Origin of the sequence: Paraclostridium benzoelyticum, assembly GCF_001006285.1 — a bacterium.
Classification (GTDB): Bacteria; Bacillota; Clostridia; order Peptostreptococcales; family Peptostreptococcaceae; genus Paraclostridium; species Paraclostridium benzoelyticum.
Map to the genome: position 1 here is coordinate 1 of NZ_LBBT01000360.1, position 57,671 is coordinate 57,671.

Here is a 57,671-nt window from a genome sequence, read left to right on the forward strand (position 1 = left end):
ACATTTGAATATAAATATATAAATGATTTAAATTATTTAACTAATAAAATATATTCTGTTATTAAATTAAAAATTTAGCATAAACATATAGTATAGGAAGAAAAACTTCCATGTCAAAAAATATAAATTTAATATTGAGATACACAGTAAAATACCAGATATTAATTGCTGGTATTTTTTTCTTTTTTTATTCAAAAATTTATATGAATATTCATAGTATAAAATGAATTATATTGATTGAAAAAGAGAAAAAATGTGTATATAATTAAATGATTATATCAGATAAAATAGTTATTTATATAAAGGGGAGAGTTAATTTTGAGTGGAAATGTTTTTTTGAAATTTAAAGATTTAATAATGGATAAAGTATTTAATATATATAAGCAGTATATACCAGAACACATATTGGTAAAAGGTTTAGAAAAAGAAGATATAGTTGTTTTAGCAGAACAACTATTAAATATAAATTATACACTACCAAAGCTTTTTAGAGAAAGAATAGAGTACGTTGATAAAATACATGATAGACATAAGCCTAATGAAATAATTTATGAGTTATTTGATAAAAACGAACAAGTTATTTTATTATTATCTAAAAATTTAAAGAATAATGATACTAGTATAAAATGGGTAGATAAGTTATGGTTATACTCAGTATAAATTTGGAGGTTGGATAAAAAGTTGAAAAGAAAAATAATAGTTTTAAGTTTAACAGCACTACTGTCAATGGCAGTAGTTGGTTGTTCTGCAACAAAAAATGAAAATATTAAAAAGAGTATAGATGGTGTTGGTTCTCAATTAAATAAAATAAACAATAAAGATGCTGATGGTTTAACATATGAACAAGCTCAAGATTTAATGAAAAAAATAAACTCAGAATTATCAGAGTTTAAACCTCAGTTAACTCCAGATAATCAAACTATAATTTTAAATTTAGCAACACGAGAAGTATCGGATAAAATAGAACAAGAGTATATAATGATAAATACTATAGCTAATAAAAAAAATTATACCATTCAAATTGAAGGTAATATATTTAAAAATGAAGCCGGAAATGTAGCTAAAAATGATGCATCAGTACATGCGCTATATGATTTGTTAACAGCTACGAAAAATATAAATAATATAAGTTTATCAAAATGTATGGATGTATTAAATAACAGTGAAATAAATAATGAAAATCTAAATAAAACACTAAAATCATTTGATAATGTAGATTTTGATTTTACAAAAAAAGAAATACACTTTAAACTTGAAAAAGTATATAAAAGAATAGAATCAGCTTCAAAGAATAGAAAAATAACATATGAAAATTATAAAAACGAAAGAACAACTTTAAAGGAAAGCCTTAAAAAATACACTGAAGATTTTGCAAAGTCTAATAATTTAAAGACAATTATAAGTCAAAAAACTTCAGAAAAAAATAATATAAATAGTTTTGGAATAAAAGATGATAATAATTTAGCTCAATCCATAACTTTGGGTACAGATATATCTAGTTTAAATTCAAAAACAATTACTAATATGTACGAGTTTAAAGTTCCTACCAATAATGGAGATCCTAAAAGCTTACAATTAAGTAAAGATTTTTTGGTTGGAGCTATAAGAATTATAAATTCAACGACGAATTCAGATATAAATTATGGAGAAATAGAAGATGTTATAAAATCAAATAATATAAGATCTAAGTATTTAGACATAAACTCAAATTTCGAAACTTTTTTTGAATACTCAGGAAGCTTAGAAAAATCATTAAATAATAACAATTACACATTTACTGAAAAAATAGAAATATAAAAACAACCACTTTCAATATAGGGTGGTTGTTTTTATATTTAGAATTACTAGGAAAATATTTGAAAAATTCAGAAATAAAATTAGGTTATTTAAAAATTATCAAAGTAGTGATATTATCTTATTAATAAGAAAAAAAGGAGGTAATTTTATGAAGAACAAGAAAAAGTTTTCATTTCCTACAGCGTATACTGTAATTCTAATTGTAATGCTTGTAGTTATGGGGTTAACTTACATAATACCATCAGGAAAATATGCAAAACTTAGCTATGACACTAATAGCTCAAAATTTATTGTAGAGCTTCCAAATGGAGAGTCTAATCAATATGCAGGAACTCAGGAAACACTAAATAAATTAGGAGTAAATGTAAACTTAAAACAGTTTACTAGTGGAGCTATTTCAAAGCCGGTTGCAATACCAAATACATATGAAGAATTAGGAAAAGAAAAAACAACAATATTTGGGGCTATAACAACATTTTTAAAAGCTCCGATACAAGGGTTATATGATTCTATTGATATAATAGCTTTCGTATTAGTTATAGGGGGATTAGTTGGAGTTATAAATAGTACAGGAGCATTTACAGCAGGGATAAATGCACTATCTAAAGCATTAAAAGGAAAAGAAAAATGGATGATTGTAATTATAGCATCTCTTGTTGCTCTAGGAGGAACTACATTTGGATTGGCAGAAGAAACAATAGCCTTTTATCCTATAGTAGTACCTATATTCATAGCTGCTGGATATGATGCTATAGTTGCCATCGCTACAATTTTCTTAGGGTCATGTATAGGGACAATGGCAGCTACAGTAAATCCATTCTCAACTATAATAGCTTCTAATATAGCAGGTGTAAGTTTTACACAAGGTATGCCACTTAGAATTTTAGCATTAGTTATAGCTCTTGCAGTTACTTTAATATACATAATAAGATATGGAGAAAAAGTGAAGAAAGATCCTACACAATCTTTAATCTATGCTCAAAAAGAGGAAATAGAGAAAAGGTTTTTAGCTAGCGAAAGTGGAGATGCTGAAGTAGAATTTACATTTAGAAAAAAATTAATGTTATTAATATTTGGTTTATCTTTCATAGTAATGATTTATGGAGTTAAAGAATTAGGATGGTGGTTCATGGAAATGACAGCACTATTCTTTGCAGTAACATTTATAATGGTTCCATTATCAAAACAAAAAGAAAGTGAATTTGTATCAAACTTCGTACAAGGAGCAGCTGATTTATTAGGAGTAGCACTTATTGTAGCACTTGCTAGAGGAGTTACAATTATAATGGACGGAGGACTTATAAGTGATACTATATTATATTCATTAAGTACTGTCGTATCAAGTATGAGTGGAATAGCATTCTCTGGAGTAATGTATTTAGTTTATATAGTTTTAGGATTCTTTATAAATTCATCTTCAGGACTTGCGGTTTTATCAATGCCTATAATGGCACCTTTAGCTGATGTAGTAGGTGTCAACAGAGATATAATAGTAACAGCTTATATGTTTGGTCAAGGTTTAATTGGTATAATAACACCAACTGGTTTAATATTAGCATCGCTTGCTATGGTAAATGTGACTTATGACAAATGGTTGAAGTTTGTTATGCCACTTGTTGGAATGATAATGGTACTATCAATAGCATTGCTTTGTATAGGATCATTTATATAAAGTCATTAGCCTGTCACCATTTAGTCACCATAATTTTATGGTGGCTATTTTTTTATTTAATTATACTGTATATCTTTCAAATAAATCAACAGTTTCTTTTTCTAGCTTTAACGTATTATGAGTATAGGTATCTAGTGTTATTTGGGTGCTAGAATGTCCTAATCTCTCTGAAATTGATTTTATATTTGCCCCACTTTCTAAAAGTAAGGTGGCGTGTAGGTGTCTAAGCATATGAAAGTTAAATTTAATATTTAAATTGTTTTTGATATATTTATTCAAATATCCCATATTCTTTCTAGTCATAACATTACCTTTTATACTACAACAAACAAACTCTTTATAACCATATTCTGATAATTGTCTATCTTTATAGTTTTTTAATATATTACATAAAGTTTCACCTATATAGATACTTCTAATTGAGTTTTTAGTTTTTGGATCAGTTAAAAAATACTCTCCTGATGGCTTAGTTGTTAATGTGTACTTTACGTGTATTATTCTATTTTCTAAATCAACATTATCCCATTTTAAAGCTAGTATTTCACCGCACCTCATACCAGTATAAAATCCTATTGATAGAGGAATATAATAATAGTCTTTATGCCTAATGTCATTAATTATACATTTAAAATCATCAATAGATATTATTTCCATATGTTTATTATTGAACTTAAAATTAACTGAAACATCTGAAACTGGATTATAGGGTATATACTTATTAACTTTGCATGCGTGTCTTAAAGACATATTTAAAAGATTCTTAATAGAAATAAGATAGTTTTTACTGTAGCCTTCATTATACTTTCCGTTCAAATAATTTTGTAATATAGAAGAGTTTAATTTATTTAACTTGTAAAAACCTAAGTCTTTTTTTATGTGTACCTCTATAATTTTTTTATATAAGTATTGAGTGCTATATTTAGTATTAAGCATTATGTAATTATCATAGAAATAATCTAAATAGTCACTATAATAAGGCACTTTATTGTCAGCAACTAACCCTTGCTCGTATAAAGATATAGCCTCTCTCAATGCTTTTGTTGCTTCGGATTTAGTTTTAAAACCGCCTTTAGTTTTCTTCTTACGCTTACTATCAATAATGCCCATGTCAAAATAGTATTCCCATTTTCCTGAGTTTCTTTTCCTAACACTTCCTTTCATTTCATCACCTCCAGGTTAATATAACATATCAATATAATTTTATACAACAAGAAAAATATAGAGGATTCTAGGCGTTTATGTAGAATTAAGTATTAAAATAAATTTTGGGGGATTGGTATATGGAGTATAAAGTAAATATAAACTTTGTAGATGGTAGCGAGACGAATGGTTTATGCAATGTAAATCATCTTTTTAAGGATTGTGTTCAAGCTGGAAGTATGATGGTTGAAAAACAGTGGATAGAAAACTCTAATGCAAGTCAGATGGTCAGAAATATTGATGAAGATGAAAAAATTAAAGAGGTTACCCCTATATATAATGTATATAACGGTCAATATGAAAATCAAGAGTGTTTATTTTTAACGGAAGATGGGTTGTATGAAGTATTGATGCAAGTAAAAACGATACGATATAGCACAGTTACAACCTATATAAAGTGAAAGGGATAGTTAAATTGACTATCTTTTTTTATGTGTAAAAATATGTCGATATTTATGTTATGAAAGTTAGGGGAAATATATTGACGTAACGTCACAATGATAGTATTATATAATTAAGAGGTGAACATAAATGAAAGAAAGCAGAGACTTGAAGGTAACTTTTAATAAAGGTGGTTCAGGAAGTATGTCATCTAGAATAACATTGCCTATTTCTTGGATTAGAGATCAATTAGGAATTACACCAGAAGAAAGAGATGTTGAAGTTACACTAGAGGATGATAAGATAATCATCAAGAAAAAGTAAAACAGTCCCTACTCGAAAGGGTGGGGAAATCACACCTCAATAAAAATACCAAAAAAGAAAAAAGGCACTACAGTTATATAACTTATAGCACCTACCTCGCAAGTAGATTATAAGCTATAGACTCTGTAGATGTCAACAAAAACAGGGGGAAGAAAAATATGAGTAACACTATAAAAAAGTTTATGAAGGATAAATTAAAAGAAGTTGGAGATGAAGCATTAGATTTTATTAACTTGATAGACAAATTAGAAGAATTAGAAGAGGTTTATAGTATTAAATATGAAACAGTAAATATTTACTATACAATAGGTAGATTTATTTTGAAAACTGGAGAACAAGAGTTTCAAGTTTTACTACAATACGAACCTAGATTTTATGATTATGATGACAAAGATTTAGAGTGGCTACCAAATTTAGTAGTAAATGAATATAAAATAAAAATAGCATAAAGCTTTTAAAATGCTAGTATTTCAACGGTTGTACATGGCGGACAACGATATATAACAGAATCTCAATGTAAAGATTGTATAAGTAAAATCCGATAAAAATAACCACGATATAGAACGATTATAAGGTATATATAGTGAAGGGGCAAAATAAGTTGTGAAATTCTTTGGTTATAACCTATATATAGTGAAGGAGGTAAGTTAGTGGTGTCCAAAAATAACCATGAATACACTAGGTTATAGGGTATATATATTGATGCAAGTAAAATAGTTGCCATATATCGTCACCTATAAGGTATATAGTGAAGGTGGGGAAAAAACGATACGATATAGAACCGTTACAGGGTATATAAAGTGAAAGGGTGTCGTAGAATACAACGGCTATTAAATATAAAAATAATTTGGAGGTAAGAATATTGGAACAAATAAAAATTAGGGAAGTATATCAAAAAGATAGGAAGTTTGAATTGAAAACGGATGTAAATGCTGAGGGAACTATTACATTAGGGCGTAACTTCATGTTAGATATATTTGAAATCTATATGAGCAATGAATTAAACAAACAAGAGTACAGATTAGGGGAAAACATAGAAGAAATTATAAAAGTACACATACCTCAAAGCGACGATGATGCTTTAGATGTATTGGAAAACGGTATAGATTTTGATAACAATCATTATGTTTATCTATGTACAAGTGCGGGATTAATGAAAAAAGCAGATATGGAATTTAAAACTGAATCAGAAGCATTTTTTATAGAAGATACATACAAAGAATTTAAAGATGTATTTGAAGATGTAATTTCGTTAGGAAATATAGAAAAGAAAAAGGGTACTGAACTATGTATAAATAAAGATATAATAGCTAGAATATCTTTGGCGCTATCATCTGGTGAAAAAGTACATTTACCAGGGATAAAAAGGATAATATTACCTGAAATGACTTATAAGTTTGCAAATAATTACTTACAGTTTCCCTCAAAGACAGTTAAGAATGAAAATGGCAAAGAAATAGATGTATTAGACTTAGATAAAGTTAAATTAGCGTATGAGGCAGGAGATAAAAATGCAGCATTAGAAAGATTTACAATAGAAGATCAAAAAGAAGATCCCATAACTCATATAGCTATGGATGGAAGTGGGTTTATAAGTCCTGAATTAATAAATAAAATAAAGAAACAATTAAATGATAAACATAAAGCAAATATAGACTACTCTTTAAGTTGGATAGGTATAAGAGAATCAGGATTGCAAAGTAAAGGCTTATTAATTAAGTTTGACTTCAAAAAATATTTAAGAGAAGAACATGGATTAAAGGAATTATATATAGCTGATAGATGGGGTAAAAAACACGATATTTTTAAAGTAGATATAATTATGAATGAATCTCAGTGCAAATGGGCTAAATGGTTCGATAGTTATGAGGAATATGAAAAATCAATAAATGAATTTGCTAATAAAGATGAAAGATATAAAGAATTATTTGAGAGCTTATACATAATTAAATATTCAAAAGAAAAAGCTGACAATGTATGTGAAAGTAACTATCAAGTAATAGGTAACTTAGCTTTAACTGCTGATGAATTAAATAAAATAGCTGAAGAAAGTGAAGATATATACAAGAAAGCTATTGAAGGAGATTTAGCTACAAGAAGAATATTAATGGGTGATATAGCAAGAGAAAATCAAACTGAATTATCTGCTAGTACAAAAGCTCATAGACTTTTGCAACATGATGAAAAATTCAATGAAACTAAAATGATTAAAAATGTAGTAGATAACTTAATTAATAAAAAAATCCACATGTTAGCAGGCGCAAGCATTTACCTAAATAATAGCAATTATAAAACAGCTATGAAAGATCCGATTAGTTATATAGATTCACTTATAGAACCCAAATATGATGATAAAGGTAATTTACTAGGAAAAATATCTAAAAATGGACTAAAAGAAAATACTAACTATGTACCAGGTGAAATAGGTAAGCTCGTATTAGCCAGATGTCCTTTAAACAGTCCTGGAGAAAATATAAAAACCGAGTTGGCACAGAATAAATTACTAGATAAATACTTTGGGCATCTAAGTAATGATATAATTTTCTATGCTTTCGATGACAATATGATGAGGCAAAGTGGGATGGATGAAGACCTAGATATAACTTTATGTATAGATAATGATATAATATACAACTCAGTAATAGAAGATGTAATAGATGGTACTATATGGCACTTTAGAAATCAATTCGACGGTGGTTCTAATAAGGAAATATACACTGATGAAAACTTATATCAAGCAATAGTAGAAGGTAGAGGAAATAAAATAGGGGAATTGAGCAACGTAGGATCAATATGTAGTAACCGTATGCATAAACAACTTCCAGAATGGAGATGTGAGAATGTACTAATGTCCGAATTTGGAATAAGAGAAACTTTATATAATAAATATAAAGATATGGAAGGAATAAATGAAAAGGATATACATAAATTTACCGAAAGAGACTACCAGTTAGGAATATCTAAATGTGAGAAAGAACCTTATGATATAGAAGATCATAGACAGAATGTATTAAATAACTTCAAAAATGAAAAGGTAAATTTATATTTCCTTCTTTATGCTCAAATGAAAGCTATTGATAGTCCAAAAACAGGATTAAAAATAGATGAAGAATTAAAGTTTATAGATGAATACATTAAAAATAAAGGTGAATTAAAGCCTAGATTTGTATACCACGCAAAATATAAGAAGTTAGATAAAACTGTTGAATATAGAAATACTCAAGACTCTAATACACTATTAAATAACTTTGCAAGAAGAATAAATGAAAAATATGGATATAAAGCCAGAGAACTTTATGATAAAAAGTATAGAGATAGATATTTAATAGAGCTATTACAAGAAATAAATGCAGAGGTACCGGATGAATTAAAAGAGAAATTAACTAAATTAAATAATGATTGGCATGAAGAGAGAGCAAAACTAGAGGAGTCTATAACACTAGCAGAATTAAGTGAAACTAAAAAAACAGATATAAGATATAAAGTCGATAAAGAGTTTAAAGAAAATACAGATGATGAATTTAATAGATGTGTTTTTGAAAGAAAACCTAAAGTGGCTAAGATAGAGTTAGATATACAAAAAAGATATGAAAATGAAATAAAAGGGCATTACACAAAAAAAGAAATATTAAGAGCTGCTGGAGATGTTAAAGGAAATAAGAAGGATGAATTTGGAAATAAAGTTAATATAACATCAACTTTTATAATGAAGTTTTTATTTGATGAACTAGATGCTTACTTATTAGAAAAGAATAATAAAAAAGGTAGTATATATGTTGAATGTACTAATGGAGATAATAGATTCTTATTTAAGAACTATAAGAAGACAGACATTGAACTAAAAGAGTTAACATTGGGGAAAGATCAATTAATCAATTCAGCAGTGTCTAAAAAGGTTAGTGTTATAGTAAAAACTGATATAAGGGGTATGGAGTTAAATGAAGATGTTATAGATGGATTAACACATATAGTTGTTGAAAACGGAGAAGCATTCAGGTATGAAAATGAAGATAAAACTAGAATTTCATTGGGTAAAATTTATGAAAATACAGTCGTTCCTTATGATGGAATTTATGAATTAGATTCAGTTAAATTTAAAAAGACTTATATTGAAATGTATGTAAGAGTATAGAGGGTTAGGATTAATTTCTTAGCCCTTTATTATTCTTATTGTATGCCCAGTTGCCTACGTCAACTCTGGCATATGAAAAGGGTGAACGAACAAATTTTAGGAGGTAAGGGATATATGGACAAGAAAGCGTTAATTTATATATATAACTGGGAACAAAGCAAGTTTTACATAGAGAATGGATTAGTACCAATAAAACCAGGTGTAAATGAAAGAACTGGAAATATATATATGATTTTTAATAGAGAGGAATCTCAAGAAGTATTTTCAAAGTGGTGTACAAGAAATAAGTAATTTATAAAAATTTATTATGAAGGGGTATATGTTATGAATGAAGAAAAATTATGGTTATCCGAAGCGATGAAAGATAAAAAATTAGAATATGGAGTTTTAAACTTAATAAATGCTCCTGCGGGATCTGGAAAGACTAGCTTTATATTTGATGAGTTATTAGATAATTCAACTAAATATATAGAAGAATCAGGATACAACTTTAGCTATAATTTAGATAAATGTATGATGGTATGTGATACGTCAACACTGGTAGATTCTAATTTGTTAGATGAGAAAAATAAAGGAAGAGTTAAAAAATTATCCGAAGGCGAACTAAAGAAAGCTATGAAAAATTATTCATTTGATAAACTGATAGAAAACGAATGTAAATGTGGGAAAATGCTAGTTATCACATATTCACTATTAGGAGATTTATTAAAACAGGATAATTGTAAAAAAATAATAACTGAAGATTTTAACTTAATTGTATTTGATGAGATTCACAATTTGCCAATATACGCCGATAAATTTGATAATGATAAAAATGAATATAAATATGGAACTGTAATTAAAAATATTAAGAAAATAATAGACAATAATACATTAATGGTAGGGTTAACTGCTACTTTAGTAAATACAGAATATAAGTTAGATAAGAACGGTGTTAAGAGTAAAGTTTTATTCAGAAAAGAAGAGTTGCAGAAGATTAGGAGCTATATAGAAGATAAGAAAAAATACATAAATTATGCGCCTAATATAATAAAGGAATATATATCAAGAAAAGATGAAGTGTTTGGAAAAGGAGAAAAGCTACTAATTTATACTAATTTCAACAAAACATCTAAGAAATATAAAGAATTATTTGCTAAATATGGAATTAAAGCTGAGTGGTTATGTTCTAAGAGAGCTAAGAATAAGAATGATTTAGTTATGAATAATCATCAAATCAAACTTAGAACTCAATTATTAGAAGGAAGTAGTGAAATAAATAGAGGTATTCTACCAGATGACTTAGATGTTTTAATAGTTAATGCAGCATATGAAACTGGATGGAACTTATACGATGATAGAATACAACATGTAGTAGTAGATGATGTAAAAGATTATACTTGGATACAAGCTCGTAATAGAGTGAGACATAATATAAAGGAGCTATATGTTAAATGTATATACTCTGAAGATGGATGGGGTGATGGAGTTTATAATAGGATAGGTAAAGGTAAATATGCTGAAAATATAATATTAGATAGTGAAATTTATATACCTAACTTGATAAAAGGTAAAAACGATAAATTTTTAGATAGAAAATACTTAAATAAAGAGCTATCTAAAGAAGATCGAAAAGAAATAGTAGAGTTATATGGAATCAAGTATCCTAATATGACTAGAGAACCTTCGATTAAAAAAGTATTGGATTATATAGATAAATTAGGATATGTAGTGCATAAAACAAAACATTATGGAACTTGGATATTTGATATTAGAGATATAGGAGCATATATGAAAAATAATAATATTGAAAAGTATTATAAAGAATTAGATGAAGAGTATAGAAAATATATTAGTAAAGAAGATGATAAAATGAGAGGAAACGAAGAATTATATAGTTATTTAGATGAAATAGTAGGTATCTTATTATTTGAAGAACAACAAGATGAACTAAAGAATAAATTTATGGAGTGTGGGTTGAAATCTAAGACTTTAGGATTTAATACTTTAACTGGATACTGTAAAGATGAAAATTTACCATTTGAAATAACAAATAATGATGCTAAAAGAGTTAAGAGACAAGGGAAAAAGCATACCGTTTGGAAAGTGATTAAAAGAATAGGGTAGTAAAATAAATAGAGGGGACACTTTTAGGGCTAAATATTGGGAAAAAGTGTATTACTATATATATTAATATAGAAATGCAAGATATCCCAAAAAATAGGATTAAAAGTGTCCCCCTTTAAATTAAAATAAAAAATTTTCGCTAAGAACCTTGATTTTTAGGTTCGTGCGAGGGTGGAAACAGGTTTATCGTTTACGCCCAAAAGAAGATAAGGAACTCATAATAGGGTTCTTTTTTTATGTAAAAATTTAATTGAAAGAAGGTAGAAATTATGAAAATAGATTTAATATTAGCACAAGAATATATAAGTAAATTTAGAGATGAAGTAACTGAAATAGAAAATGCTGTAGATGAGTTAATAGAAGACTATTATTTGGCCGAGGAAGAAAAAGATATTAGAGTAGAGGCTTTTATAATATCTAAAATGAAAGAAGATGGACTTGAATTTGAATTGGAGGATGATGAAGATGAATTTATTGACTTCTAATTTAGATTGGTTTGAGACTGAAATTAAAGGAAAACAAGTATATATATTAAGTTTCGATATAGATCATGATTTATATTTAATAAAGTTTAATAATCATAAAGTATTTAAGGTTAATAAAAAAAGTAATGAACTAACTTTAGAGTTTAGTGATGAAGACATAGATAATCTATTAAATGGTATAGAAGATTATTGTAAGAAAAATGGAGTTAAGAGTTTTTATAAAGATGCTGATTGGAAAAGGTATAGATTGAGTTATAGACAACAAGAGGTGGCTAATAAGCTAGGAGTTAAATTTAAGACAAGTGGTGAATTTAATAAATATTTAAGTATATTAAAATGCAATAATTTAATGAATGAATTAATATAGTGTGCTTGCTTTTGCTACCGCAGCTACGCACATGAAAAAGGTGAACGAGAAGACTATATTTCCTTTGTATAGTTTTTCAGCAAATTTTTGACATTGACTAGGATTGATATATGTATTGATTCTAGTCCTCCAATTTTTCTATATGATTTAAAAACAGCATAACATCTTATTTTTATTTTTCATATTTCTAACCTCCTTTTTATTTATATAGTGAGTTGATGACTCTCAGACGGGCTAAAAGTCTAGAAATAAGGTGGTAGCGGTATCAACTTTTTTCGATTTGTTATGTTGTTTTTAAATGATGTAGAAAACATACTTTTTACTCATTTTTAATCTCCCTTTATATAGTTTTGCTAGGTTTCTATCCAAAAAATCTAGTACCAATTCAAAATAATAGTCCAAGAGACTTTAAAATGTGAGGTATAGATAATATGAAAAGAGATTTAAAAGTTACAGGAACAACAGAAATTTTAGGAATTGAAGTACCAGTAATAGAAGGTGGATTTGGAAGTAATCAAAAGGTTATGCTATCAAAGACAATAGCAGAAATACATGATACAGAAGTTAAGCATATCAATGAATTAATAAATAGCAATATTGATGAGTTTGAAGAAGGTGTAGACATAGTAGATTTAAAAGTGGTCGATACTATCGACTACAATTTAGAAAATCTAGGAATGAACAAAATGCAAATATCAAAGTCACAAAATATATACTTATTAAGCGAGCAAGGTTATATGACTTTAGTTATGCTAATGAGAACTAACAAAGCAAAAGAAATAAGAAAGCAAATTAGAAAACAATATTTTGCTATGAGGGAAATTATAAACTCTGATGAAGATTTAAAGAAAGAACTTGCATACAAGTTAATGGTTGGCGGAATAGGTTCTATAGAAGCGCATAAACAACTTGTAGCATTAGAAACTAGGCCGCTATTACAAAAAATAGAAAAAGATAAAGATAAAGTAGAATTTGCAGAAACAGTTCAGAGAAGTAATGATACAGTAGACTTTAATGCATTTTCTAAGATATTAAGCAATGAAGGTATTATAATAGGGAGAAATAAATTATTTGAGCTACTTAGAAATGAAGATGTTTTAATGACGGGAGTAAATCACAATCAGCCATATCAAAGGTATGTAAAACAAGGATACTTTAAAGTTATAGAGTATATAAAAAATGAAAAAATAGGATTCAAGACAGTTATAACAGGGAAAGGACAACAATGGCTTATAAAACTATTTAAAGACAATAAACTAAATAAGACAGCGTAGTAAAGACATTTTGAGACATAAAATAGATTCCTCCTTTAATTTATATATGAGTTTTGGTACATATCTCTTAAAAATGTACCTCCAATTACATTAATAAGTTAGAGAGAATGGCTGGTAACCATCTCTTTTTTTTGTACTTATTTGTAAAATAATTTAGATCTTATAAGGTTTGAATTATTCTATTTTTCTTGTTGTATATAGAGTTTATGTAGTTCTCTATCTAATTAAAAACTACATGCCAATCAAAATAAAAAGTGAAAGGGGTAAAATATGAATTTACAAAAAATAAAAGAAAGTATAACTAGCTTTAGTGTGCAATTTAACGGTGAAGAAAATCGAGGGATATCTTATATTTTAATGTTAGAGTCGAACGAGATGATAAGTAACTATTTTAATATTGATAAAGACACGGACTTAAACAATAAAGAATTATTAGAAGATTTAATATGTGCAGATGTAAAGAATAACTACTTAAAAGAGTTTGTAAAGAAAAATTATAGCACACTGTCAGTACTTGGTTTTATAAATGAAGATGAAAATAAGATAATGAAGGAGTTAATATAGATGCTAGAATCCAATGAAATAAGAATAACAGATAAAAATGGTAACACAACGTTACATATAGATAGCTGTGGTAATGTGACTATAAAAACAAATGAAAATAATACGGAGGTATCTAATTTTATAAATATTATCTTAGATATACAAAAGGCATTTGAAGGTAATTATTCAGCATTAGATAAGTATGGAGTAAATATATCTGAAAATCATGTTAACCATGCTACTTTTAACAAATTAACTGATAGTAAAGAGGTAATAATCTTTAGTGAAATATTAAGACAGGTAAACCCATCCGAATATTGTAAAGTGTTAAAAAAATTAGATGTAAATAAAGAAATAATAGGAGGAGAAATAGATGAGTGTATTAGATAAAGATTATAGGATTAAACTCGATATAAAATCGGGAAAAGTAGAAAGTGAAGGTATAGTATTTGCTGATAAAGATAGAAATGTATCAAATATATACATAGATTTCTTAGAAAATGGTAAAAAGGTTGATATAACTGGCTGTTCGTTTATAGCCAATATTCAAAAGCCTAATACATTAATAACTCCACAAATTTTAGATATAGTAGATGCTTCAAACGGAGTAGCTGAATTAAATCTACCTATAGAATGTACGATTGATGATGGTTATTATGAAGTAGAAATAGAAATGAAAAATGGAGAAGATATATCACATAGTAGTAAATTTAGATATACAGTTAGAGAAGCATTGTGCGGAGAAATAGATGATACTATAGTTGATGATAGTAATTACAATTTATTAATAAAGCTAGTAGATAATGTTAGAACAGTAGAAGAATGCGTACAATCGAATGAAGAAAAAAGAGTAGTTAATGAAAGTGATAGAATTAGTTCTGAGAAAGCTAGAGTAGAAGAACATGCTAATAGAATGTCTGAAATTGATAATAAGATAGTAGATATAAATAATTCTAAAGATACTTTGATTACTAATGTAGATAATAAATTAAATGAAGTTGATGATAGAGTAAATTCTGCATTAGCTCAAGATACAATTGATTTAGAAGTAAAGGATGCAAGAAGAGGTTTAGATGGTAAAGTTTACTCATGTTTAGCAGAAAGATTAAATCAAATAGAGACTAATCCTATGGTGATTTGGGAGACTGTAGAAGGATAAATTATGTAAATATGTAAGGGGTGAAAATGTGCTTACAGAAGAACAAAGATATGCTGCTGAGTTAGTAGCAAAAGGTGAAAAGATTGTTGATATTGCAAAGCTTTGTAAGGTTAGTAGACAGACTGTATATGATTGGAAAGAGAAGAAGGATTTTAAGGCCGAAGTGGACAGATTCGTCAATGATATTAAAACTAAATCAGAGAAGAGTATAGCTATGAGTTTAGAGACTTATATTAAAGAATTAGAGAAGATAGCTTTAACTGGCAAGTCAGAGAAGAATAAACTAGATGCTCTTCAATACCTGGTCAATAGAGTACTTGGAAATACTACAACTAAGACAGAGATAACTACAGACAACAATAAAGAAGATAAGAAGGAATTTGATTTAAGTATATTAGATCAAGCTATTAAAGAAGATAGCAAAGATGAAACTTATTTAAGTTAAGTAAAGTGTTATTATAATATGAATCTACTTTAAATAGTTTAACATAAGCAAAGCTATAGTTTACTTTAATAGAGTTTAATACAACTTAAATAAATAAAGTACGGAGACTCAATAGAAGAATAAAAATACACACATTGAAATTTCAACGTTTGTTTAACTATACCGAAAAACAGTATTTAGGGAATAGTTGAAATTAAAGATAAGGTGGGTACACTTCTATTTTTGAAATTGTGTATATGGCTACGATAACCTATATAAAATTTCTTAATATTTTTTAAACTGAGGGGGTGATGTAGAGTTTGATATATTATGATGGCTTAAAACTAGAAAATGATCAATACAATGTCTATATATTGAATAAATATCTATCCAAACATTATAATGAAGAAATAGCAGAATCTGCAATAAGAAATAATACTGATAGACTGGATAGTATAGCAAGATCATTAGGTGAAAGAGATATATCATTCTTCTGTTTGTACTATCTCAGAGACATATTTGTAGTTAAAGATGGAAATGAAGCTAGAGAGTTATCACCTACACACTATGAAATGTGGGATATATTAAATTCTGTATTTGTAGATGATAAAATTGATAAGCTTAATATAGTATGTCCAAGGGGTATGGCAAAGACAACGGTATGTGATTTAGCTTTATCTATTTGGCTTATAGCCTATCAGAAATCAAAGTTTATATTATTAGGAGCTAAGAAGGACGATGATGCATGTCAGTTTATAGACTCTATAAAGAAAGTATTCAAAGAAAATAAAATGATAATCAACGAGTTCGGAAAATTAATAAATTCTAAAAAATATAAGGTTAATGCAGGTGAAATAGAATTTGCAAATGGCAGTTATATAAGAGCAGTTGGATCTGCAAGCTCCGTGCGTGGTGCTAACTTTAAAGGTATAAGACCATCGACTGTTATAGCGGATGACTATCAAGATGAAAAAGATATACTCTCTGATGATTCAAGAGAGAAAAAATTTAATAGATGGTCTAAAGAAATAGAAAAAGTAGGAGATACTGCTGTTTATAGGGATGGTGAGAAAGTTAAATCTGCTACTAAGATAATATCAATAGGTACTGTATTACATAATGATTGCTTAATAAGTAGATTAAGTAGAAATAAGGATTATTATACAGTGCTTAAAAGAGCTATTGTATTAGGCCAAGATCAAACGGTCGAAGATATACTAGAAAGTCCTTTATGGTTGGAGTGTAAAAAACTTTACTTTAATGATAAAGATAGTAATGCTAAGTTTACCGCTAAAGTATTTTATGAGAATAATATAGATAAGATGAAATTTCCACTACTATGGGAAGAAAAATGGGATTGTTTTAATGATATAGCTATTTCTTATTGGGAAAACAGACAAGCATTTATGTCGGAGATGATGAACGACGCTACGAGTATAGGTGAAAAATGGTTTAAGTCTATTAGAACTCAAACTACAGAAGAAATTGAAGAACATAATTTTATTAAAACTATGCTTTGTATAGATCCAGCATCAACTCAGACTAGGCGAAGTGACTTTACTGCAATGATAGTAGGTTCATCTGCAGATAATGACTTTAAATATATTAGAGATATGACATTAAATAAGTTCACTTTTAATGAGTATTGCGAAAAGGTTATAGAATTATTAAAACAATACGAGGATATAACTCATATCTATATTGAAAAAAATACTTTCCAGGGAGCTGATGTTAATAAAATTAAAGAGTTAATAGAAAAAGAATCTGATTTAGTTAATAGAAGCTTAGAATTTATAAATGAGATGCAGCGAAAGAATAAAGATGAGAAAATATCTACGATTATAGATAATGTGAACAACGGACAAATAATATTTGCCAACAATAATAAAGAATTTACAGAACAAATATTAGAGTTTCAAGGACAAAAATATACTCTACATGATGATGCTATCGATATAGTAGCAGAATTTGCAAATAGGGTAGATAATATAGAAGTTATAGGTAAGATAAAGTTGCTAGATAGAAGTTTACTATTTTAGGAACTTATTTTTATGTTCAAAAACAGGTGGTGAATAGATGAATATAGAGTTAATAAAGAAAAATTATGATAGATGGGCGATTAAAAAATCTGATTATATTAAGGCCTATGAATATTACAAAGGCAATACAGATGCAATGAAGAATTATAAAATGATTACTGAGAGAAATAACAATAAAGCCAATACTAATTTCTTAAAAAAATTTGTAAAAGAAGAGGTAAGTTATTCAGTTGGTAATGACATTACATATATAAGTAAGTCTTCAAATGATTCTATAGTTAATGATATAGATTATTACTTAGAATGTTGGAAAGAAGATCACGATTCAATATTATCAAAAAACATGATTTTATATGGATTGGCTTACGAATTATATTATATTGCTAATAAAGAATTATATGCTAAAGTTATAAGTCCACGAAATGCATTTACTGTTAAAAATGAGAAGGATGAATTATTATATTTTGCTCATTGTTATACTTTAGAAGATAAAGACTATATAGATGTATATGATGATAAGTTTATATATCACTTAGATAGCCAATTTAATAAAGTAAAAGATCCTACTCTACATATATTTGGTATGATTCCGGTTGGATTAGCTGAATTAAGTGAAGAAGGTATAAAAGATACAATCTATAATGATATAAAAGGGTTACAAGATAGTTATGAAACTAATTTATCTGATATATCTAATGAAATAAGTGACTTTAGAACTGCATATCTGAAACTAACAGGTGTACAACTTGAAGAAGAAGATGCTAAGAAAATGAAACGATTAGGTATTATTCAAATAAAAGATAAAAATGGTAGTGCAGACTGGTTGATTAAGAATATTAATGATGCATTTATACAGAACACTTTAAATACAGTAGAAGATAAAATGTATCAGTTAACATCACATATTAATCATAATGAAAAAATGCAGTCAAATACTTCTAGTTTAGCATTAAGAAGTAGACTTATATCATTAGAAGAAAAGTGTAAGTTAAATCAGAAGGCCTTAAACAATTGTATAAAAACTAGATTAAAGGTATTATTCATTTACTTAAAGATAATGTTTAATAAAAATTATGATTATAGAGATATAAAAATTAAGTTTACTCCAAATATACCTCAAGATGACTTGATGATGGCTCAAATAATAGCGCAGTTAGGTGATAAATTATCAACTGAAACTGGATTATCTCAATTATCATTCATAGAAAATGCTAAAAATGAACTTGTAAAAATAAAATCAGAACAAGAGTCTATTATAGAAGGTAACCAATTACTAGAAGAAGATGATTTAGATGAATAATCTCTTTTTACAACTAATACTAGAAGCAAATAAATTAGGATATGAATTATCTGATATAGAGCTAAAGAAGATATATAAACTTCAAAGAGAAAATCAAGATAAATTGCTTAATGAACTAGCTTTAATAATGTTAAAGTATGATATTCATGAAGGTGTTCTAAGATTAAGTACTAAAGATAGACTACTACTTAAACAAGAATTAAATAAACTGATTAATAATTCTCTAAAAGAAGAGATTAAATTAGAAAAAGAGAATACTAGAAATATTTTAGAAATCGTTACTAAAGAAGCTTACAATTTAAGAAACTATATTTTGTCACTAGGAACTATAGCTAAAGTTTCAGTGCTCACAGAAAAAGAGTTATTGAAAATAATAAATACGGTTGTTGATGGGAAAATATGGAGTGATAGATTATGGAAGAATAAAAAACAAATAGAAAAAGATTTGAAAAGTATGATTAATGATTTCTTAAATGGAAGAATATCTGTTAACAAAATATATAGAGAAGTGAAGGGGAGTTATGGAAATAATGCTTATTGCTCTAAAAGGTTAACAGAAACAGAAATATGTAGATGTCAAGAAGCAGCTAATGAAGAATTTGCAAAACAACAAGGCATAGAATGGATGCTATTTATGGCTACCTTGGACAATAAAACATCTAAAAAATGTAGAGGATATGATGGTAAAGTATTTAAAGTAGATGATACAAACAAACCATTGCCACCATTACATCCTAATTGTAGGTCATGCATGGTATTAATACCTAGTAGAGAATGGAAACCTAAAAATAGGAGAGACAATACTACAATTGGAAAACATATTGACTATACAGATTATGAAAAATGGAAGAAAAATAACCTATAATATAAGACTGTTATAGCCGATTTAAGAGGTTTTATAAGACTGTTTGAGTATTTATACATAATAAATTGAAATTTGTATCGAAGGCTTTTTGCGTTCGGTGGAAAGGTGAAAAATATGAAAAAAAGTGAATTATTAAAATTAATAGAGAATATAGAAGAAGATGTAGATTTGATTGAAATAAAAGAAGTTAAAAGTTGGTTAGACTCTGAAAAGGATAAGCATAGCCAGAAATCAATAAAAACCGCATTAGAGAACTTTAAGAAAAATGATATGCAAAAACTAATAGATGCGGAGTTATTAAAGAGAAATCCTGCTAAAACTCCAGAACAATTAAAAATAGAAGAATTAGAAGCTAAATTTGTAGCTATAGAAAAAGAAAAAAATAGAGCAGAAATGACAGCTAAATTTAAAGATACTTTAGTCGAAAAGAATATACCATCAAAAATGATAGACTTTTTATTAGCTGATGATGAGGAAGTAACTAATGCTAATATATCTTTGTTCGAAGAATCTATGAAGTCTTATATAGATAAGAATGTAGAGGATAGAGTATCGAATACAAGTTATACTCCTCCGAGTGGAAATTCAACAGGTAGCTCATACGAAGATTTATTAAATAGTGCTGATAATATGTCAACGGAGCAAGTTATGGAAATGTTAAATAAATTTTAGTCAATAAGACCTTAAAAACAAATTAGGTCTTTTTTTTATGCCTTTAAACTTAGGAACTAAAGAAAGTTTATATTAAAAAATTAATTGAAAAGAAAGGATAGCCCAAAAGGGCTATAACGGTGAAAATTTATGGGATTCAAAAGAACATTATGGGAAGCAACAATATTAAAGCAATATAACGGAGTATCTGTGGCAGACGTTATATGTGTAAAGCCAACTGAGAAAAAAGGTGAAAAAGTAATATTCTCAACTGCTGTTGGATCAGGAGTGAAAGAGTATGCAGGTAAAGTAGAATACACAGATGCAACGACTACAGATGTAGAATTAATATTTGATAAAAAGAGGTACTTTGCGGCAACTATGTCAGACGTAGAAGCAGTTCAAACTAATTTACCAGTTTTACAAGCTACTGTAGAACAAGATTCTTTCGATATGGCAGCTCAAGTTGATGGGGACGTATTTACTAAAGCTATATCAGAAGCAGGAAAGACTATAACAGGGGGATCAATAGACAAGACTAACATATATGATTTAATAGTAGACATGGGAACTGCATTATCTAAGAATAAAGTTCCAAAGGCTAACAGATTCGTAATAGTTAACTCTGAGATATTAGGGTTATTATCTAAAGATGATAGATTCACTAGAAATCCAAATGTGCTTGAAAATGGAGTTGTTGAAGGGCAAAAAATAAATGGATTACAAGTTATATCATCAGAAGAATTACCAGGAGGAAAAATATTTGCTATGCATAAGTCAGCTTTAGGATATGACAAGATATTAGATAAGGTTGAACACTTAAGATTAGAGTCTGCTTTCAGTGAAGCTGTTAGAGGATTATGTGTATATGGTGCAAAAGTATTAAGACCAAAGGGAATAGTAGGAATGACTTATACTATAGGAGCTTAAGTGACAAAGGTAGCTGAAACGCTATCTTCTAGCTCTAAAACTAGAAGTAAAAGAACTAAGGGAGCAGAGTAATATCTGCTTTCTTTTTTATTTAGAAAGTAGGTGTTTATTATGCTCATAGATGAAAAAAGATTCAAATTTATAGCTTTAGAGTCCATTAAGGAATACTTAAATAAAGATTCTATAGATGAAAATAACGCTATTATAAGCTTTGTAGTAGATGAGCTTGTAAGAAGGGCAAAAGAATACTATTCCAAACCTATAAATAGAAATATAAAATCTCAGTCTCAAGGTCAAAGAAGTATTACATACTCAGATACAATTTCTAATCCATTTATGATAACAGAAGATTTAGTACAGTTATTGCCATGTCCTAGTTTGAGGCTAATGTAATGTTTTATGACTTTAAAGTTAACTTAATGAAAAAATCTACTATTACTAACGATTTATTCCAAAAAGTAGATACATTTATAATAGACAAGGCAATTGATTGCGATATTCAACCTTCCACATTTGAAATTATAAAGAAAACTTTTGGAGAAGACGTTAATAGTATTTTTATAATGTTTTGTGATGATGACATTGACTTAAATTCTATTATAGAGTTTAATAGTCAACTTTATAAAATTGATAAAAAGTTAGATTGGATTGAGTATAAAATATATTCTTTAGTGGGTCATAAATGATAATCGATAATACAGATCAAGTTATAAATAAGATTAGAGAGGCTATAAAAAAGTCTTTAAAGGAAATGGGAATAGTAGGAGTTGCAGAGGTAAAGGCTAATTGTCCTGTTGATACCGGAAAGTTAAGAGGTAGTTACACATATATAACAGATAATTTTAGTGTAACAATAGGTACAACATTAGACTATGCCATACATTTAGAGTTCAAACCAACGAATAGAGGTGGAAGACCTCATTTTAGAAGGTCAATGGAGTCTCAAATAGGTGAGTTTAAAGCTATATTAGAAAGAAATTTAGGAGGTGTTTAAAATGATAGACACCATAAAAAAAATAGGAAAGCATTTAAATACATTTCATGAATGTCTTAATGAAGAGTTACCTTTAGACTTTGATTATGATAATGAAGTAGGGATGTATTTTGAATTAAATACAATTTTAGGTTATGAATATAAGGATGTTATAACTTTAGATGTTCATCTTGTGTCATTAAAGTCTAAACTCAATGAATTATTATTCCTAGTTGATACAATTGATAAAGAAACTAATAAAAAAATAATAAATAATATCAGAGTAACTAAAAAACCAGTCTGGTTAATAGATGCTAAAGATGATGAATATGAACATTGGATATTAAGTTACAACTTAAATAAATACTAAAAAGGACGTGATAAAATGAAAGAATTATTATTAGATGTTGCTACGGTTTATTATGGCGATATAGATATGTCTAACCCAGACGATTTTACAACTGTTTTAACTGAAGAGAAGGTTTTAGGTGTTACTAGAGGTGGACTAAAAGTTGAAGCCAAACCAAATATAAGAGAAATAGAGTTTAATGGTAGAAAAGGTAAGAAGATAGCTGATATGGATAGGGTTTTATGTTGGGAAGTTAAAGCAGAAACGGAGGCTTTAGAAATAACATCTGATGTTCTTGAAGCCAGTGGATTTGTAAAAGATAAAACATCATCCACTAAATTTGATAAGTTTATACCTAGCATGAAACTAAATCATAAGGACTTAGTTTTAGTTGGTAAACTATATAAATCTAATGAACCATGCATAATACATATAAAGAATGCTTACAACGGAGAAGGATTAGCATTTGAACAAAAAGATGGAGAAGAGGCAGGATTTAAAATGGCGTTTGTAGGCGCTTATACTATAGGATCTGATGAAATGCCAATAGATGTTTATTATCCTAAAGCTCCAACTAAATAAAACTAATATCAAATTTTAGAGACTAGATTAATTTCTAGTCTTTTTTATTAAATAAATATAGAGAGGATGAAATAAATATATGAAAGATATAAAGATTACAACTAAAATAGGTTTCGCACTACTTGGATTGATAAAGAAAATGAATATAAAAGATAAGATAATAAAAATGTCTAAAGAACAGATGCAGTTAAGTGCTAAGAAAGATATGTTATTTAGAGAGTTATATTCCAGAAATGAAAATAAAGATGAGGATATAACAGAAGAAGTTGCTATGAGGTTACTAAATGAACATGTTGATATAGCCAAACAAATATCTGATATAGATGTGGTTTTAAATGACTCAGGTATAGAATTTGCTTTTGATATAATAGAAAAATTACCAGAAGTTGAAAAAGAGTTTAATAAAACTATGGCTACTATATATGGTGTAAAAGAGAAGGAAATAGAGGAAAAGGAAATAGATGAGGTTGTAGAAATGATAATGGCCGTATTTAACTCGAAGTCTTTTCAGGGTTTGTTCAAGAAGATGAACAAGTAGGGGATAATGTCCTGAAAGGGATTCTTGCACAACATAACTGTTACTTTCAGATATTAGATGAAGATTTAGATTCGGTTATAGATTTAATCGATTCTGTTGTAGAGAAGTACTTTGATGATAGATTGTATATGACTTGGAATAGTCAAATGTTAATGTCTGAGAAGTTTATACCATTTAAAGAATATAAGGATAAATGTAGAACGGTAAATATCACCAAAGTTAAAAATAACCATAAAACTAGAGATGAGATTATTAAAGAAAGCCAAGATATTTTATCATCTTTTAGTTTTGAAAAAGAGGTGATGTAATTGAGTGAATTAGGTAATATGTCCTGGACTGTTAACGTAGATAAGGACAAAGCTATACAAGGATTAAAGAATGTTCAACAAGAAGCTAATAACACTGACTCTAAAATGAGTTCAAGTGGTTCTAAAATAAATCGAGATTTTGTTAGTAATGTAAGTCAAGGTTTAGTTTCAACAGGAAAAACAATGACCGCAATAGGTGCAGGTATAGTAACATCTATAGGCGGGATAGTTATGGCAGGTGCAAACTGGAGTGCCGAGGTAGCAGGACAACAATTCTTATACAATAATTTAGACAAGTCTATTCAAAAGAGTATAGATGCAAACGCTAAGAATGCGAAATCTATAGGTTTAACAAGTCAACAATATAAAAACAGTGCAACAACAATGTCTACATTTTATAAGAATATGGGTTTAACAACTAAAGAGACATCTAATTTAAGCGGTGAAACTATGAATTTAGTTGCAGATTTAGCTGCTGTTACAGATATGCCTTTTGATGAAGCTATGGGAAGGTTTAAATCTGGACTTATGGGTAATATAGTTGCCCCTAGCTACAGAAATGTAGCATAGATAATCGAGCAAAATCGGTAGATATCTTTTAACAAAAGACAATACCGAGGTAAATAATTAATTTAAAAGTTAATTATCACCGTAACGCATAGGAGATGAACCTATGCTTTTTTAATGCAAAAAAGTATAGAATATAACTCTCCCACGAGTGTTCGACACCTAAGTCAATATTGATATGGTGAAAATGTATGCTGAACTATATGGTGACATATAGAAGCAGAGGATAAAAAGCCTGTGCGATAACAAAAATTGAACTATGAAGCCTTAGATGCGTTTGGTGTCAATGTTTCTGCTGCATCATTAGAAAACAGTGAATTCGTAAAAGGCTTAGGTAAATCTTGGAATCAATTATCTGATACAGAGAAAATGATGGCTGTTTATAATGAAGTTATGAGACAAGGATCTTCCGCTCAAGGTCTAGCAAAACAAGAGGCTAATGGCTTTGGTATGCAGCTAAAACTATTATGGCAATCCGTAAAAGAAACTGCAGGATCTATAGGAGAAAAACTTCTTCCAGTATTAGAACCATTAGTTCAGAAGTTTGTTGGAGTTGCTGAAAAAGTAGCAGATTGGGCAAACAAAAATCCTGAATTAGTTCAAACTATATTAATGGTTGTAGGTGGATTGGGAATTTTACTAGCTATAGTCGGGCCGATAATTATGGTTATAGGTATGGCAGGTATGGCTATGTTAACATTTAGCGCAATGTCTTTACCGGTTGTTGGGGTGATAGCTGCAATAGTAGCAGTTATAGCACTTTTAGTTGGAGCCGGGATATACTTAGCAACACACTGGGACGAACTCTCCGCTAAAGCAAGTGAAATATGGAACAATATAAAAACTACTGTATCAAATCTAGTTTCACAATGTGTAGAATGGGTTAAGTCAAAGTGGGATCAAGCTAAAACTTGGATAAACACTACTTGGGATAATATAAAATCTGTAGCATCAAGTACATGGCAAGCTATCAAGGATGTTATAGTAAATTTAGTAACTGGTGCAGTAAATAATGTAAAAACACTTATATCGAATATGAAATCTATTATATCTGCAGCATGGAATACTATAAAAGGAGTTACTAGCACTATTTGGACAGGAATAAAGACTGTGATTAGTACTTTATTTACTGGTGCATTTAACCATGTAAAACTAGTTATAGGACTCATCAAAGCTGTATTTAGTGGTGACTTGGCAGGTGCAAAACAGATAGTAAAAGGTATCTTTGATAATATAAAAAGTACTATAAAAGGGGTAATGGATGCAGCTAAAAATACTGTAAAGAGTGCTATAGATAAAATAAAAGGATTTTTTAACTTTAGTTGGTCATTACCTAAATTAAAAATGCCACACTTTAGCATTTCAGGTAAATTTAGTTTAAATCCTCCAAGTGTTCCAAAATTCGGCATAGATTGGTATCACAAAGGTGCAATATTTACTAAGCCAACAGTATTGGGTAATATTGGAATTGGCGATGCAAACAATGGAATAGGTAATCAAAGAGAAGCAATATTACCTATTGATAATATACAAGGCTATTTTGATAACAGTGCTAAGAAGTTTTTAAAAGATAGCAATCCAAATGAAAATGTAAATTACAATATTAACATTAATTTTTCAGATATAAAGGTTCAATCTGAATCAGATATGAAGAAAATAGCCGAAATAGTATCTAAAGAAATGCAAAGAGAAATAACTAGAAATAATAGAAGAGGGGGTTATTCTTATGCACGTTAATATATTTTTTAATAATGTAAGGATACCCGACTTCATTATTCTTAAAGATATAAAGATACAATTACTAGGAGATGTTGATAATATATTAGCATCTTCTAATCATGGATCAAAACATAAAAAGATAAAGTTTGGTAACAAAGTAATTAAATTAGAACTTAGTACTATTTTTGAAAAAGGTCACTTAATTGAAAAAGAGGATTTAAATGCTATAGTTAAATGGGTTAAAGGCGATGATTGGAAACCTTCTAAATTAGTTTTACCAGGATACGAAGATGAGTATTATATGGCCATAGTAAATAATGCTGGTGATATTAAAAATGACATAATTGAAGGTATATTTACTTTGGAGTTTATATGTCTAAATCCTAATAGGATATCTGAGTTTGAAAATAAGCTAGTATTTCCTGGATATTTAAAACGTAAATTACAAACAACAAGAAATAGCAATACGTCAAATACAACTATATTAACTTATGATGGCTTAGCGAATACATACCCAAATATAAAATTTACAATAACAAGTAGATGCTCTGAAGTTAAGCTTGGGATAAAAAATAGTAAGTATAACAACTATATAAAATTCAAAGGTGATTTTAATGCAGGTGAAACTATTGAAATAAACTTAAAAACAAAGAAAGTACTTAGAAATAATGAAATTAATATGCCTATTTTAACTTTAGATAGTAGATTTCATGAAATTACAGAAGGAAAGAATCAGTATACTTTAGAAGTAGGAAATGCTTTAGTAGAAATAAAATATAGGAATGAATACATATAGAGAGAGGTTATCCCTCTCTTTTTTATTATATGAGAGGTGGTAAATTATGCTATATATATTTAACAAAGATGAAGTTTTATTAGAAATAATAGACGATTTTTATGATGATGAATATAAGAGAGTTTTAAATAAAGATTATACGTATAAATTTTTTACAGATATAAAAAACAGTAAAAACTTGATTAGAAAAAATAAGGTTGGATTTCGTGATGAAAATGATATATTCCAACTTTTTACGATAGAAGAAGTAGAGACAAGCTATAGTGATAGTAATGAGGTAAATGTATTTTGTCAGCATGATTATTATAGCTTGAACGATAAGATAATAGAAGATAAGAGAATAGTTGACGGTACATGTAAAGAGGCTTTAACAAAAGCATTAGAAGGAACCAAATATAAAGTTGGTATAGTTGATGAGTTTCATATAGGTACATTAAATTATTATTTTATATCAAGCTTAAAAGCTATAAACGAGATAGTAAATACATATGGTGGAGAATTAGACTTTAGATTTGAATTTAATGAGGATAATACAGCTATAGCTAACAGATATGTGGATATAAAACATAGACTTGGCGAAGATACAGGAATAAGATTTACCTATGATACAAATGTAGAAGAAGTTGTAAAAAATGAGATAATGGATAATCATTTTACAGTTTTATATGGTAGAGGAAAATCTTTAGAAACAGAAAATGGTGGAAATACAAGGCTTATTACATTTGAAGATGTAGAATGGAGTATTCCAAATAACCCCGCTAATAAACCTCTAGGAAATAAATATATTGAGGATTTAGATGCTATAGCAAAATGGGGAAGAATAGAAGGAATATATGAAAATAAAGATATAGAAAATACCGAAGAATTACTTCAAGCTACATGGGACAAGTTACAAGAAACAAAAGAACCGACAGCATCATATAAAGTATTGGTAAATGATTTATCTGGTGTAATTGGATATGAGCATTTAAAAACAAACTTAGGCGATTCTATAATAATAGTTGATGAAGAGTATGATATAAATGTAGAAAGTAGGATAGTTGAAGAAAGATATTCTATAAGAGATATAAAAGCCACAAAAGAAATAATATTAGGACATGTACTTCCGTCTATAACTGATAATTTAGGTAGTGTTATAGGTGGTAACTCAACTGGTGGAGGAGATAAGGATAAGCCATCTATAGATAATAGCAATTTCCCCAATACACTTCCTCAAATACCTATTGTTTCAACTAAGGGTAGATTTTCAACTATAGAAATAAGTTGGACTTATGAAAATAAGATGTATTACAACTATGAAGTATATGCAAGTCAATTAGAGAATTTTAACCCAACTCCCGACAATATGATATTCAAAGGTCAAGCCAGTGTATTCTTACATGAAGTTAAACCTAAACAAACTTGGTATTATAGAGTTAGAGCTTGCAATACACATGGTAAATTTACAGAGTTTTCAGCTCAAGTATCAGAATCAACTACTAAAATAGCAGATGGAGCAGAATACTTTGAGAATGCAGCGATAAATAGTGCTTTAATAGGATCCCTTAATGCAGATGTTATAGACTCTGGGGCAGTAAAAGGTACTTATATAGATGCTAGGAATTTATCAGTAACAGATGGGAATGGAAATAAGACATTAGATATAGATAGCTATGGGAATGTTAAGATTAATGCAAAAGATATAATGATGAAGTCTTCCTCTCTAGAAGAAATGTTAGTTGATGCTAAATATAGTGAAACAAATGAAATAAATAAAGAATTTAAAAATCTTATTTTAGCAACAAACGATTTAAAAAATACACTTGATGAAGTTTTAGAAGATGGAATAATTTCAAGACAAAAAAATAAGTTAGATTTGGAGTCTAATATCAATGACTATGAACTTAAAATAAGAGAAATTGAAGATAAGATTAATCATATAGAGAATATAGAAGATATTATAGATAGATACAATACAGAATACTCTAAAGAGCAGATTACAAATATGTTTTTAGGTTATTTATCGATAGAGGGGCTAGTATCTTCAGTGGATCAATTAAAAGATAATGATTTTATTTATAACAATTTATTAAGTTTTTATAAAAGTAAAGTTTAATCCAGAGGTATATTAATTATACCTCTTTTTTTTATGCAAAATTAAAATGAAAAGGGGTATATAAAATGGGGTTAATAAAAGTAGAGGAGATATTGAAGTTAGATAGATTTAGAGATTTCAAAGAAGATGGCAGAGTTATAGAAAAGGGAATAATAGATGAAATTATAAGAATGGCGTATGGAACAAAAGTATGCTTATAACGCTAAAAAGAAAAAATATGAAATGGTGTATGGTAACTATATCAGACACAAAAAGTTTGAAAAAGAAAGTTATCTTGATCTGTTTTTTAGAACTGTAGAAAAGATAGTAAAAGAATTACATAAAGGATCAATATTGGACGATGAAAGTAAAGAAGAATACTTACAAGAAGCAAGAGTTTTAGGATATATAACTTTAAATGATTTAGTAAATGGTAAATTTAATAGTACTTTAGAGAAAAGAGGGATCACAGTAAATTCGGTGGAAGATTTTAAAGAAGTACTAAAAGATGAAGAAAAAATAAATACAATGTGTGCTATGATGTACACTGTTATTAAAAATTTATTAAGGAAACAATTATATAAACATGACAATCAAGGATACTATTTAGAGTATTATTGGGATGAAAAAGAGAAGAAAAATAAGACTAGAAAAGTGGATAAAGATAATATAAGTTTTGAAATGAACGCTTATAAAGAAGATGACAATGGTAAAACTTTAATTGATAAAATAGGAGAAAATGATTATTATACGATAGATGGAGAGGTTAATGATTCTAATAATTTATTAGGATATTTAACTAACAAATCAAATTCTATATTTATGAAAAAACAAAGAGACACATTAAGTAAGTTTGATGAAGATGGAAATTATCTAGGAGCATTTGGAAATTCAAATAGAAAGCAAGTTAGAGATGGTATGATAAACTCATTAGATAAATATGCTAAAACAGATAGAATGTTATACTTAAATGATAGTAGCTATAATGTAAGAGACGTTGAATTTATTAAACTTTTTGAAATGATAGTTTTAAGTGATAAAAGGAGTGAGCAACTTAAATTAATAGCTAAAGAATTAGATAATAATAAAACCTTATCAAATATTGTATATAATTTAGACGTAGATATTTATAGGCCTATAATTCAATTCAAGAATACAAATCAAGTTAATTATAAGTACTTAAATACTAATTTTTTAAAACTACTGTATTCACTTTTAAATGAGTACAATAATAAAGTTGAAGATAAGTTTTACATAGAACATTTTGATTTAGATGAAGATGATAAAGTAAAATTTTATATAGATAGATATGTAATGACACTTGGATTATTAGCTAGAAAAGAAAATGAACACGAAGTTGTAACAGTAAATCAATTAAGAGGGTTCGTTAATAATATAAAAGGATTTAATTATACTAAAACTAAACAGTTAAATAAATATTTAGAAAGCATTGGATACAACTTAATAACTGAGAAGAGAACGAGTTGCAAAGATAATATATCGTGTTTTAAAATAGAGAGGCTATAGATATTCATTGATTTGAGTATTTATAGCCTAATTTTTTTATTCAGGATTAATACTGAGTAGATTGAGTACAATTCTCAGAATTTTGTTGTATTTGTGAATCACTTACATCACCATAAAAATAATTATTTATATAACTTTTTTCTATAGCTTTTTGTTGTTCTTCGACGGTAAAAGTCATATTTTCTCCTAAAATACCTTCCTGCTCTAAATCTAAAGCCCAATTTAATATTGTATTTTTAACATTGTCCAATACAACTTGAATCTTAGATTTTCCGATAGATAATGAAAATTTAAAACTATCTCCATGTTCTAATATTTTTCTTAGTACACTTTCAACATTTGGAGGATAGGCTACACTTATGCTATTATCGCTATTTTGATTGATTAAAAATTCTAACTCAGGTAAAGGATTAGAAAAGTTAGCTGTTGTAACCATATTTTCAGCACTACAAGTTTCATCAAGAACAACTGGAACATATCCTGAAATACGGTTAAATGCTTTGCATTCTCCAGTTAACTTTCTATATTCAGGAAGCTTAATGCTAGAGTTTTGATAACCATTAAGTTCAGCTGAAATCCAATTCTCAAAATCTTGTATCTTTAATTTCTTAGATACAACTAAAGCATATCTAAGTAGAGTTGAAATACTAATATTTTCATCTAAAGCTTTTTGTTGAAGTTCTAAAATTAAACTTGACATATAAACCCCCTATTAAAATTGTGATAATTGATACAGTAAACCAGAAGCAACTAAATTAGCAGCGGCTCCCTCTAATACAGTTCTTATTGATGAAAGCCCCTCTTTTATAATACTTGGTTTTGAATTTGACTTTTCAAGCTCGGCCTCTATATTTTTTAAAGCGTTTTCAACAGTATCTAATTTAGCTGATTCTAAAGGAATACTTGATAAGTTTTGCTTTAATGTATCATCCAACCAAGCTTTGAGTTCATTTTTTTTATCATAACTTTCATTTATATTCATAGTTTGATTTGAATTTCGAACATTTTGCTGTATTTGAGAATTAGTTATGTTTCCATAAAAGTTGTTTACAGGCGAAGATACAGTTTTTTCTTTATGAATATTTTCTTTTTCAACTTTAACTTGATAGTGAGCTTGTATACGCCCTGCCCCAGCAAAAAAACCTCTATCTTTTACTATATAATTTTCACATAGATTATTTGGCAATATACGAACTAGTGTATCTCCCTCTTCTATTGGAATAGATTCATCATCTATTAAAATTAAATTAGGCTGTACATTAGACCTTATATCACTGTATACATCTCCATTCAATTTTAGTAAATCTACTTTATCTCTCATAATACGACTGTTAAACATAAATTTTTCCTCCTTTATTAATTAAATATTTTCATTATATATAATAACATAAATTTCCAATATCAAGATTACCTTTTATATATTTTGTACAAGCAACTTTGTGTGTACTAGTGCATATAAATAGAGTAAGAGTACATTAAAAGTACACATTAATTAAGGAGGATTAAAATGTCAAAATTAAGAAAGCAATTATCATTTAAAGAGAATGTAAGAGATTTAGAAATATATAATTTTTTAGAAGAAGAAATTATACCGAGTATAGGATTAAGTGTATATGTAAAAATGCTTATAGAAAAAGACGATAAATTTAAAGAGTATCAAAAGAAAAGATCTGAATAGTTAAAAGGACTCCTACTAGCCCTGAGAAAGCAATAAGAGTCCAAATAATTAAGGAATTATAAAAATATAATTCTCTAACTATATTCTACAAAAGAATCTAAAATCCTTCTTAAAATCTAAGGTAACATCTTAATTAGCCAAGCTCCGCCTAACCAACCTAGCATTTTTAGAAAATGAATAGCGCAAGCAGACACGTCAACACCTCCAAAGATAAATATTATTGAGATTATTTTAAACACTTCAAGGGGGAATTATCCATGAAAATATTAGTAAACGGGAACACAATAACTGAAATGATGACTGAAAAAGTTAGTGTAATTAGAGAATTTAGAAGAAGTGAAATAATAGAATTTGATTTTAATACAGTAGATTTTAATACTCTAGATAAGATAATAGGACATATAAAAGAAAATAAAGTATTCTATGTAAGATTAGTTATGATGCTAGCTCTTTCAATACCTTCAACAACTTTAACTGTTTATGCAGGTGGAATAACAGATATAGCTTTAGAAATGTATGAAATTATAAAAGATGCTTGCTTTGGTATATGCCTATTAGGGGCAGCAGTAGAATGTATTAAATGTGTTGTAAGCGGAACTGTAGAACAAATAGGTAAGGTAGCGGTAAAGTATACTTCTTTTGCGTTAATGATTAAGTTTTTACCTAGAGCGGTAGACATGATTTTTAGATTAGGAGGAAAGTAGAATGCTATTATTCAGTCCTAAAACATTAGAAGATGCAAAAACTCTTATAGAAAGTATCCTCACAAAATCTCCAAATGGTAAGCTATCTAGAACTCAAGAGGCAGTAGATAATTTTAATACTATGTGCGATGTAATAGGTGGATTCTTTAAAGGATGCAGCGAAGTAGTAAAGTTTATAGGTAAATCAATTAAAGATCCGAGCTTCTTAATAGATAAACTACAAGGTATTGCACCAGATATAGTTTTAATTATTCTAGCTATATTAATAGTTCTTAGATTTTTAGGATTTAAAGATACTACAAAATATATTGTGCTAGTTCTTGTTATAGCAGCTATAATAGCAACTTTATAGGGGGTATGATTATATGAAAATAATTAATTTAGCTATAAAGCATTGTAAGAAAATAGTTAGTATCTTATTAATAATGTTGGTGTTAATAGTTCCTAGTAAGTCCTTTGCTAATAATGAGTATAGAATAGATGATTATCAACGTAATGAAATTATAAAGCAATCACAGATGATAGATTGGAATCAATTTGATAAAGAACTAAGTGTAGATGAAAAGTTTGTAATGATAGATTATTATACGGGGTACTATATAGTTTGTTCTAGAATGGGCGGAGGAAAGCATGCAGATGTAGAACCTATAGATAAGGAGTCTAATGAGAATATAAAGAAGATAATGGATAGTGGAAGAGGAGGTAAAAGAAGACCTGTAATAATTTTATTAGAGGACGGTAGTTCGTATTTGGGAAGTAGCTTTATGGTAGGCCATGCAGGTATAGACAAAGAACCTTATTTAAAAGAATTAAATAGAAGATCTAACGGATATGGAAAAGGTGAGAACTACGATAAAGTAAAAGGAAATGGTATGGATGGACATATGTGTTTATTCGTTGAAGGATGTAAGAATCATTATAATGGCCAGAAAAATGAAAGTCATGAAAAGAATTTGAATTTCTTAGAAGATAAACATAAGGAGGCTAAACGTATATGAAATCTATAAAAATAACAGACTATTTTCAATTACTAAGTACTAAGCAACAATTAAGTTATTACAAAATAATACCTCATCAAAATACTAGAAATTATAAATCTACTGAAATATCTAAGGTTATAAATAAATGCTATAAGGGTATATCAAAGAGAATATATAAGCAAGAAAAGACGTGGTTTGTAGAAGCCCCTACGAAAATAGCTTACTACATTTATATATCTAAGGATGAAGGAATAGAGTTTTATTTAATAGTTCCAAGTATATACAACTCATTAGTATTAGATCAGCTATCTAGTTGTTGGGATAAAGTAGAAGTAAAAAGAGTTTTAGACATACCTACATTGAAAGATAATTGTAGTAAAATAAGCATGGAGTTTACTAAAGAAGATGCTTTATCTTTAAATATAGCAGATAAAAAATCTAATGAAATACTAGCTAAACAACTTAATGTAGTAGATATTATGAGTTCGGGAGATAAATTAGGTATCTATTATAACTTCAACTATATGAGTCCATATAAAAAACTAGGATTTCAAACTAACTATAATAAGGCAATGGATAAAGTAAAAGAGGGAAAAAGTCTAGATAAAATAAGATTAAATAGAGATTCCATTTTAAAATCAGCATTAAGGATATTAATTAGAGGTGGAGAAGATATATTATCTGGAGTATCTGAGTTATTAGGAGAGAAACGAAAATCTGATGATATGACTGCACTAAATAGAACATTAGGAGTATTACAAAAGAAAGATTTATCTAAAGATACAAAGACTAAAGGCCAACTAGATATAATATCAACACAAATATTACTTATGAGTGAATCTAAAGATAAAAATATTGAAAAAACTAATATACAATCTTTAGCTCAGTCATTCAATGAGTTAGATGGAGATAATACATTAAGAGCTAAGAAGCTGTCAAATAAGCTTAAAGTAGATCTAAATAAATGTAGCCTACCAAGTCAAGTATCATCAAATCTTATGTCTGCAGAAGAAGTTGGAAGTATAGTAGTCCAACCGGGTAAGGAATTGATAACTAAACACAATATAGAATCAAATTCTATAAATGAGGAATCTGTACCTAATATATGTAAGAAGGGATATATATCTACGGGTATATCTAGTAGAAAAGGTAAGTCTCATAAATCATATCTTAATCCTAATCCTGATCAAGATACAGGTTTAGCTATAACAGGAAAACAGGGAAGTGGTAAAACTGAAGGATTGAAGAATTATTCTAATGATTGTATTAAACATGGTGATAGTCTTGTTATCCTAGATTATATAGGAAACAATGATTTAGCTAATACTATACAGCAAATTGTACCTAAAGATAAATTAGTATTAAAAGACTTATCTAAAATGGAGTGTATGGAAAGTATAGCTTACAATGAGAAGTATTACACTGATGATATGGACTTAATGGATAAACTAGATGTAATATCTGAAAAGAGTCAATTAATAACTCAATTAATTAATAGCTTTAATTTCGGTCAAGATCTAACAAGTGCTATGAGGAGATTTTTTGTTAGTGCTGCTAATATAACATATGCTGTAAACCAACATGCTAGCTTTAGAGAAATAATAGACTGTTTAGAGTTCTATGATACTAGAATGAATTTAATAGCTAATATACCAGAAGAATTTAAATCATTTTGTGATAAGCATGTTAGAAACTTACTTAAACTAAATGATAAACATACAAAAGGAGACTTAAAAGGAGAAGACAATGGTGAAACCTGTGAAAGTAAAATAGAACGTATACTTGATAGAGTAAGTGTCATGGCTGAATCTCCACGTCTAGAATATATGTTACAAAAGAATGTAGCTGATAATATTAATTTTGAAGAATACTTTAATGAAGGTAAAGTAATAGTTATTAAAATGAGACAAGATAAATTTGGATCTCAACATATGAAAAATATGCTAACTCTATACTTTGTTACTAGGATTTGGGAAGCATGTGTCAATAGGTACTCTAAGTCAAATGGAGAAGAGTTGAAGAGAGTACATTTCATGATAGATGAACCACACCAAGTTCCAATTGTAACTAATTATCTTAAACCACTTCTAACACAAATGAGAAAGTATAGATTAAAGCCTGTATTTGCCACTCAGAGCCTTTTACAACTAGAACATATATTAGATGACCTAAAGGGAGCAGGATTTAGTTATATGTTATTAGCGGGAAGTGATAAAGTTAACTTTAAACTATTATCAGAAGAACTTAAACCTTATGAGATGGAAGACTTATTAAACCTTGAAAGATTCCATAGTTTAAACTTAATCCCTGATGAAAATGGAGTATTAAGACCATTTATAACTAAACTACCTCCTAAATTAAATATAAATTATGATAATCCATGTAGCACAAACAATGAAGAGAATGATATTGAGTGTAATTCTAAAGTGATAAATTTTCATTCTAGAATTTGTTAGCTTGAAATTTATTTGTACATTTGTATTAAAAGTGGAACATTTATCTTGTACAGTTTCATATACTTCTGTAAAGGAAGTTTAGTGACGTACAGAAGTATATGAACTTACATTATAAAAGGGAAATCAGCTTGTACTATTTTGCAATAACCTAACCACATTTCTCTATTTTGACCTGATACGTATATTGTACGTTTCAGCTTTTCATCCTCAGTTAGATAAATCTTCTTTCCGCACTATTACTATTTGTAATAGTTATTTTCTCATTAATATTAGAACTTCATACGAATAGAAAGTTTGAACTCGTATTATTTGTACGAGTGATTATCTTTTCATTTTGACCTGATGTAAACAATCTTGCCACCAGCTTTTAACCTTCATCAATTTCTTTTGACCTGAGTACGATATTATCGCCTTTAGTTTTACTTATACTAATTTAACCTCATGCAAACAATCCTTGCATCAGCTTCTCATGAGTTATAACTATTATTTAGTTCATATATTTATAATTACCTGATGTGCTTAATAAGCACTATAAGCATTCTTTATAGAGCACTATTTTAAGGTGTTCTCATTTTGGACACCCCTTTGAAATTACTATTTCATTAGCGCTTACTTAATGCATTTGAGTTCCTAAAATGGAAATACACATAACAGAAAATTAAGTTCAATTAAGTTCAATAGATATTTCAAAGCTAATGCTAATCAATGAGTTATCGTCTAAGATTAACTTTAAATTACTGTTATTTCTATTGTTTTGATAGTTCTCATCAAAAGCAACTCTAACTTGTGAAATAGAGCTAGTTTTAAGTTTAAATGAATTAATTAAAATCTCTTTATTTTTATCTTTAAACCCAGAAATTATAATTGAATCATTTGTATCAGATGATGAGTAAAATTTAAAAGAATCAGAAAAATTAATATTATCACTAATTACCTCTAATTCTAAGGTTCTATCTTGATTAAATTTGATTAATTTTCTAAAATCAGAGTTACTTATACGTGTGTACATATTTCCTCCTAAAGTTGTTTTTTAAGAGTATAACACGAACAAAATCAAAAAGTAAATATATGAACATTTCATATAATCATTGGAATTTCAACGTTTATATAGAGTAAAGAATGTACAATTATAGTATTTTCAATTACTTAAACAATTTAAATATATCAAAAATCGAGAATGTAGTTTTTTTATAAACTTTATTGTAAGCTGCTTTTTTGGGGTTAGTTACCCAACCTCTTCCTTTTGTACCGTAACCTGGAATAACAGCTTTTTTAACAGCCCTTTTAGCTCTACCTGTAGTTCTTGCACTAATAGATTTCTTTAAACTTGGTTTTCTTACTCCATATTTCATAATAATACCCCCTATTTAAGTTTATTATATCTTCTCTTTAGGAACAACCTTTGTAACCATTGCAATTACTGTATTTCGTTTTTATTTTAGACATATACTTTGTCTAAGTTTTAATATCATTTTAATTTTACTACTCTTCATTCACAAAGCAATATAAAAATTTTCTGGGCAAAACATGTTTTATCGTTTTGAACAGATGAGGAACAACTTGTTGTGACGAACAGTAATACTAATACCTATATCTATATTATATTTTTACTTATAAGGATTGATACTTAAACTTATTGCAAATACTATATTTGAAATTAACAAAGTTCCTAATTTTGAACTTTACCTAATAAACATTTTAATATCATTTTAATATCATTTTAATATCATTTTAATAATACAATCCTATTTAAATTTATCCTTTTGACTTTCTTGAAGTATTTTCTCTAATTCATCTGGGCTATATTTAGTAAAAGTTTGGTTTATATTATGAAATCTAGTTTTAACTTGTTTATCTTGCTGAGCAACATTTTTAGATTGATATGTAGCAAAGTTCTTATCATCATTATAAATCTTCTCAAGTAAAGAAAAATATACACCTTCTTGTTGCTTAAATATATCAATAGCTTTTACAAGTCTATCTTTTTTCCATTTCTTAATCTTATATTCCTTATTAGAAGAGTCGATTATTAAATGAGTAGTAGATTCTATAAGTTCTTTATTTGTATTAGGAGCTTCTATTTTTTCCACTACAGCATCTTTATGCGTAGTACTAATAGAAGTCTTTGTATAGTCTTTGGTAGTCTTTGGTATAGGTGGTGCAGATGTTGCACTATCCATAGTGAAGATATTGCACTCTCCATTGTGCAGATGTTGCACTTTGTTGGAATCACTCATAGTGTAATTTTTGCACTTTGTTGAAATTTCAACGTTTTCTATGTTTTCACCAGAGTTATGGTTACATTCAGTGTCGTTTTCATACTGTAATAATAATTCCTCTAATTTGTTATAGTCTAGAGTTATCCATAAAGTACGATCGTATTTCTTTTTATTATAATTACCTTTGATTAAGATACCTTTATCTTCTAATTTTTTAAATATAGACTTTAAAGTTCTAACACTCCAGAAAGTGAAATTTTCTTTTTGCCATACATCGTAAGTGTTATAAGTCCATACTTTATCATCATATATATTTATCTTAGCTTTCTCATTAATGTTTAGCCAGTAGTGTATTTGTTGTACTACTATAGCCTCATTTAATCCTAATACATTAGCTGCTAATCTATTTATTGTTATTGGCTCTTCATTAAATAATAATCTACACTTCATCTTCTTCATTCTCCTCTTTGATATAGAAGAAATCCTAAAGCCAACCCCAAATTTATACTTGAATATGATTTAACTTATTTGTTATACTATTAAGTAAGGAAATTAAAGACTTAATAGTATAGCAATTAAATGGATGTTTTTTTGGGTGGCTCTTACCTATTGCCAGTAGGTGAGGGCTTCTTCTATTTTTACCTAATTTAAATTTAGGTGAAGGATAATAATTAAATATAAATTTACAGTCACCATATTGTCACCATTGATAACAAACTTTCAGATATAACCATTGAAATTACAACACATAGAAGCGTGCAAAAACCCATTTTTTAATTGGTATAATAACACCAACTGGTTTAATATTAGCATCGCTTGCTATGGTAAATGTGACTTATGACAAATGGTTGAAGTTTGTTATGCCACTTGTTGGAATGATAATGGTACTATCAATAGCATTGCTTTGTATAGGATCATTTATATAAAGTCATCAATTAAAGAAAAAGCAATCTAATAAATATTAGGTTGCTTTTTCTTTATTCAAATATGTTTAAATCTAAAGTTTTAGATAATTCTTGTAATAGCTTAATCCCTGCAACACTATTTCCTTTTGAGTCAAGAGATGGACCATATATACCAATACCCATTTTATTAGGAACTGTAGCCAAAATGCCACCACCAACACCAGACTTAGCAGGAACACCTATATGCACTGCAAATGAACCTGATTCATCGTATAAACCACACGTAACCATTATTGATTTGGTAATTGTACATATATCTTCAGGGATTAGTTTTTTGTTATTCCAAGGGCAAACACCTTTATTAGCTAATACAGATCCTATTTTAGCTAAATCTAGTGCACACACAGATATAGAACATTGTTTAAAGTAAGCGTCTAAAATATCTTCTACATCTCCTGAAATTACATTTTTACCTTTAAGATAATAACCTAAAGATCTGTTTATATCTCCTGTTCTTTTTTCAGATAAGTAAACTTCCTCATTTACATCTATAAAATCATTATTAGCTAACTTCCTAGTAAAATTTAAAATTCTATTAATTTTTTCTTCGCTATCTTTACCTTTAATTAAAGAATTAACTACTATTGCGCCGGCATTTATGAACGGGTTAGAAGGAACCTCTTTATTATTTATGTTCATATTTAGTATTGAATTAAATGGAAAACCACTGGGCTCAGTACCAATTTTTTGAAAAACATATTCTGGAGAATGATCCATCATAGCCATTATAAGTGTAATAACTTTAGATGTACTTTCAATTGCAAAGTTAGTAGTATAATCTCCAGCAAAATAATCTTTATAGCCATCTTTTGTCAAATATATAATAGCTATTCCTAGTTGATTTTTATCTACCTTAGAAAGGGCAGGTATGTAATTAGCAACATCACCATCTTTTATATACTCCTTATTTTTCTCAACTAGGCCTTCTAGTAAACCAAACATTAAAATCGCTTCCTTTTTTATGAAATTTATAACTAATATTTAATTACCCAAAAAAATAAAATAAAACTAAAATGGATATTGATTCCAATTAAGTAACAATGCTTATTTTAAAGACATATTATAATAAGTAACTATATTTAAATAGTTATGATGGTGATTAATATGATAAAAAGAGGAATAAAAATTATTTTAGATGAAATAAAAAAATTTTTTAACGAACTAGGAATAGCATGTAAATATTTAATAATTCTAGCATTAATTTCATTTTTAGTTGTGTGTATATCAATTTTCGATACTGAACTAGACGCTACTGGAAACCTAGTTACTATACGAACAGCATTTTCTTCTATTGCAGGATATATACTAGAGCGATCAACCAAAACATGCACTTCTAGTCCTAAGTTATTAAAGACTAAAATTTTAGTGGTAGGAACTTTTGCTGTAATGGCGATGATTGTTACCATATGTGCTTATGTAGTAGATATTAATGTAAATAATCCATCTTTAATATTAATTAAAAATTTATTGTTTTCATCTATAGGTTTTTTAACAAGTGCAAGTAAAGATTTTACTGGGAAAGATTTATAAATTTCAGAGGTTTATCATATTAATTATGGTAAGCCTCTTTTTTAAAATCAATAAAGCAAATTGTATATTTATAAAAGTAAATTTTTATTAAATTTATAATTGGGAGTGGATAGATTGAAGAGTTTGAGTGTTTGTATGATAGTCAAAAATGAGGAAAAAAACATAAAGAGATGTTTAGATAGTATAGAGTCAATAGCAGATGAAATTATAATTGTGGATACAGGATCAAATGATGAAACTTTAAATATATGTAGTAATTACAACGCAAAGGTAATAAACCATAAATGGAAAAATGATTTTAGTGAAGCTAGAAATGTATCTTTAGAGTATGCTACCAAAGATTATATATTATTTTTAGATGCCGATGAAGAAATCTCAAAAGAAGATTTGGAAAAATTGAAAGCATTATTAAGTAGCAAAAAATTAGCAGAGGGATATTTTTTTAGACTAACAAATATAATCAGAGGAACTGAAGTAGGAGAATATGGAGTTTTTAGATTTTTTAAAAATAAAAGAAAGTATAGATTTAGAGGGAAGGTACATGAACAAATAGCTAATTGTATTCAAAAACATAATAAAGATAAGTGTATTGAAAATATAGATATTAAAATTTATCATTATGGATATGACCCAAATAAGGTTAATATAGAGTCTAAATATAAAAGAAATATGGGGATTTTAAATACATACACAGAAGAAGAAAAAGATGCCTATTATTTTTATGTTTTAGGTAATGAATACGCAAGAATTACAGATTTTAAAAGATCGATAGAGGCTTATGAAAAATCTTTAAACCTTATGGAGATGAAATATAATTATGTATTTTATCCATACTTAATTATGAATATAGTAAAGGCATATTCAAATGAAAAGCAATTTTATAAGTCTTTAAAATTTATAGAAGAAATTAGATTGTCAATTCCACATTTTAAAGATTTATATTTTATGGAGTGCTTAGCATATATTGAATGTGGGAAAATAAGCAAAGCACTAGAGTGTTTAAATAAGTATACAAATTGCCCAGTAGGAAATAGTTACAAATATCCAAATAATAATTTCGAAAAAATATATGATATAAAAGAAATGAAAAAAAACCTTGAACAAGCAAGTATTCCTAACGATAACTTATTAAGTGCACTAATGATAACAGACGAATATGACACTAGCATTATTAACACAGTAAAAAGTTTTAATGAGATAATATCTAATTTTAATATAGTAACTAGCAACAAGTGTTTAGACATAACTGAATTAAAAAATATAGGTGCTAAAATAATTTATTCCGATGATAAAGACTTAAATTTATTAATAGAAAAATGCAAAAGTAAATATATTATTATGGTTGATATAGGTGAAATTTGTTCAACATTAAGCCAGAAAAAAATAATAGAATTGCTATCAAATACGAATGAAAAATTTTTTACTGTAAACATTGTAAATATAGCAAATAACACTAATTCTAAAGAAGTAAGGATTATAAAAACTGAGAACTCAAACTTTATAAATGACTATAAATATGCATTAATAAAAAGCAACAATGTAGTAGATAGCAATATATATATTCATAAGTCATTTAATTAAAAAATTAATTTTATATGTTGACAATTTAACATATAAGAATTATTATCTAATTAGAATTGAATAATCTTCAGGGCAGGGTGAAATTCCCTACCGGCGGTAAAGCCCGCGAGCCGTAAATGGCATGATTCGGTGAAACTCCGAAGCCGACAGTAAAGTCTGGATGAAAGAAGATAATGTATTATAATGTATATAAGCATATACTATTATTTTGATTTGTAAGCTCTGAAATATTTTATATTTCAGAGCTTTTTTAATTAATTTAATATGTGTATTTTTATGATACAAAAGCCCTGAGTTTAAAACTCAGGGCTTTTATTATTTTCTTTTATAAATCACAAGATGTGAAAGGAGAATATAATGGATGAATATTATATGGGTTTAGCTATTAATCTTGCAAGAAAAGGAATAGGAAAAGTTAATCCTAATCCTATGGTTGGAGCAGTTATAGTTAAAGATAACAAAATTATAGGTACAGGATATCATGAAAGGTATGGAGGAAAACACGCAGAGATAAATGCAATTGAAAATTCAAGACAGAGTTTAAATGGATCAACTATGTATGTAAATTTAGAACCTTGTTCTCATTTTGGTAAAACGCCTCCTTGTGTAGATAAAATTATAGAAAGTAAAATAAATAAAGTTGTTATATCATCTGTAGATCCAAATCCGCTAGTACAAGGAAAAGGAGTTAAAAAACTTAGAGATGCAGGTATTGAAGTTAAGGTTGGAGTTTTAGATAAAGAAAATAAAAAATTAAATGAAGTTTTTTTAAAATATATAAAAAATAAAAAACCATTTGTAGTTATGAAAGTTGCCATGAGTTTAGATGGGAAAATAGCAACAACTACAGGTCAATCAAAATGGATAAGCTGTGATGAGTCAAGAAGATACGTACATAAGTTAAGAAGTGAAGTAATGGGTATATTGGTTGGGATAAATACTGTTATAAAAGATAATCCAATGTTAGATTGCAGATTAGAAAACGGTAAAAATCCAATAAGGATTATAGTAGACACAACACTTAAAATACCTATAGATTCAAAAATTGTATTTAGTTCAAAATCAATTAGAACTATTGTAGTAACTACAAAAAATGCAAATAAAAATGTAATGAAATTACTAGAGGATAAAGGTGTTGAAATATTAACTGTTAATTTAAAAAACAACTTAGTCGATCTAAAAGAAATGATAAATAAATTAGGGGAATTAAAGATAGATAGTATTTTAATTGAAGGAGGATCAAGATTAAATTATTCAGCAATAAATGAAAATATAGTTGATAAAGTTCAAGTATATGTAGCCCCTATTATACTAGGAGGGGAAAGCTCTAAAACTCCAATTGGAGGAGAAGGTGTATCTGATATAAAAGAAGCATTTAAGCTTCATCAATTAGACTATAAACAAGTAGGTTCAGACATTTTAATTGAAGGATACTTGAAAGGAAGTGACAATTAATTGTTTACGGGAATAGTTGAGGAAATCGGTACTATAACGCACATAAAAAATGGAGTTAAGTCATCTAAGCTTATTATTAATTGTAATAAAGTTTTAGAGACAACTGAAATAGGAGATAGCATTTGTACAAATGGCGTTTGTCTAACTGTAACAAATATAAGCAAAGGAACATTTGAAGCCGATGTAATGGCAGAAACTATTAGAAAAAGTAATTTAAATACTTTAAAAATAGGAAGTAAGGTAAATTTAGAAAGGGCATTGAGTTTAAGCACTAGACTAGGAGGTCATTTAGTTAGTGGACATATAGATGGTATAGGATATATAAAAGATTTAAAAAAGGAAGATAATGCAATTTGGATAACCATAAAAACTTCAGTAGATATACTTAGATACATTGTATATAAAGGTTCTATAACTATTGATGGAATAAGCCTAACAATAGCATATGTAGATGATGATGTATTTAAGGTTTCTATAATACCACATACACTACAGCAAACTATATTATCAAGCAAAAATATTGGAGATAGCGTAAATCTAGAATGTGACATTATAGGCAAATATGTTGAAAAGCTATTAGGAATTAGTAAACCTAACAAACAACAAGCTAACAATATAAATGAAACTTTTCTTAAAGAAAATGGATTTATTTAAAATAAATTGGAGGTAGAAAAAATGTATAAATTTAATTACATTGAAGAGGCAATAGAGGATATAAGGGATGGTAAGATAGTTGTAGTTATAGATGATGAAGATAGAGAAAATGAAGGAGATTTGTTAATGGCCGCAGAAAAGGTAACTCCTGAAGCTATAAACTTCATGGCAACTTATGGTAAGGGACTTATCTGTATGCCACTTACTGAGGAATATTTAAAAAGACTAAATATTCCTCAAATGGTAAAAGACAACACTGATAATCATGAAACTGCTTTTACTGTAAGTATAGATCATATAGAAACAACAACTGGTATATCAGCTTACGAAAGAGCTTTAACTATACAAAAGGTATTAGAAAAAGAATCTACTCCAAATGACTTTAGAAGACCAGGACACATATTTCCGCTAAAAGCTAGAAAAGGTGGAGTTTTAGTCAGAAATGGACATACAGAAGCAGCTGTTGATTTAGCTAGGTTAGCTGGGTTAAAACCAGGAGGAGTAATATGTGAAATTATGAGTAAGGATGGAACCATGGCTAGAACTGATGAGTTAATAGAATTTTGTAAAATACATAATCTCAAAATTATAACTATAAAAGACTTAGTTGAGTATAGAAAAAGTAATGAATGCCATATAGAAAGAGTTGTTGAAACAAATATGCCAACAAAATATGGAGATTTCAAAATGTATGGATTTATAAATAAGTTAAATGGAGAGCATCATGTAGCTTTAGTAATGGGAGATATTTTACCAGGTGATGAAGTATTAACAAGAGTTCACTCTGAATGTTTAACAGGAGATGTATTAGGCTCTAAACGTTGTGATTGTGGAGAACAATATGATGCAGCTATGAAAGCAATAGCAAAAGAAGGTAAAGGGATATTATTATATCTAAGACAAGAAGGTAGAGGTATAGGTCTAATAAATAAACTAAGAGTATATGCCTTACAAGATGAGGGGTTTGATACAGTAGATGCAAATTTAAAACTAGGATTCAAAGCAGATATGAGGGAGTATTTTATAGGCGCTCATATACTTAAAGATTTAGGAGCTAGAAAACTTAGGTTAATGACAAATAATCCAAGAAAAATAAATGATTTAAGTGAACATGGGATAGATATAGTAGAAAGAGTACCTATACAAATGAATCATAATGATGTTAATGCATTTTATTTAAAAACAAAGAAAGAAAAGCTAGGGCATTTATTAGCATAATTGCAAATTACATAAATTAGACTAAAGGAGAGCTGTATATGAGAATAATAGAAGGTAACTTAGTAGCTAAAGATATTAAAATAGGGATAGTTGTTGGAAGATTTAATGAGTTTATAGTATCTAAATTATTAGGTGGGGCGTTAGATGGATTAAAAAGACATGGAGTAGACGAAGATAGTATCGAAGTTTCTTGGGTTCCTGGGGCTTTTGAAATCCCACTAGTTGCTAAAAAAATGGCACAGTCTAAAAAGTATGATGCTGTTATATGCTTGGGAGCTGTTATAAAAGGGTCAACACCTCATTTTGACTATGTATGTGCAGAAGCTTCTAAGGGAATTTCATCTGTATCACTGAGTGAGGAGTTACCAGTTATATTTGGAGTTTTAACTACCGATACAATAGAACAAGCTATAGAGAGAGCTGGTACTAAAGCTGGAAACAAGGGATATGATGCAGCAGTTACAGCTATTGAGATGGCTAATTTGCTAAAATTAATTTAATAAAATGTAAAAATAGCTAAACCATTATTTATGGTTTAGCTATTTTGTTGCGTTAACAAATAATTTTTATATATAAATTATATACTCGAAAGGATATATATTTATTTAGTTTAATATTTTATAGTAATACAAATTGAAAAGAGATATTAGACTTTTAAAATAGGAGGATTTTATGGGAAATTGGATAGAGCTGTATAAATCAATAAAAGAATTATATGGAGATGAGCCTGAACATAAACTTATAGAATATTTAGGATTAATTGAGAAAGGCAAGGTTTTAGACTTAGGAACAGGGTGCGGTAGAAATTCACTCTTTTTTTCAGAGATAGGTTTTGATGTTGAAGCGATTGATATTTCTCATCAAAATATAAATAAGTATATACAAAAGTCTAGTCAATTAAACTTAAATACAAAAGCAAAGGTAATGGATATTAGAAACTTTGATATAAGTGAAAGTTCATATTCCCTAATAATAGTTTCATGGGTACTAAATTTCTTTAAAAAAAGTGAGATTGATTTAATTATTAATAATATAAAAAAAGGATTAAAGCCTAATGGAATTGTATATTTTACTGCATTTTCAACATTAGATGATTATTATATTAAAAACTTAGATAAATCTTGTGGAGAGAAAAATACTTTATACTTTGATGACTATGATTGCTATAGATATTATTATGATAATTCAGATGAAGTTTTAGAACTTTTTAAAGGGTTAGAGGCATTATCTGTAAGTTCAGGTATGGAACTAGATATAGATGAAGAAATAGGCAATCATTATCATCATACAATAGAGTATATAGGTAAAAAGGTAGAATAGAGTAGTATTACTTAAAAGTTTGATATTATACAAATAAGAATTCAGGAGGAATATATGATACTTAAAGAGTTCGATAAAAATAAATCTGCTATAATCAATGCTTTTGATATTATTAAACCAATTGATGGATTTCCTAAAATTGCAGTATCATGTTTTTCAAAATTTACATTTGATAGATTGGTAAATGAACTCAATGCTGTTAAAATTACTTCAACTTATATAGCAAATATGGAAATTCCTATTTACAAAGCAAATTACAAGGGTCTTGAAGTTGCTTTATTTACATCTTATGTTGGTGCTCCAGGCTGTGTTGCAGTAATAGAAGATATTTTTGCAATGGGTGCTGAAAAATTAATTGTTTTCGGTACTTGCGGTGTACTGGATTCATCTATAGATGACTGTTCCATAATCATACCTAATAAAGCTATGAGAGATGAGGGTACTAGTTTTCATTATGCACCACATTCAAATGAAATAGATGTAAATCTAAAATATGTAGATGTATTTGAAAATATACTAAATCATTATAATTTAAAATACCATATAGGAAAAGTGTGGACAACAGATGGCATATATAGAGAGACACATGATAAGGTTAAATTGAGAAAATCACAAGGATGTATTTGTGTAGACATGGAATGTTCAGCGCTTGCAGCTCTTGCTCAATTTAGAGAAAAAGATATATTTCATTTTTTCTACGCAGCAGATAATTTAGATTGTGAAGAATGGGATGCAAGAAGTCTATCAAATGAGTCCAATCCGTTACAAAAGGATAGAATTGCTACACTTGCTATGGAGTTAGCATGGTGTATTGGCTACAATAGACAACTTTCAAGTTTAAGTGTTAATTTAAATGAATAAAACATATACATATCACTTAGATACTTGTGAGAATACCAACTTAATAGGATATAGTAAACATTGTTTATATATAGGTAGAAAGAGCGTTTAAGTCAATTATATTAAATGGGTATTCATATGAAAAGAGAATTTTTATCTAACTTAGCATCAATAATTTCATTAGTTTCAATGTTATTAGTAATTTTAAAATTATTTGGGATTATTGAAATACCTATAATGCTCATAGACTTATTATTTATAACGTTGTTAAGTGTTATGACATTGATGAATTATAAGAACAATAAGAAGTTTCAAATGTTTGTAGGAATTTTGATTCTAATTATTTTTATATATTTAATGATTTAGAGAATATAATTGTATTAACAAATAGTAGGGGGTACATATGGATATAAGAAAACACAATGAACTTGCTTGGGATAATGAAGTTAAAATAGGAAACAAATGGACAATACCCGTAAGTTCCAGCGATATTGAAAGGGCTAAAAAAGGAGAGTACACAATATTATTAACACCAACAAAGCCTGTTCCTAAAAATTGGATTGGAGATGTATCAGGAAAAGATCTATTATGCCTGGCATCTGGAGGAGGGCAGCAAGGACCTATATTTTCAGCGCTTGGAGCTAATGTAACTGTTTTCGATAACAGCAAAGAACAATTATCAAAAGATAAAATGGTAGCGAATAGAGATGATTTAAATATAAACATTGAACAAGGGGATATGAGGGATTTATCAAGATTTGATAATGAAACTTTTGACTTTATATTTCATGCAGTTTCTAACTGTTTTGTTGATAATGTCGAAAAGGTATGGGCTGAGTGTTATAGAGTTTTAAAGCCAGGGGGAGTATTAATATCAGGATTTGCAAATCCTATTTCATATATATTTGATTTATACGAATGGGAAAAAAATAATAAACTTATTGTAAGAAACAGCATACCATACTCTGATATAGAACAGCTTCCAAAGGACCAGTTAGAAGAAAGAATAGAAACAAAAGATACATTAGAATTTGGGCATTCTTTACAAAGTCAAATAGGTGGTCAAATAGATGTTGGTTTTGTAATTAGTGGTTTTTATGAAGATAAATTAGGGGATGGATTATTAGATAATCATATTGACACATTTATTGCAACTAAAGCAATAAAATTATAATTAGTCACATCGTTGATCCACTCAATGAACCTAGTATAAAATTATTAGAAAAGTTAGAGTTTGTAAGAGAGGAATATATTGAAAAGCTTAAAAACATTTTATAGGTAAAAGTATAAATATAAAAATGACCTTAAAATTTTTTTTAGATTTTAAGGTCATTTATTTTAAAGTCTTATAAACTTTTCTAAAATTAAGTAAGAGCTTTCTATATCTGACTCACAAGTTTCAAGGCACCAGATAGCATTTGGTGAGTGATTTTCTAAATTTTCTAATACGCTAGATATTTCAATACTGCCTTTATCTAATCCATTATGCTCATCTATTTTTCCATTATTATTATGCAAGTGAACGTATCCGATTCTATTTCCTAGATTTTCTATCCAATTAATTAGTGATTCTTCTGAATGGGCATTAACATGACCAATATCTAAACATACCTTGAAGTTACTTAAATTTACTTTATCAACTAATTTACATATGATAGAACTGTTTAGTTCAAATTGGTTTTCTATATAAAAATTAATATCATTCCTACTTTCTAAAAATAAAATCCATTTTTCAGATGCCCTTTCTATCCAAGCTGATTCCCATGAAGTATTGGGTATATAACCATTATGAACGATTATATCTGTACATCCTAGTTCTTTTGCGATAGTATATGTAAAATCAAACATTTTAATAGTTACTTCAGTAATTTCTCTCATTTTGCTGCCTAAATTTAATTCCCAAAATGGAGCATGGATTGATTTACTATAATTAAAGTTTTTAAATAATTCTTTATATGTAGTTTTTAAATTAGGATTTGTTTCTAATATATAAGGATCATGAAATGATTGAACCTCAATACCTAGATTATATTTTTTACTTAAGTTATATGCAAACTTAGGATTACAATTATCAGTTATAACTATATTTTTCAATTAATTAACCCCCTTTAAAATACTCTTTTTATTTAAAGCTTAGCAAAATAGTAATAAAAATATATATTAATATCATTAGGTGAAATTGTTTTATTTATTCAATATTATGCTTACGCAATAACATACATTTTCGTATATAAAACATTATTAAAGCAATATATGCAATAGCTGAAATAACATATGGAATAGCTATATACATATAATCAAATAACATTCCATAGAACAACTGTCCTAATGGAACTAATCCAATAAACATTGTAGTGATAATACCGTTAGATCTTCCTATATATTCAATATCTATAGAGTTTTGAATTAATGTCATAATTGCGATATTAAGAGGTCCTTCAACTAAACTTATTATAAAAAACAATATTAAGTACAGTACATATGAACCAAATAAGTTATTTAAAAAATTAGTACTTATTAATGAGATTAATAATATAAGTATTGCAGATATAAGTATTGATAATTGAAATAGTTTTTGAAGTGATATTTTATTTTTAGTAAATGCATATAAAACTGGACCCATAAATGATGCTATGACGCCTATAGTTTCTATTAGTGAAAACTGTTCATTACTTACTTTAAATTGTAGTTTAGCTATGTATCCCGTTCCTACAGAGAACAAAGGAGCGGAAAAGAAATTAAAAAGCATAATAGTAACAGCTAAATACCACAAATTTTTATTATTAAAAATATATGTTATTCCTTGAATGAAATCAGAATTGAATTTTTTAAAACTTAACTTATCTATAGTTTCTTTTTTTAGAGGTATATGTATTTTAAACTGTAAAATAGCAGCTAAAATAAAGCTTAAGCCATTTAGTAAAAATATAATTTTCAATCCAAATAAGCTATAAACAATAGCACCTAGCATTGGAGCTATCATATACTCTATTGAGTCAATAAAAGAATTTACAGCGTATGCATCAGATAGATTCTTGTCTTTTACTATTATTCTTATTACTCCCTCACTTGTAGGTGAATAGAATGCCATTATAAATTGTACTATTGTACCTACTGTAGATATAAAGTTTGCAGCCATTAATAAACTAAAATACTTATTTTTTAATAAACTTCTATTCATATACACCTCTTTGAAATTAAACGAATTTTCAAACTACTACTTAAAGTGTAGCAGGAGTTAAGAAGTATTAAAAGAAAATTATAAATATAAGATACTTTTATGAATAGTATTTAAATGATATTTATATAGAAACTACAAAACAAATTTAAGGAGGATTAAATGCCTATTGATAAAATAAACCAACCTCAAATAATTTACATAGACAGTAAATTAAGATTAAGAAGATTTGATGATGATTATAATTTTGCACTTCAATGGTATCAAGATTTAGAACTAGTAAAGCTAGTTGATGGGCCAGCGGCTAGTGTATATACAAAAGAAAAGCTTAAAAGGATGTATGAGTATTTAAATTGTAGAGGAGAATTATATTTTATAGAAGTTTTAGAAGAAAATAAATATAAGCCTATTGGGGATGTGGCTTTGTGTAAAGATAATTTACCAATTGTTATAGGCGATAAACTATATCATAATAAGGGGATTGGAAAAGGTGTTTTAAGATCATTGATTTTAAGAGCGAGAGAGTTGGAACTTGAATGTATAAATGTTCAAGAAATATATGATTATAATATATGCTCTCAAAAACTATTTGAGAGTTTTGGCTTTAAACAATCTGGTAAAACTAAAAATGGCAAATCATATGTATTAAACTTAAAATAAGTTATATATTATTTAAAGTATGATTAAGAAGAAGAGAATTGTTTTATACAATAAATTTCTTTTTAATATATTAACATATAAAAAAATATTCTAAAATAAAAAACAAATATTTAAACGATAATAATACCGACATAAATGAACTTAAATCAAGTAAATTATCTAAAGAAAAGGTACGAAGCATAGATATTAATAAGTTACAGTAAAAAACATTCCACTTTTCAGCAGAATGTTTTTACTTCAAATTTTATACGTTAATAGCTTTATTGCCTAATAGACTATATAAATTTTTAGGATTTTCCAATTTTGGTACAAGAATTTGAGGCACTCCTATATTTTCTTCTTTATCAATGTCATACATTAATCGTAAAATTGAAAAATCTTCTAAAGCAAAACCTACTGAGTCAAAAATAGTAATTTCATTAGGTTTTCTATCTATAGGTTTTCCAGTTTTAATTACATTCCAAATTTCAGTCACTTTAAAGTTCTCATCCATATGCTGAATTTCTCCTTCTATACGACTTTGAGGTTCAAATTCAACATAGACATCACCCATATTAAGAACTTCTGAATCCAGCTCAGTTTTCCCAGGGCAATCTCCACCAACCCCATTTATATGCATACCTGGTTCAACCATATCTGGGGTAATAATTATAGCATTTCTTTTGTCGGCAGTAACAGTTGTTATAATGTCAACACCTTTGCATGCTTCTTTTGTGCTATTACATTTTATTAACTTAAGATTATTTACATCTTTTAGATTGTCCATCAATTTACTAGTAGCTTCTGGGTCCACATCATAACAATAAATCTCTTCTATACCTAATATGTGATGAAAAGCAAGGGCTTGAAATTCACTTTGGCATCCATTTCCAATTAGTGCCATTTTCTTTGGATTGGGTTTAGCTAAGTACTTTGCAGCCATTACTGAAGTAGCAGCTGTACGAATAGCTGTTGTTAATGTCAATTCACTTAAAAATAGAGGGAATCCAGTTGATACTTCTGCTAAAAGGCCGATACCCATTACTGTTAAATAATTGTGTTTAGGATTTTCAGGATGTCCATTTACGTATTTAAATGAATAAGTTTCTGAATCTCCTATAGGCATTAATTCAAGTACTCCGATGTCACTATGGTGTGCAGTTCTTGGCATTTTTTGAAACTCGTTCCAACGTTTATAATCGCTTTCTAGATATGGAACAAGACGCTTCATAACAGTTTCTGGACCAACTTTTTTCAAATATTTTGCCATAGTAGGCAAATCAATATATCTTGTTTTTAATGTTTCCATTTTAATACCTCTCATATAATTTTTAATTTAATAACGCAGACCTTTCAAGATCTAAATTTTCAATTATTGAGAAAACGCTTTCAAGATTGATTATAGCAATCTAGTAGATTTATTTCAATCATTATTGAAAAGTATTCTAAATTTTGACAAAACCAAATTGTTGATTTGTTTTTAGTTGTTTTTAATCTAAAATCGTTAAATTAGATATTTTAATAATTTGCTAGTTATAGTGAGTTGTGAAAGAGAAGTTGAAGAGCTTTTGGATATTGACGAAGCGGTGGGGAGTAGGCTGATTGAAATGAGTAGGGCAGTGTTGTGGAGTTCAAGAGTTTTTAAATCTGAAATGAATATGTCTATTATGTAATATGTTCAAGAAAGAAGGTTGTTGCTAGTCTCAAAGGAGATATTTGAGACTAGCAAAATAGTTGAGAAACCACTATGAGTATCAATATGATACTCATAGTGGTTTCTCAAAAGCATTTAAAAAGAAATTTGGTTTTACTCCAACCCAACACTTAATTTATGCAATAAAAATATTAGAAAATATAAAAAATGAGAAGGGGGAATAAAAGATGTTTGAATATAAATTTATAGAAGTACCATTAAAGCAAGGCTTTAAAGTGAAAAAAGGTGGCCATTTTGAAGGGTGTAAAAACATCATTAACGAAGAAGCAAAAAATGGATGGAGATTAAAACAAATAGTTGTTCCACCAGCTGATAATAATGGTATGTATTGTCCATATTGTTATCAAATAATATTTGAAAAAGAAATGGTTAATAGGTAATTTTAAATTACACAATGTAAATTAACTCAATTTAAAGGCTAAGAGGACAAACTGATTTTTATACCTTTATGTTATATTTGTTTAAACCATACCATTAAATATGGAATTTATAGAGTATATGTTAGTTGTATTTGAGGAATTTGAGTTAGTATAAAAATAAAAAACGAGATGTAAAAAAGTGTGACGAAAAAATAAAGCATTATTAAAGAGAGCTAATAATAGCTATTTTTAATAATGCTTTTTAGTACGAAATATATTAAGATTAATTGCTTTGCATGTGTAATATTAATTTTTTTGTTAAATCGTTAATTTCCGAAGCTTTCTAAAAAAACTGTTATGGATATGAAATTGCAAAACAAGTAAGATAAAAAAGTGAATTTGAGCTAAAAGAAGGAACTATGTACCTCGCACTTAAAAGAATGGAGTCTAAAAAACTAGTTGAATCTTATTGGGGGAATGAGCAAAGTTCAGGAGGAAAAAGAAAATATTATAATTTAACAAATGAAGGTTATGAGTTTCTGAAAGTAAAAAAACAAAGTGGCAATTTATTAAAAAGGTTATGAATCAGTTTTTGGGAGAGGAAGAGTAATTTATGAGATTAATAGATGAATATTTAGATAAGCTATATAAAAATGGTATAAATAAAAGCACTTTAGATCTAAAGCAAGAAATGAGAGATCATCTTATTGAATCAGTGAATGATCTTAAGTTACAGGGGTTAAATGAAGAAGAAGCTTGTAGAAAAGCAATTGAAAGATTTGATGATGGTACCGAAATGCAACAGGAACTACATAGTGTAATAAAAGATCTTTCTGTATCTCTAGATACACATAAATCTATAATAAAAGGAGTTAGAAAGGTATTATGTTTTATAAGTATAATTGCATTTTTAACTTCTGTATTTATGTGGTGTTATAATGAAAGTTTACAGAAAAACAGAAATGATTTAGGGAAGTCATTTGATGAAGAAATAAGAAAATTAGCAGAAAAATATGATATGACAAAAGTAGATGAGTATAAGTCAGAGCTTGAAAGTTTGCTTAATGAAGATAAGTACAGTAAAATTAAATACTTTAGACTTCATGTAGCAGATATGGTAGATAGAAATACTATTTCAAGTTCCCCCAAAGTGGAGGCAAAAACTGTATATGATAAAGAATTAGATGAAAGTAAGGAAACCATGTACACACAGTATCTAGGATATAAAGGAAAAGACTTTTTAGATAAGAGCGGAAATATAATAAATCCAGATATTTTCTCAGAACACTTTTTCTACTTTGAATCAAAAACATTAATCCAAACCTCAGTTATGCTTGGAGTAGTTGCTTTTATAAGTTACTTTGTATTAAAGTTTAAAATTTCTTTAACATAAATATAGTAAATTATAAAATAAAGATTTAGAGGGGGAATATAGGTGAATGAAATTAGTTGCAAATTTCCAATAATAGAAACTGAAAGACTTATACTTAGAAAGTTAGAAACTAAAGATATTAATGATTTATTTGAAATACTATCTTCAGAAAGAGTTACCAAATATTACGGAAAATACCCAATGGAGAATTTATCTGAAGCAGAAGATCTTATTTTGAAATTTCATAAAGCATTTTCAGAATAAAAGTCTATTAGGAGGAATAGAACTTAGAGAAATAAATAGAATTATAGGAACGTACTGATTCCATTGCTGGAATAAAAATCATTTTAGAGCAGAAGTAGGATATGAGCTTGGAGAATTTTTTTGGAATAGAGAATACGAATATGATATAATTCATAGGGTAATTATTTAAATAATTGGGGTTTATTTAAAATTAGAAAAGGAGTAATATATTATGGGTTTTACATATGAATTATTTTTTCAAATATTTAATACAATTTTAATTATAGCAATTCCTATAGTAATTTATAAATTAATAAAAAAGGTTATATCTGATAGAAGGCTAGTAAATGAAAGACTTACATCAATAGAAGAAAAAATAAATAATCTTAAATAGGAAAAATATAATAAAAAGGTGTAGTTTAAAATAAAGACTACACCTTTTTATTATATAAATACCTAACTCTTATGAATTTATTATTGCATCAATTGTTATTTGCATTTTTTCTTCTAGTTTTTGATCTTCTAGTAATACTGTAGAAATTAAGTCTAAAAGATACATTGTAGAAAACTGGGAATTAATAAATTTATGCATACCTGTAAAACGTGTGTTATACACTTTTAAAATTATATCAGAAAACTCAGTTATAGAGCTTTTATCAAAGCTAGTAATACAAGCTGTTTTTGCTCCATTTTTTTTGGAGACCTTTAAAGCATTTACAACTTCTTTTGTTTCTCCTGATATAGATAGACCTAAAACAAGGTCCCCAGGACACGCTATTGAACTGTTGATAATCATCATATGAGAGTCAGATATACAGTGTATGTTAAAACCCATCCTAATTAATCGTTGCATCATCTCAGTAGCAGTTAAACCAGAGCTACCAACTCCGTACAGATATATTTTATTAGCATTTTTAATTTCTTCAACTATATTGAATATAGAAGACTTATCTATAAGTGAATTTGTTCTTTCTATTACTTCATTATAGTGTAGATATACATTCGAAAATATATTATCACTATCTGCAGCTTCATTATCAGAAGTGCTGGAATTAATCTTCATTTTCATATCAACAAAGCTATCGCAACCAATTTTTTTAGAAAATCTAGTAATCGTAGATCCAGAAGTCCCTATTAGCTTTGCTAATTCAGTAATATTTATATTTTTTATCATATCAGACTGATTTAAAATATAGTCAGCAATATCTTTTTCCTTATCAGAAAAGTTATTATAATTTTGTTGTATCTCGCATATAATATTCAATTAAAACCCTCCAAAAACAGTAATATACATATATAATATCACTATTTTAAAAAAAGAGATAGAAATCTAATAGATTTCTATCTCTTTATATAAGTATTTTTATAATGCTTTATTAACTTCTTCAGCAAATCTCTTAGTTATAAGTTGAGGTCTTGTGATAGCACTTCCAACTACTACAGAATAAGCTCCCATTTCTAACGCTTTTCTAGCTTTTTCAGGA

Annotated in this window: 68 protein-coding genes and 1 riboswitch (1 of these 69 running past the window's edge); of the genes, 56 read left to right on the forward strand and 12 right to left on the reverse strand. The window is 27.9% G+C overall.

Annotated elements, in window-relative coordinates; translation table 11 throughout:
• The first annotated feature begins 318 nt into the window (after positions 1-318).
• The 3 genes from VN21_RS17255 (at position 319) to VN21_RS17265 (ending at position 3,469) form a co-directional block, all read left to right on the forward strand.
• Positions 319-660, forward strand: a complete 342-nt coding sequence (locus VN21_RS17255; protein ID WP_046824357.1) for a hypothetical protein — start codon at positions 319-321, stop codon at positions 658-660.
• 21 nt (positions 661-681) lie between these two features.
• Complete coding sequence (locus tag VN21_RS17260; RefSeq protein ID WP_046824358.1) at positions 682-1,797, forward strand: hypothetical protein; 1,116 nt, start codon at positions 682-684, stop codon at positions 1,795-1,797.
• 148 nt (positions 1,798-1,945) lie between these two features.
• The gene (locus VN21_RS17265; protein WP_046824359.1) at positions 1,946-3,469 is read left to right on the forward strand and encodes a YfcC family protein; all 1,524 of its coding nucleotides are present in this window, start codon (positions 1,946-1,948) and stop codon (positions 3,467-3,469) included.
• A 60-nt stretch (positions 3,470-3,529) separates the two neighbouring features.
• On the opposite strand, the gene VN21_RS17270 is transcribed toward VN21_RS17265, so the two are convergent.
• A complete protein-coding gene (locus tag VN21_RS17270; RefSeq protein ID WP_046824360.1) occupies positions 3,530-4,630 on the reverse strand; it encodes a tyrosine-type recombinase/integrase in 1,101 nt (366 codons plus the stop codon).
• 119 nt (positions 4,631-4,749) lie between these two features.
• On the opposite strand from VN21_RS17270, the gene VN21_RS18965 reads away from it, so the two are divergent.
• The 31 genes from VN21_RS18965 to VN21_RS17415 all read left to right on the forward strand — a co-directional run bounded on the left by VN21_RS18965 (position 4,750) and on the right by VN21_RS17415 (position 31,082).
• Entirely contained in the window at positions 4,750-5,070 is a 321-nt protein-coding gene (locus VN21_RS18965; RefSeq protein ID WP_046824361.1) for a BRO-N domain-containing protein, read from the forward strand.
• Positions 5,071-5,200: 130 nt separating this feature from the next.
• Positions 5,201-5,374, forward strand: coding sequence for an AbrB/MazE/SpoVT family DNA-binding domain-containing protein (locus tag VN21_RS17280; RefSeq protein ID WP_046824362.1), 174 nt, complete (start codon positions 5,201-5,203; stop codon positions 5,372-5,374).
• Positions 5,375-5,532: 158 nt separating this feature from the next.
• A complete protein-coding gene (locus tag VN21_RS17285; RefSeq protein WP_046824363.1) occupies positions 5,533-5,823 on the forward strand; it encodes a hypothetical protein in 291 nt (96 codons plus the stop codon).
• Positions 5,824-6,236: 413 nt separating this feature from the next.
• A complete protein-coding gene (locus tag VN21_RS17290; protein WP_046824364.1) occupies positions 6,237-9,506 on the forward strand; it encodes an RNA dependent RNA polymerase in 3,270 nt (1,089 codons plus the stop codon).
• A 114-nt stretch (positions 9,507-9,620) separates the two neighbouring features.
• Entirely contained in the window at positions 9,621-9,797 is a 177-nt protein-coding gene (locus tag VN21_RS18800; RefSeq protein WP_161794424.1) for a hypothetical protein, read from the forward strand.
• 33 nt (positions 9,798-9,830) lie between these two features.
• Entirely contained in the window at positions 9,831-11,612 is a 1,782-nt protein-coding gene (locus tag VN21_RS17295; protein ID WP_046824365.1) for a DEAD/DEAH box helicase family protein, read from the forward strand.
• A gap of 269 nt (positions 11,613-11,881) precedes the next feature.
• Entirely contained in the window at positions 11,882-12,097 is a 216-nt protein-coding gene (locus tag VN21_RS17300; RefSeq protein WP_046824366.1) for a hypothetical protein, read from the forward strand.
• Complete coding sequence (locus VN21_RS17305; protein ID WP_046824367.1) at positions 12,078-12,464, forward strand: hypothetical protein; 387 nt, start codon at positions 12,078-12,080, stop codon at positions 12,462-12,464. Before VN21_RS17300 ends, VN21_RS17305 begins: the two co-directional genes overlap by 20 nt.
• Before the next feature lie 431 nt (positions 12,465-12,895).
• On the forward strand, positions 12,896-13,738 hold the full coding sequence (locus VN21_RS18805; protein ID WP_046824368.1) for a phage antirepressor KilAC domain-containing protein: 843 nt from the start codon (positions 12,896-12,898) through the stop codon (positions 13,736-13,738).
• Between the two features lie 270 nt (positions 13,739-14,008).
• On the forward strand, positions 14,009-14,302 hold the full coding sequence (locus VN21_RS17315; protein WP_021433032.1) for a hypothetical protein: 294 nt from the start codon (positions 14,009-14,011) through the stop codon (positions 14,300-14,302).
• A complete protein-coding gene (locus VN21_RS17320) occupies positions 14,303-14,671 on the forward strand; it encodes a hypothetical protein (protein ID WP_046824369.1) in 369 nt (122 codons plus the stop codon).
• Positions 14,655-15,440, forward strand: coding sequence for a BppU family phage baseplate upper protein (locus VN21_RS17325; protein ID WP_046824370.1), 786 nt, complete (start codon positions 14,655-14,657; stop codon positions 15,438-15,440). The genes VN21_RS17320 and VN21_RS17325 overlap by 17 nt, the downstream gene beginning before the upstream one ends.
• 28 nt (positions 15,441-15,468) lie before the next feature.
• Positions 15,469-15,885, forward strand: coding sequence for a phBC6A51 family helix-turn-helix protein (locus VN21_RS17330; RefSeq protein WP_046824371.1), 417 nt, complete (start codon positions 15,469-15,471; stop codon positions 15,883-15,885).
• A 299-nt stretch (positions 15,886-16,184) separates the two neighbouring features.
• Positions 16,185-17,903 carry a phage terminase large subunit family protein gene (locus tag VN21_RS17335; RefSeq protein ID WP_046824372.1) on the forward strand — a complete coding sequence of 573 codons (1,719 nt, stop codon included), beginning with the start codon at positions 16,185-16,187 and terminating at the stop codon, positions 17,901-17,903.
• A gap of 37 nt (positions 17,904-17,940) precedes the next feature.
• Positions 17,941-19,203, forward strand: coding sequence for a phage portal protein (locus VN21_RS17340; RefSeq protein WP_046824373.1), 1,263 nt, complete (start codon positions 17,941-17,943; stop codon positions 19,201-19,203).
• Positions 19,196-20,068 (forward strand): minor capsid protein, encoded by an 873-nt coding sequence (locus VN21_RS17345; protein ID WP_046824374.1) that lies wholly within the window; start codon positions 19,196-19,198, stop codon positions 20,066-20,068. Before VN21_RS17340 ends, VN21_RS17345 begins: the two co-directional genes overlap by 8 nt.
• A gap of 114 nt (positions 20,069-20,182) precedes the next feature.
• Complete coding sequence (locus tag VN21_RS17350; RefSeq protein ID WP_052952140.1) at positions 20,183-20,740, forward strand: DUF4355 domain-containing protein; 558 nt, start codon at positions 20,183-20,185, stop codon at positions 20,738-20,740.
• A gap of 129 nt (positions 20,741-20,869) precedes the next feature.
• Positions 20,870-21,649 carry a phage major capsid protein gene (locus tag VN21_RS17355; RefSeq protein ID WP_046824375.1) on the forward strand — a complete coding sequence of 260 codons (780 nt, stop codon included), beginning with the start codon at positions 20,870-20,872 and terminating at the stop codon, positions 21,647-21,649.
• Between the two features lie 111 nt (positions 21,650-21,760).
• Complete coding sequence (locus VN21_RS17360) at positions 21,761-22,042, forward strand: hypothetical protein (RefSeq protein WP_046824376.1); 282 nt, start codon at positions 21,761-21,763, stop codon at positions 22,040-22,042.
• Positions 22,043-22,068: 26 nt separating this feature from the next.
• Positions 22,069-22,335: a hypothetical protein gene (locus VN21_RS17365; protein ID WP_142731145.1), complete on the forward strand. Its 267-nt coding sequence runs from the start codon at positions 22,069-22,071 to the stop codon at positions 22,333-22,335.
• Positions 22,332-22,643 carry an HK97 gp10 family phage protein gene (locus VN21_RS17370; protein WP_046824378.1) on the forward strand — a complete coding sequence of 104 codons (312 nt, stop codon included), beginning with the start codon at positions 22,332-22,334 and terminating at the stop codon, positions 22,641-22,643. The genes VN21_RS17365 and VN21_RS17370 overlap by 4 nt, the downstream gene beginning before the upstream one ends.
• Before the next feature lies 1 nt (position 22,644).
• Positions 22,645-22,992 (forward strand): hypothetical protein, encoded by a 348-nt coding sequence (locus VN21_RS17375; protein WP_046824379.1) that lies wholly within the window; start codon positions 22,645-22,647, stop codon positions 22,990-22,992.
• A 15-nt stretch (positions 22,993-23,007) separates the two neighbouring features.
• A complete protein-coding gene (locus VN21_RS17380) occupies positions 23,008-23,553 on the forward strand; it encodes a hypothetical protein (RefSeq protein WP_046824380.1) in 546 nt (181 codons plus the stop codon).
• A gap of 79 nt (positions 23,554-23,632) precedes the next feature.
• Positions 23,633-24,091, forward strand: a complete 459-nt coding sequence (locus VN21_RS17385; RefSeq protein ID WP_046824381.1) for a hypothetical protein — start codon at positions 23,633-23,635, stop codon at positions 24,089-24,091.
• A 128-nt stretch (positions 24,092-24,219) separates the two neighbouring features.
• On the forward strand, positions 24,220-24,399 hold the full coding sequence (locus VN21_RS17390) for a hypothetical protein (RefSeq protein ID WP_046824382.1): 180 nt from the start codon (positions 24,220-24,222) through the stop codon (positions 24,397-24,399).
• Positions 24,400-24,969 (forward strand): hypothetical protein, encoded by a 570-nt coding sequence (locus VN21_RS17395; RefSeq protein WP_046824383.1) that lies wholly within the window; start codon positions 24,400-24,402, stop codon positions 24,967-24,969. It begins immediately after the preceding gene.
• 249 nt (positions 24,970-25,218) lie between these two features.
• A complete protein-coding gene (locus VN21_RS17400; RefSeq protein ID WP_046824384.1) occupies positions 25,219-26,703 on the forward strand; it encodes a phage tail tape measure protein in 1,485 nt (494 codons plus the stop codon).
• Positions 26,693-27,481 carry a phage distal tail protein gene (locus VN21_RS17405; RefSeq protein ID WP_046824385.1) on the forward strand — a complete coding sequence of 263 codons (789 nt, stop codon included), beginning with the start codon at positions 26,693-26,695 and terminating at the stop codon, positions 27,479-27,481. The genes VN21_RS17400 and VN21_RS17405 overlap by 11 nt, the downstream gene beginning before the upstream one ends.
• A gap of 46 nt (positions 27,482-27,527) precedes the next feature.
• On the forward strand, positions 27,528-29,576 hold the full coding sequence (locus VN21_RS17410) for a phage tail spike protein (protein ID WP_046824386.1): 2,049 nt from the start codon (positions 27,528-27,530) through the stop codon (positions 29,574-29,576).
• 65 nt (positions 29,577-29,641) lie between these two features.
• A complete protein-coding gene (locus VN21_RS19290) occupies positions 29,642-29,776 on the forward strand; it encodes a hypothetical protein (RefSeq protein ID WP_264303205.1) in 135 nt (44 codons plus the stop codon).
• On the forward strand, positions 29,754-31,082 hold the full coding sequence (locus VN21_RS17415) for a hypothetical protein (protein ID WP_046824387.1): 1,329 nt from the start codon (positions 29,754-29,756) through the stop codon (positions 31,080-31,082). Before VN21_RS19290 ends, VN21_RS17415 begins: the two co-directional genes overlap by 23 nt.
• Positions 31,083-31,128: 46 nt before the next feature.
• On the opposite strand, the gene VN21_RS17420 is transcribed toward VN21_RS17415, so the two are convergent.
• Complete coding sequence (locus VN21_RS17420) at positions 31,129-31,782, reverse strand: AbiTii domain-containing protein (protein WP_046824388.1); 654 nt, start codon at positions 31,780-31,782, stop codon at positions 31,129-31,131.
• 12 nt (positions 31,783-31,794) lie between these two features.
• Positions 31,795-32,421 (reverse strand): hypothetical protein, encoded by a 627-nt coding sequence (locus VN21_RS17425; RefSeq protein WP_046824389.1) that lies wholly within the window; start codon positions 32,419-32,421, stop codon positions 31,795-31,797.
• Positions 32,422-32,589: 168 nt separating this feature from the next.
• On the opposite strand from VN21_RS17425, the gene VN21_RS18810 reads away from it, so the two are divergent.
• The 5 genes from VN21_RS18810 to VN21_RS17445 all read left to right on the forward strand — a co-directional run bounded on the left by VN21_RS18810 (position 32,590) and on the right by VN21_RS17445 (position 36,900).
• Positions 32,590-32,760, forward strand: a complete 171-nt coding sequence (locus tag VN21_RS18810) for a hypothetical protein (RefSeq protein WP_161794425.1) — start codon at positions 32,590-32,592, stop codon at positions 32,758-32,760.
• Between the two features lie 257 nt (positions 32,761-33,017).
• Positions 33,018-33,464, forward strand: a complete 447-nt coding sequence (locus VN21_RS17430) for a hypothetical protein (protein WP_046824390.1) — start codon at positions 33,018-33,020, stop codon at positions 33,462-33,464.
• Between the two features lies 1 nt (position 33,465).
• Positions 33,466-33,816 carry a hypothetical protein gene (locus tag VN21_RS17435; protein WP_046824391.1) on the forward strand — a complete coding sequence of 117 codons (351 nt, stop codon included), beginning with the start codon at positions 33,466-33,468 and terminating at the stop codon, positions 33,814-33,816.
• A 13-nt stretch (positions 33,817-33,829) separates the two neighbouring features.
• Complete coding sequence (locus VN21_RS17440) at positions 33,830-34,462, forward strand: hypothetical protein (protein ID WP_046824392.1); 633 nt, start codon at positions 33,830-33,832, stop codon at positions 34,460-34,462.
• The gene (locus tag VN21_RS17445) at positions 34,459-36,900 is read left to right on the forward strand and encodes a type IV secretory system conjugative DNA transfer family protein (RefSeq protein ID WP_046824393.1); all 2,442 of its coding nucleotides are present in this window, start codon (positions 34,459-34,461) and stop codon (positions 36,898-36,900) included. The genes VN21_RS17440 and VN21_RS17445 overlap by 4 nt, the downstream gene beginning before the upstream one ends.
• A 664-nt stretch (positions 36,901-37,564) precedes the next feature.
• Here the strand turns inward: VN21_RS17445 and VN21_RS17450 are convergent.
• The 3 genes from VN21_RS17450 to VN21_RS18050 all read right to left on the reverse strand — a co-directional run bounded on the left by VN21_RS17450 (position 37,565) and on the right by VN21_RS18050 (position 39,569).
• Positions 37,565-37,909, reverse strand: a complete 345-nt coding sequence (locus tag VN21_RS17450) for a hypothetical protein (protein WP_046824394.1) — start codon at positions 37,907-37,909, stop codon at positions 37,565-37,567.
• 133 nt (positions 37,910-38,042) lie between these two features.
• Positions 38,043-38,252, reverse strand: a complete 210-nt coding sequence (locus VN21_RS17455; RefSeq protein WP_021433006.1) for a hypothetical protein — start codon at positions 38,250-38,252, stop codon at positions 38,043-38,045.
• 393 nt (positions 38,253-38,645) lie between these two features.
• Complete coding sequence (locus VN21_RS18050; RefSeq protein ID WP_052952141.1) at positions 38,646-39,569, reverse strand: hypothetical protein; 924 nt, start codon at positions 39,567-39,569, stop codon at positions 38,646-38,648.
• A 335-nt stretch (positions 39,570-39,904) separates the two neighbouring features.
• Between VN21_RS18050 and VN21_RS18490 the strand changes: the two genes are divergently transcribed.
• Positions 39,905-40,045 (forward strand): hypothetical protein, encoded by a 141-nt coding sequence (locus VN21_RS18490; RefSeq protein WP_226896734.1) that lies wholly within the window; start codon positions 39,905-39,907, stop codon positions 40,043-40,045.
• A 51-nt stretch (positions 40,046-40,096) separates the two neighbouring features.
• Here VN21_RS18490 and glsA read toward each other — a convergent pair whose 3' ends face one another.
• The gene (glsA, locus tag VN21_RS17465; RefSeq protein ID WP_046824395.1) at positions 40,097-41,026 is read right to left on the reverse strand and encodes a glutaminase A; all 930 of its coding nucleotides are present in this window, start codon (positions 41,024-41,026) and stop codon (positions 40,097-40,099) included.
• Positions 41,027-41,188: 162 nt separating this feature from the next.
• Between glsA and VN21_RS17470 the strand changes: the two genes are divergently transcribed.
• From VN21_RS17470 to VN21_RS17510, 10 genes are all read left to right on the forward strand, one after another.
• Positions 41,189-41,614 (forward strand): hypothetical protein, encoded by a 426-nt coding sequence (locus VN21_RS17470; protein ID WP_046824396.1) that lies wholly within the window; start codon positions 41,189-41,191, stop codon positions 41,612-41,614.
• 114 nt (positions 41,615-41,728) lie between these two features.
• The gene (locus VN21_RS18055) at positions 41,729-43,195 is read left to right on the forward strand and encodes a glycosyltransferase family 2 protein (protein ID WP_052952142.1); all 1,467 of its coding nucleotides are present in this window, start codon (positions 41,729-41,731) and stop codon (positions 43,193-43,195) included.
• Positions 43,196-43,254: 59 nt separating this feature from the next.
• Positions 43,255-43,371, forward strand: a riboswitch (FMN riboswitch).
• 181 nt (positions 43,372-43,552) lie between these two features.
• Positions 43,553-44,650: a bifunctional diaminohydroxyphosphoribosylaminopyrimidine deaminase/5-amino-6-(5-phosphoribosylamino)uracil reductase RibD gene (gene ribD, locus VN21_RS17480; protein WP_046824397.1), complete on the forward strand. Its 1,098-nt coding sequence runs from the start codon at positions 43,553-43,555 to the stop codon at positions 44,648-44,650.
• Positions 44,651-45,304, forward strand: a complete 654-nt coding sequence (gene ribE, locus VN21_RS17485) for a riboflavin synthase (RefSeq protein ID WP_046824398.1) — start codon at positions 44,651-44,653, stop codon at positions 45,302-45,304.
• Positions 45,305-45,325: 21 nt separating this feature from the next.
• Positions 45,326-46,522 (forward strand): bifunctional 3,4-dihydroxy-2-butanone-4-phosphate synthase/GTP cyclohydrolase II, encoded by a 1,197-nt coding sequence (locus tag VN21_RS17490; RefSeq protein WP_046824399.1) that lies wholly within the window; start codon positions 45,326-45,328, stop codon positions 46,520-46,522.
• Between the two features lie 38 nt (positions 46,523-46,560).
• Entirely contained in the window at positions 46,561-47,022 is a 462-nt protein-coding gene (gene ribH, locus VN21_RS17495; RefSeq protein WP_046824400.1) for a 6,7-dimethyl-8-ribityllumazine synthase, read from the forward strand.
• A gap of 172 nt (positions 47,023-47,194) precedes the next feature.
• The gene (locus VN21_RS17500; protein ID WP_046824401.1) at positions 47,195-47,842 is read left to right on the forward strand and encodes a class I SAM-dependent methyltransferase; all 648 of its coding nucleotides are present in this window, start codon (positions 47,195-47,197) and stop codon (positions 47,840-47,842) included.
• 54 nt (positions 47,843-47,896) lie between these two features.
• A complete protein-coding gene (locus VN21_RS17505; protein WP_046824402.1) occupies positions 47,897-48,703 on the forward strand; it encodes a nucleoside phosphorylase in 807 nt (268 codons plus the stop codon).
• Positions 48,704-48,820: 117 nt separating this feature from the next.
• On the forward strand, positions 48,821-49,048 hold the full coding sequence (locus VN21_RS18495) for a hypothetical protein (RefSeq protein WP_152650846.1): 228 nt from the start codon (positions 48,821-48,823) through the stop codon (positions 49,046-49,048).
• Between the two features lie 37 nt (positions 49,049-49,085).
• Entirely contained in the window at positions 49,086-49,856 is a 771-nt protein-coding gene (locus VN21_RS17510; RefSeq protein ID WP_046824403.1) for a class I SAM-dependent methyltransferase, read from the forward strand.
• 164 nt (positions 49,857-50,020) lie between these two features.
• Here the strand turns inward: VN21_RS17510 and VN21_RS17515 are convergent, their stop codons facing one another.
• Both VN21_RS17515 and VN21_RS17520 read right to left on the reverse strand, forming a co-directional pair.
• Entirely contained in the window at positions 50,021-50,776 is a 756-nt protein-coding gene (locus VN21_RS17515) for a sugar phosphate isomerase/epimerase family protein (protein ID WP_046824404.1), read from the reverse strand.
• A gap of 94 nt (positions 50,777-50,870) precedes the next feature.
• Positions 50,871-51,863: an MFS transporter gene (locus VN21_RS17520; protein WP_046824405.1), complete on the reverse strand. Its 993-nt coding sequence runs from the start codon at positions 51,861-51,863 to the stop codon at positions 50,871-50,873.
• Positions 51,864-52,022: 159 nt separating this feature from the next.
• On the opposite strand from VN21_RS17520, the gene VN21_RS17525 reads away from it, so the two are divergent.
• Positions 52,023-52,520 carry a GNAT family N-acetyltransferase gene (locus VN21_RS17525; RefSeq protein WP_046824406.1) on the forward strand — a complete coding sequence of 166 codons (498 nt, stop codon included), beginning with the start codon at positions 52,023-52,025 and terminating at the stop codon, positions 52,518-52,520.
• Positions 52,521-52,764: 244 nt separating this feature from the next.
• On the opposite strand, the gene VN21_RS17530 is transcribed toward VN21_RS17525, so the two are convergent.
• Positions 52,765-53,808, reverse strand: a complete 1,044-nt coding sequence (locus tag VN21_RS17530; protein ID WP_046824407.1) for an ornithine cyclodeaminase — start codon at positions 53,806-53,808, stop codon at positions 52,765-52,767.
• A gap of 572 nt (positions 53,809-54,380) precedes the next feature.
• Between VN21_RS17530 and VN21_RS17535 the strand changes: the two genes are divergently transcribed.
• From VN21_RS17535 to VN21_RS18815, 5 genes are all read left to right on the forward strand, one after another.
• Positions 54,381-54,593 (forward strand): DUF4177 domain-containing protein, encoded by a 213-nt coding sequence (locus tag VN21_RS17535; RefSeq protein ID WP_046824408.1) that lies wholly within the window; start codon positions 54,381-54,383, stop codon positions 54,591-54,593.
• Positions 54,594-55,012: 419 nt separating this feature from the next.
• Positions 55,013-55,156 (forward strand): PadR family transcriptional regulator, encoded by a 144-nt coding sequence (locus tag VN21_RS19170; RefSeq protein ID WP_263331453.1) that lies wholly within the window; start codon positions 55,013-55,015, stop codon positions 55,154-55,156.
• 29 nt (positions 55,157-55,185) lie between these two features.
• A complete protein-coding gene (locus tag VN21_RS17545) occupies positions 55,186-55,965 on the forward strand; it encodes a permease prefix domain 1-containing protein (protein ID WP_046824409.1) in 780 nt (259 codons plus the stop codon).
• A gap of 42 nt (positions 55,966-56,007) precedes the next feature.
• Positions 56,008-56,208 (forward strand): GNAT family N-acetyltransferase, encoded by a 201-nt coding sequence (locus tag VN21_RS17550; protein ID WP_052952143.1) that lies wholly within the window; start codon positions 56,008-56,010, stop codon positions 56,206-56,208.
• Positions 56,209-56,419: 211 nt separating this feature from the next.
• A complete protein-coding gene (locus tag VN21_RS18815) occupies positions 56,420-56,581 on the forward strand; it encodes a hypothetical protein (RefSeq protein WP_161794426.1) in 162 nt (53 codons plus the stop codon).
• A 69-nt stretch (positions 56,582-56,650) separates the two neighbouring features.
• Here VN21_RS18815 and VN21_RS17555 read toward each other — a convergent pair whose 3' ends face one another.
• The gene (locus VN21_RS17555) at positions 56,651-57,451 is read right to left on the reverse strand and encodes a MurR/RpiR family transcriptional regulator (RefSeq protein WP_046824410.1); all 801 of its coding nucleotides are present in this window, start codon (positions 57,449-57,451) and stop codon (positions 56,651-56,653) included.
• A 99-nt stretch (positions 57,452-57,550) separates the two neighbouring features.
• Positions 57,551-57,671 carry the 3' end of an N-acetylmannosamine-6-phosphate 2-epimerase gene (locus VN21_RS17560; RefSeq protein ID WP_046824411.1) on the reverse strand. The gene runs 524 nt beyond the window's last position, so only the last 121 of its 645 coding nucleotides appear in the window; its start codon lies beyond the right edge, outside the window; it ends in the stop codon at positions 57,551-57,553.

What these genes read in the sequence shown, in the direction of transcription:
- VN21_RS17265 (WP_046824359.1), top strand. Translation starts at nt 1,946, where the DNA reads ATGAAGAACAAGAAAAAGTTTTCATTTCCTACAGCGTATACTGTAATT.
- VN21_RS17270 (WP_046824360.1), bottom strand. Translation starts at nt 4,630, where the DNA reads ATGAAAGGAAGTGTTAGGAAAAGAAACTCAGGAAAATGGGAATACTAT.
- VN21_RS18965 (WP_046824361.1), top strand. Translation starts at nt 4,750, where the DNA reads ATGGAGTATAAAGTAAATATAAACTTTGTAGATGGTAGCGAGACGAAT.
- VN21_RS17280 (WP_046824362.1), top strand. Translation starts at nt 5,201, where the DNA reads ATGAAAGAAAGCAGAGACTTGAAGGTAACTTTTAATAAAGGTGGTTCA.
- VN21_RS17285 (WP_046824363.1), top strand. Translation starts at nt 5,533, where the DNA reads ATGAGTAACACTATAAAAAAGTTTATGAAGGATAAATTAAAAGAAGTT.
- VN21_RS18800 (WP_161794424.1), top strand. Translation starts at nt 9,621, where the DNA reads ATGGACAAGAAAGCGTTAATTTATATATATAACTGGGAACAAAGCAAG.
- VN21_RS17295 (WP_046824365.1), top strand. Translation starts at nt 9,831, where the DNA reads ATGAATGAAGAAAAATTATGGTTATCCGAAGCGATGAAAGATAAAAAA.
- VN21_RS17300 (WP_046824366.1), top strand. Translation starts at nt 11,882, where the DNA reads ATGAAAATAGATTTAATATTAGCACAAGAATATATAAGTAAATTTAGA.
- VN21_RS17305 (WP_046824367.1), top strand. Translation starts at nt 12,078, where the DNA reads ATGAATTTATTGACTTCTAATTTAGATTGGTTTGAGACTGAAATTAAA.
- VN21_RS18805 (WP_046824368.1), top strand. Translation starts at nt 12,896, where the DNA reads ATGAAAAGAGATTTAAAAGTTACAGGAACAACAGAAATTTTAGGAATT.
- VN21_RS17315 (WP_021433032.1), top strand. Translation starts at nt 14,009, where the DNA reads ATGAATTTACAAAAAATAAAAGAAAGTATAACTAGCTTTAGTGTGCAA.
- VN21_RS17320 (WP_046824369.1), top strand. Translation starts at nt 14,303, where the DNA reads ATGCTAGAATCCAATGAAATAAGAATAACAGATAAAAATGGTAACACA.
- VN21_RS17325 (WP_046824370.1), top strand. Translation starts at nt 14,655, where the DNA reads ATGAGTGTATTAGATAAAGATTATAGGATTAAACTCGATATAAAATCG.
- VN21_RS17340 (WP_046824373.1), top strand. Translation starts at nt 17,941, where the DNA reads ATGAATATAGAGTTAATAAAGAAAAATTATGATAGATGGGCGATTAAA.
- VN21_RS17345 (WP_046824374.1), top strand. Translation starts at nt 19,196, where the DNA reads ATGAATAATCTCTTTTTACAACTAATACTAGAAGCAAATAAATTAGGA.
- VN21_RS17350 (WP_052952140.1), top strand. Translation starts at nt 20,183, where the DNA reads ATGAAAAAAAGTGAATTATTAAAATTAATAGAGAATATAGAAGAAGAT.
- VN21_RS17355 (WP_046824375.1), top strand. Translation starts at nt 20,870, where the DNA reads ATGGGATTCAAAAGAACATTATGGGAAGCAACAATATTAAAGCAATAT.
- VN21_RS17360 (WP_046824376.1), top strand. Translation starts at nt 21,761, where the DNA reads ATGCTCATAGATGAAAAAAGATTCAAATTTATAGCTTTAGAGTCCATT.
- VN21_RS17365 (WP_142731145.1), top strand. Translation starts at nt 22,069, where the DNA reads ATGAAAAAATCTACTATTACTAACGATTTATTCCAAAAAGTAGATACA.
- VN21_RS17370 (WP_046824378.1), top strand. Translation starts at nt 22,332, where the DNA reads ATGATAATCGATAATACAGATCAAGTTATAAATAAGATTAGAGAGGCT.
- VN21_RS17375 (WP_046824379.1), top strand. Translation starts at nt 22,645, where the DNA reads ATGATAGACACCATAAAAAAAATAGGAAAGCATTTAAATACATTTCAT.
- VN21_RS17380 (WP_046824380.1), top strand. Translation starts at nt 23,008, where the DNA reads ATGAAAGAATTATTATTAGATGTTGCTACGGTTTATTATGGCGATATA.
- VN21_RS17385 (WP_046824381.1), top strand. Translation starts at nt 23,633, where the DNA reads ATGAAAGATATAAAGATTACAACTAAAATAGGTTTCGCACTACTTGGA.
- VN21_RS17390 (WP_046824382.1), top strand. Translation starts at nt 24,220, where the DNA reads ATGACTTGGAATAGTCAAATGTTAATGTCTGAGAAGTTTATACCATTT.
- VN21_RS17405 (WP_046824385.1), top strand. Translation starts at nt 26,693, where the DNA reads ATGCACGTTAATATATTTTTTAATAATGTAAGGATACCCGACTTCATT.
- VN21_RS17410 (WP_046824386.1), top strand. Translation starts at nt 27,528, where the DNA reads ATGCTATATATATTTAACAAAGATGAAGTTTTATTAGAAATAATAGAC.
- VN21_RS19290 (WP_264303205.1), top strand. Translation starts at nt 29,642, where the DNA reads ATGGGGTTAATAAAAGTAGAGGAGATATTGAAGTTAGATAGATTTAGA.
- VN21_RS17415 (WP_046824387.1), top strand. Translation starts at nt 29,754, where the DNA reads ATGGAACAAAAGTATGCTTATAACGCTAAAAAGAAAAAATATGAAATG.
- VN21_RS17420 (WP_046824388.1), bottom strand. Translation starts at nt 31,782, where the DNA reads ATGTCAAGTTTAATTTTAGAACTTCAACAAAAAGCTTTAGATGAAAAT.
- VN21_RS17425 (WP_046824389.1), bottom strand. Translation starts at nt 32,421, where the DNA reads ATGTTTAACAGTCGTATTATGAGAGATAAAGTAGATTTACTAAAATTG.
- VN21_RS18810 (WP_161794425.1), top strand. Translation starts at nt 32,590, where the DNA reads ATGTCAAAATTAAGAAAGCAATTATCATTTAAAGAGAATGTAAGAGAT.
- VN21_RS17430 (WP_046824390.1), top strand. Translation starts at nt 33,018, where the DNA reads ATGAAAATATTAGTAAACGGGAACACAATAACTGAAATGATGACTGAA.
- VN21_RS17435 (WP_046824391.1), top strand. Translation starts at nt 33,466, where the DNA reads ATGCTATTATTCAGTCCTAAAACATTAGAAGATGCAAAAACTCTTATA.
- VN21_RS17440 (WP_046824392.1), top strand. Translation starts at nt 33,830, where the DNA reads ATGAAAATAATTAATTTAGCTATAAAGCATTGTAAGAAAATAGTTAGT.
- VN21_RS17445 (WP_046824393.1), top strand. Translation starts at nt 34,459, where the DNA reads ATGAAATCTATAAAAATAACAGACTATTTTCAATTACTAAGTACTAAG.
- VN21_RS17450 (WP_046824394.1), bottom strand. Translation starts at nt 37,909, where the DNA reads ATGTACACACGTATAAGTAACTCTGATTTTAGAAAATTAATCAAATTT.
- VN21_RS17455 (WP_021433006.1), bottom strand. Translation starts at nt 38,252, where the DNA reads ATGAAATATGGAGTAAGAAAACCAAGTTTAAAGAAATCTATTAGTGCA.
- VN21_RS18050 (WP_052952141.1), bottom strand. Translation starts at nt 39,569, where the DNA reads ATGAAGTGTAGATTATTATTTAATGAAGAGCCAATAACAATAAATAGA.
- glsA (WP_046824395.1), bottom strand. Translation starts at nt 41,026, where the DNA reads ATGTTTGGTTTACTAGAAGGCCTAGTTGAGAAAAATAAGGAGTATATA.
- VN21_RS17470 (WP_046824396.1), top strand. Translation starts at nt 41,189, where the DNA reads ATGATAAAAAGAGGAATAAAAATTATTTTAGATGAAATAAAAAAATTT.
- ribD (WP_046824397.1), top strand. Translation starts at nt 43,553, where the DNA reads ATGGATGAATATTATATGGGTTTAGCTATTAATCTTGCAAGAAAAGGA.
- VN21_RS17490 (WP_046824399.1), top strand. Translation starts at nt 45,326, where the DNA reads ATGTATAAATTTAATTACATTGAAGAGGCAATAGAGGATATAAGGGAT.
- ribH (WP_046824400.1), top strand. Translation starts at nt 46,561, where the DNA reads ATGAGAATAATAGAAGGTAACTTAGTAGCTAAAGATATTAAAATAGGG.
- VN21_RS17500 (WP_046824401.1), top strand. Translation starts at nt 47,195, where the DNA reads ATGGGAAATTGGATAGAGCTGTATAAATCAATAAAAGAATTATATGGA.
- VN21_RS17505 (WP_046824402.1), top strand. Translation starts at nt 47,897, where the DNA reads ATGATACTTAAAGAGTTCGATAAAAATAAATCTGCTATAATCAATGCT.
- VN21_RS18495 (WP_152650846.1), top strand. Translation starts at nt 48,821, where the DNA reads ATGAAAAGAGAATTTTTATCTAACTTAGCATCAATAATTTCATTAGTT.
- VN21_RS17510 (WP_046824403.1), top strand. Translation starts at nt 49,086, where the DNA reads ATGGATATAAGAAAACACAATGAACTTGCTTGGGATAATGAAGTTAAA.
- VN21_RS17520 (WP_046824405.1), bottom strand. Translation starts at nt 51,863, where the DNA reads ATGAATAGAAGTTTATTAAAAAATAAGTATTTTAGTTTATTAATGGCT.
- VN21_RS17525 (WP_046824406.1), top strand. Translation starts at nt 52,023, where the DNA reads ATGCCTATTGATAAAATAAACCAACCTCAAATAATTTACATAGACAGT.
- VN21_RS17530 (WP_046824407.1), bottom strand. Translation starts at nt 53,808, where the DNA reads ATGGAAACATTAAAAACAAGATATATTGATTTGCCTACTATGGCAAAA.
- VN21_RS17535 (WP_046824408.1), top strand. Translation starts at nt 54,381, where the DNA reads ATGTTTGAATATAAATTTATAGAAGTACCATTAAAGCAAGGCTTTAAA.
- VN21_RS19170 (WP_263331453.1), top strand. Translation starts at nt 55,013, where the DNA reads ATGGAGTCTAAAAAACTAGTTGAATCTTATTGGGGGAATGAGCAAAGT.
- VN21_RS17545 (WP_046824409.1), top strand. Translation starts at nt 55,186, where the DNA reads ATGAGATTAATAGATGAATATTTAGATAAGCTATATAAAAATGGTATA.
- VN21_RS18815 (WP_161794426.1), top strand. Translation starts at nt 56,420, where the DNA reads ATGGGTTTTACATATGAATTATTTTTTCAAATATTTAATACAATTTTA.